Annotated in this window: 57 protein-coding genes and 1 tRNA gene (2 of these 58 cut by a window edge); 30 read left to right on the forward strand and 28 right to left on the reverse strand. The window is 70.9% G+C overall.

The window, feature by feature from the left end; translation table 11 throughout:
• The 10 genes in view from AC1ROY_RS28160 to AC1ROY_RS28205 are tightly spaced (at most 60 nt apart) and all read left to right on the forward strand, a layout consistent with a single transcriptional unit that may run on beyond the window.
• Positions 1-487 carry the 3' portion of an urease accessory protein UreH domain-containing protein gene (locus tag AC1ROY_RS28160; RefSeq protein WP_493152251.1) on the forward strand. It extends 242 nt beyond the left edge of the window, so the window shows 487 of its 729 coding nt (coding positions 243-729); the start codon falls outside the window, past its left edge; it ends in the stop codon at positions 485-487.
• Positions 488-547: 60 nt separating this feature from the next.
• The gene (ccoN, locus tag AC1ROY_RS28165) at positions 548-2038 is read left to right on the forward strand and encodes a cytochrome-c oxidase, cbb3-type subunit I (RefSeq protein WP_493152252.1); all 1491 of its coding nucleotides are present in this window, start codon (positions 548-550) and stop codon (positions 2036-2038) included.
• Between the two features lie 13 nt (positions 2039-2051).
• Positions 2052-2786: a cytochrome-c oxidase, cbb3-type subunit II gene (ccoO, locus tag AC1ROY_RS28170; protein WP_493152253.1), complete on the forward strand. Its 735-nt coding sequence runs from the start codon at positions 2052-2054 to the stop codon at positions 2784-2786.
• Positions 2787-2795: 9 nt separating this feature from the next.
• Entirely contained in the window at positions 2796-2948 is a 153-nt protein-coding gene (locus AC1ROY_RS28175; protein WP_493152254.1) for a cbb3-type cytochrome oxidase subunit 3, read from the forward strand.
• Positions 2949-2959: 11 nt separating this feature from the next.
• A complete protein-coding gene (gene ccoP, locus AC1ROY_RS28180; protein ID WP_493152255.1) occupies positions 2960-3838 on the forward strand; it encodes a cytochrome-c oxidase, cbb3-type subunit III in 879 nt (292 codons plus the stop codon).
• Between the two features lie 5 nt (positions 3839-3843).
• The gene (gene ccoG, locus AC1ROY_RS28185; RefSeq protein ID WP_493152321.1) at positions 3844-5337 is read left to right on the forward strand and encodes a cytochrome c oxidase accessory protein CcoG; all 1494 of its coding nucleotides are present in this window, start codon (positions 3844-3846) and stop codon (positions 5335-5337) included.
• A complete protein-coding gene (locus AC1ROY_RS28190) occupies positions 5334-5807 on the forward strand; it encodes a FixH family protein (protein WP_493152256.1) in 474 nt (157 codons plus the stop codon). The genes ccoG and AC1ROY_RS28190 overlap by 4 nt, the downstream gene beginning before the upstream one ends.
• Positions 5804-8164, forward strand: a complete 2361-nt coding sequence (locus AC1ROY_RS28195) for a heavy metal translocating P-type ATPase (RefSeq protein ID WP_493152257.1) — start codon at positions 5804-5806, stop codon at positions 8162-8164. The genes AC1ROY_RS28190 and AC1ROY_RS28195 overlap by 4 nt, the downstream gene beginning before the upstream one ends.
• Entirely contained in the window at positions 8161-8337 is a 177-nt protein-coding gene (ccoS, locus tag AC1ROY_RS28200; protein WP_493152258.1) for a cbb3-type cytochrome oxidase assembly protein CcoS, read from the forward strand. The genes AC1ROY_RS28195 and ccoS overlap by 4 nt, the downstream gene beginning before the upstream one ends.
• Positions 8313-8510, forward strand: coding sequence for a hypothetical protein (locus tag AC1ROY_RS28205; RefSeq protein ID WP_493152259.1), 198 nt, complete (start codon positions 8313-8315; stop codon positions 8508-8510). Before ccoS ends, AC1ROY_RS28205 begins: the two co-directional genes overlap by 25 nt.
• Positions 8511-8546: 36 nt before the next feature.
• On the opposite strand, the gene hemN is transcribed toward AC1ROY_RS28205, so the two are convergent.
• Genes hemN through AC1ROY_RS28250 form a run of 9 tightly spaced genes read right to left on the reverse strand, consistent with a single transcriptional unit; the run spans position 8547 to position 16064 of the window.
• Positions 8547-9926, reverse strand: coding sequence for an oxygen-independent coproporphyrinogen III oxidase (gene hemN, locus AC1ROY_RS28210; RefSeq protein ID WP_493152260.1), 1380 nt, complete (start codon positions 9924-9926; stop codon positions 8547-8549).
• A gap of 37 nt (positions 9927-9963) precedes the next feature.
• Complete coding sequence (gene soxA, locus AC1ROY_RS28215) at positions 9964-10725, reverse strand: sulfur oxidation c-type cytochrome SoxA (protein WP_493152261.1); 762 nt, start codon at positions 10723-10725, stop codon at positions 9964-9966.
• Positions 10722-11045: a thiosulfate oxidation carrier complex protein SoxZ gene (locus tag AC1ROY_RS28220; protein WP_493152262.1), complete on the reverse strand. Its 324-nt coding sequence runs from the start codon at positions 11043-11045 to the stop codon at positions 10722-10724. Before AC1ROY_RS28220 ends, soxA begins: the two co-directional genes overlap by 4 nt.
• A 3-nt stretch (positions 11046-11048) precedes the next feature.
• Positions 11049-11483: a SoxY-related AACIE arm protein gene (locus AC1ROY_RS28225; protein WP_493152263.1), complete on the reverse strand. Its 435-nt coding sequence runs from the start codon at positions 11481-11483 to the stop codon at positions 11049-11051.
• The gene (gene soxX, locus AC1ROY_RS28230) at positions 11480-11827 is read right to left on the reverse strand and encodes a sulfur oxidation c-type cytochrome SoxX (RefSeq protein WP_493152264.1); all 348 of its coding nucleotides are present in this window, start codon (positions 11825-11827) and stop codon (positions 11480-11482) included. The genes AC1ROY_RS28225 and soxX overlap by 4 nt, the downstream gene beginning before the upstream one ends.
• A gap of 58 nt (positions 11828-11885) precedes the next feature.
• On the reverse strand, positions 11886-13121 hold the full coding sequence (locus AC1ROY_RS28235; protein ID WP_493152265.1) for an FCSD flavin-binding domain-containing protein: 1236 nt from the start codon (positions 13119-13121) through the stop codon (positions 11886-11888).
• The gene (locus AC1ROY_RS28240) at positions 13118-13387 is read right to left on the reverse strand and encodes a c-type cytochrome (protein WP_493152266.1); all 270 of its coding nucleotides are present in this window, start codon (positions 13385-13387) and stop codon (positions 13118-13120) included. Before AC1ROY_RS28240 ends, AC1ROY_RS28235 begins: the two co-directional genes overlap by 4 nt.
• 5 nt (positions 13388-13392) lie before the next feature.
• The gene (locus AC1ROY_RS28245; RefSeq protein ID WP_493152267.1) at positions 13393-15588 is read right to left on the reverse strand and encodes a xanthine dehydrogenase family protein molybdopterin-binding subunit; all 2196 of its coding nucleotides are present in this window, start codon (positions 15586-15588) and stop codon (positions 13393-13395) included.
• Positions 15589-15599: 11 nt separating this feature from the next.
• Positions 15600-16064: a (2Fe-2S)-binding protein gene (locus AC1ROY_RS28250; protein ID WP_493152268.1), complete on the reverse strand. Its 465-nt coding sequence runs from the start codon at positions 16062-16064 to the stop codon at positions 15600-15602.
• Between the two features lie 263 nt (positions 16065-16327).
• Between AC1ROY_RS28250 and AC1ROY_RS28255 the strand changes: the two genes are divergently transcribed.
• On the forward strand, positions 16328-17305 hold the full coding sequence (locus AC1ROY_RS28255; protein WP_493152269.1) for a Bug family tripartite tricarboxylate transporter substrate binding protein: 978 nt from the start codon (positions 16328-16330) through the stop codon (positions 17303-17305).
• A gap of 38 nt (positions 17306-17343) precedes the next feature.
• Here AC1ROY_RS28255 and AC1ROY_RS28260 read toward each other — a convergent pair whose 3' ends face one another.
• The 9 genes from AC1ROY_RS28260 to AC1ROY_RS28300 form a co-directional block, all read right to left on the reverse strand.
• Positions 17344-18390, reverse strand: coding sequence for an LLM class flavin-dependent oxidoreductase (locus AC1ROY_RS28260; RefSeq protein ID WP_493152270.1), 1047 nt, complete (start codon positions 18388-18390; stop codon positions 17344-17346).
• Positions 18391-18690: 300 nt separating this feature from the next.
• A complete protein-coding gene (locus AC1ROY_RS28265; RefSeq protein WP_493152271.1) occupies positions 18691-19668 on the reverse strand; it encodes a Bug family tripartite tricarboxylate transporter substrate binding protein in 978 nt (325 codons plus the stop codon).
• A 14-nt stretch (positions 19669-19682) separates the two neighbouring features.
• Complete coding sequence (locus AC1ROY_RS28270; RefSeq protein ID WP_493152272.1) at positions 19683-20435, reverse strand: SDR family NAD(P)-dependent oxidoreductase; 753 nt, start codon at positions 20433-20435, stop codon at positions 19683-19685.
• Between the two features lie 11 nt (positions 20436-20446).
• Positions 20447-21202: an SDR family NAD(P)-dependent oxidoreductase gene (locus AC1ROY_RS28275; protein ID WP_493152273.1), complete on the reverse strand. Its 756-nt coding sequence runs from the start codon at positions 21200-21202 to the stop codon at positions 20447-20449.
• Positions 21203-21216: 14 nt separating this feature from the next.
• A complete protein-coding gene (locus AC1ROY_RS28280; protein ID WP_493152274.1) occupies positions 21217-22173 on the reverse strand; it encodes a Bug family tripartite tricarboxylate transporter substrate binding protein in 957 nt (318 codons plus the stop codon).
• On the reverse strand, positions 22170-23672 hold the full coding sequence (locus AC1ROY_RS28285) for a M81 family metallopeptidase (protein WP_493152275.1): 1503 nt from the start codon (positions 23670-23672) through the stop codon (positions 22170-22172). The genes AC1ROY_RS28280 and AC1ROY_RS28285 overlap by 4 nt, the downstream gene beginning before the upstream one ends.
• Positions 23673-23697: 25 nt before the next feature.
• Complete coding sequence (locus AC1ROY_RS28290) at positions 23698-25455, reverse strand: M28 family peptidase (protein WP_493152276.1); 1758 nt, start codon at positions 25453-25455, stop codon at positions 23698-23700.
• A gap of 14 nt (positions 25456-25469) precedes the next feature.
• Positions 25470-26426 (reverse strand): Bug family tripartite tricarboxylate transporter substrate binding protein, encoded by a 957-nt coding sequence (locus AC1ROY_RS28295; protein ID WP_493152277.1) that lies wholly within the window; start codon positions 26424-26426, stop codon positions 25470-25472.
• Between the two features lie 92 nt (positions 26427-26518).
• Positions 26519-27433, reverse strand: a complete 915-nt coding sequence (locus AC1ROY_RS28300; protein ID WP_493152278.1) for a LysR family transcriptional regulator — start codon at positions 27431-27433, stop codon at positions 26519-26521.
• A 129-nt stretch (positions 27434-27562) separates the two neighbouring features.
• Between AC1ROY_RS28300 and AC1ROY_RS28305 the strand changes: the two genes are divergently transcribed.
• Positions 27563-28411 (forward strand): TauD/TfdA dioxygenase family protein, encoded by an 849-nt coding sequence (locus AC1ROY_RS28305; protein ID WP_493152279.1) that lies wholly within the window; start codon positions 27563-27565, stop codon positions 28409-28411.
• A 117-nt stretch (positions 28412-28528) separates the two neighbouring features.
• Here the strand turns inward: AC1ROY_RS28305 and AC1ROY_RS28310 are convergent.
• Positions 28529-28603 (reverse strand) — tRNA-Thr (locus AC1ROY_RS28310).
• A gap of 120 nt (positions 28604-28723) precedes the next feature.
• Here AC1ROY_RS28310 and sppA point away from each other — a divergent pair.
• From sppA to AC1ROY_RS28350, 8 genes are all read left to right on the forward strand, one after another.
• Complete coding sequence (sppA, locus tag AC1ROY_RS28315; RefSeq protein WP_493152280.1) at positions 28724-29635, forward strand: signal peptide peptidase SppA; 912 nt, start codon at positions 28724-28726, stop codon at positions 29633-29635.
• A 70-nt stretch (positions 29636-29705) separates the two neighbouring features.
• On the forward strand, positions 29706-30008 hold the full coding sequence (gene ihfB, locus AC1ROY_RS28320; protein ID WP_493152281.1) for an integration host factor subunit beta: 303 nt from the start codon (positions 29706-29708) through the stop codon (positions 30006-30008).
• Positions 30008-30292 (forward strand): lipopolysaccharide assembly protein LapA domain-containing protein, encoded by a 285-nt coding sequence (locus AC1ROY_RS28325; RefSeq protein ID WP_493152282.1) that lies wholly within the window; start codon positions 30008-30010, stop codon positions 30290-30292. The genes ihfB and AC1ROY_RS28325 overlap by 1 nt, the downstream gene beginning before the upstream one ends.
• Positions 30293-30305: 13 nt before the next feature.
• Positions 30306-31019 carry an orotidine-5'-phosphate decarboxylase gene (gene pyrF, locus AC1ROY_RS28330; protein WP_493152283.1) on the forward strand — a complete coding sequence of 238 codons (714 nt, stop codon included), beginning with the start codon at positions 30306-30308 and terminating at the stop codon, positions 31017-31019.
• A complete protein-coding gene (locus AC1ROY_RS28335) occupies positions 31016-31669 on the forward strand; it encodes a phosphoribosylanthranilate isomerase (RefSeq protein ID WP_493152284.1) in 654 nt (217 codons plus the stop codon). Before pyrF ends, AC1ROY_RS28335 begins: the two co-directional genes overlap by 4 nt.
• A gap of 72 nt (positions 31670-31741) precedes the next feature.
• Positions 31742-33004: a tryptophan synthase subunit beta gene (gene trpB / locus AC1ROY_RS28340; protein WP_493152285.1), complete on the forward strand. Its 1263-nt coding sequence runs from the start codon at positions 31742-31744 to the stop codon at positions 33002-33004.
• Complete coding sequence (gene trpA, locus AC1ROY_RS28345) at positions 33001-33822, forward strand: tryptophan synthase subunit alpha (RefSeq protein ID WP_493152286.1); 822 nt, start codon at positions 33001-33003, stop codon at positions 33820-33822. The genes trpB and trpA overlap by 4 nt, the downstream gene beginning before the upstream one ends.
• Positions 33823-33874: 52 nt before the next feature.
• On the forward strand, positions 33875-34333 hold the full coding sequence (locus AC1ROY_RS28350) for a cupin domain-containing protein (RefSeq protein WP_493152287.1): 459 nt from the start codon (positions 33875-33877) through the stop codon (positions 34331-34333).
• Here AC1ROY_RS28350 and AC1ROY_RS28355 read toward each other — a convergent pair.
• Positions 34321-35352, reverse strand: a complete 1032-nt coding sequence (locus AC1ROY_RS28355; RefSeq protein WP_493152288.1) for an LLM class flavin-dependent oxidoreductase — start codon at positions 35350-35352, stop codon at positions 34321-34323. The two genes, AC1ROY_RS28350 and AC1ROY_RS28355, sit on opposite strands and share 13 nt — an antisense overlap.
• Before the next feature lie 170 nt (positions 35353-35522).
• Here AC1ROY_RS28355 and AC1ROY_RS28360 point away from each other — a divergent pair, with 170 nt between their 5' ends.
• The 3 genes from AC1ROY_RS28360 to AC1ROY_RS28370 all read left to right on the forward strand — a co-directional run bounded on the left by AC1ROY_RS28360 (position 35523) and on the right by AC1ROY_RS28370 (position 39351).
• Positions 35523-36248: a GntR family transcriptional regulator gene (locus AC1ROY_RS28360; protein WP_493152289.1), complete on the forward strand. Its 726-nt coding sequence runs from the start codon at positions 35523-35525 to the stop codon at positions 36246-36248.
• Positions 36249-36263: 15 nt separating this feature from the next.
• Complete coding sequence (locus AC1ROY_RS28365) at positions 36264-38291, forward strand: metallophosphoesterase family protein (protein ID WP_493152290.1); 2028 nt, start codon at positions 36264-36266, stop codon at positions 38289-38291.
• Between the two features lie 94 nt (positions 38292-38385).
• Positions 38386-39351: a Bug family tripartite tricarboxylate transporter substrate binding protein gene (locus tag AC1ROY_RS28370; RefSeq protein ID WP_493152291.1), complete on the forward strand. Its 966-nt coding sequence runs from the start codon at positions 38386-38388 to the stop codon at positions 39349-39351.
• A gap of 19 nt (positions 39352-39370) precedes the next feature.
• Here the strand turns inward: AC1ROY_RS28370 and AC1ROY_RS28375 are convergent, their stop codons facing one another.
• Entirely contained in the window at positions 39371-40477 is a 1107-nt protein-coding gene (locus AC1ROY_RS28375; RefSeq protein ID WP_493152292.1) for an alpha/beta hydrolase family protein, read from the reverse strand.
• Between the two features lie 97 nt (positions 40478-40574).
• On the reverse strand, positions 40575-41240 hold the full coding sequence (locus tag AC1ROY_RS28380; protein WP_493152293.1) for a DUF2848 domain-containing protein: 666 nt from the start codon (positions 41238-41240) through the stop codon (positions 40575-40577).
• 68 nt (positions 41241-41308) lie between these two features.
• Here AC1ROY_RS28380 and AC1ROY_RS28385 point away from each other — a divergent pair, with 68 nt between their 5' ends.
• Both AC1ROY_RS28385 and AC1ROY_RS28390 read left to right on the forward strand, forming a co-directional pair.
• Entirely contained in the window at positions 41309-42166 is an 858-nt protein-coding gene (locus AC1ROY_RS28385) for an NAD(P)-dependent oxidoreductase (RefSeq protein ID WP_493152294.1), read from the forward strand.
• A 58-nt stretch (positions 42167-42224) separates the two neighbouring features.
• On the forward strand, positions 42225-43187 hold the full coding sequence (locus AC1ROY_RS28390; protein WP_493152295.1) for a Bug family tripartite tricarboxylate transporter substrate binding protein: 963 nt from the start codon (positions 42225-42227) through the stop codon (positions 43185-43187).
• Between the two features lie 140 nt (positions 43188-43327).
• Here the strand turns inward: AC1ROY_RS28390 and AC1ROY_RS28395 are convergent, their stop codons facing one another.
• From AC1ROY_RS28395 to AC1ROY_RS28405, 3 genes are all read right to left on the reverse strand, one after another.
• Positions 43328-44203 (reverse strand): 2-hydroxy-3-oxopropionate reductase, encoded by an 876-nt coding sequence (locus AC1ROY_RS28395; protein ID WP_493152296.1) that lies wholly within the window; start codon positions 44201-44203, stop codon positions 43328-43330.
• 19 nt (positions 44204-44222) lie between these two features.
• Positions 44223-45002: a 2-oxo-tetronate isomerase gene (otnI, locus tag AC1ROY_RS28400; RefSeq protein ID WP_493152297.1), complete on the reverse strand. Its 780-nt coding sequence runs from the start codon at positions 45000-45002 to the stop codon at positions 44223-44225.
• Positions 45003-45264: 262 nt separating this feature from the next.
• Positions 45265-46449, reverse strand: a complete 1185-nt coding sequence (locus tag AC1ROY_RS28405; RefSeq protein WP_493152298.1) for a pyridoxal-phosphate-dependent aminotransferase family protein — start codon at positions 46447-46449, stop codon at positions 45265-45267.
• A 125-nt stretch (positions 46450-46574) separates the two neighbouring features.
• On the opposite strand from AC1ROY_RS28405, the gene AC1ROY_RS28410 reads away from it, so the two are divergent.
• The 4 genes from AC1ROY_RS28410 (at position 46575) to AC1ROY_RS28425 (ending at position 51818) form a co-directional block, all read left to right on the forward strand.
• Positions 46575-49445, forward strand: a complete 2871-nt coding sequence (locus AC1ROY_RS28410) for an FAD-binding and (Fe-S)-binding domain-containing protein (RefSeq protein WP_493152299.1) — start codon at positions 46575-46577, stop codon at positions 49443-49445.
• A complete protein-coding gene (locus AC1ROY_RS28415; RefSeq protein WP_493152300.1) occupies positions 49442-50008 on the forward strand; it encodes a DUF924 family protein in 567 nt (188 codons plus the stop codon). Before AC1ROY_RS28410 ends, AC1ROY_RS28415 begins: the two co-directional genes overlap by 4 nt.
• A 369-nt stretch (positions 50009-50377) precedes the next feature.
• Complete coding sequence (locus AC1ROY_RS28420) at positions 50378-51037, forward strand: DUF1194 domain-containing protein (protein WP_493152301.1); 660 nt, start codon at positions 50378-50380, stop codon at positions 51035-51037.
• Between the two features lie 142 nt (positions 51038-51179).
• Positions 51180-51818, forward strand: a complete 639-nt coding sequence (locus AC1ROY_RS28425; protein WP_493152302.1) for a VOC family protein — start codon at positions 51180-51182, stop codon at positions 51816-51818.
• A gap of 110 nt (positions 51819-51928) precedes the next feature.
• Here AC1ROY_RS28425 and AC1ROY_RS28430 read toward each other — a convergent pair whose 3' ends face one another.
• On the reverse strand, positions 51929-52513 hold the full coding sequence (locus tag AC1ROY_RS28430; RefSeq protein ID WP_493152322.1) for a class I SAM-dependent methyltransferase: 585 nt from the start codon (positions 52511-52513) through the stop codon (positions 51929-51931).
• Between the two features lie 59 nt (positions 52514-52572).
• Between AC1ROY_RS28430 and AC1ROY_RS28435 the strand changes: the two genes are divergently transcribed.
• Positions 52573-53940 carry a PleD family two-component system response regulator gene (locus AC1ROY_RS28435; protein ID WP_493152303.1) on the forward strand — a complete coding sequence of 456 codons (1368 nt, stop codon included), beginning with the start codon at positions 52573-52575 and terminating at the stop codon, positions 53938-53940.
• 71 nt (positions 53941-54011) lie between these two features.
• Here the strand turns inward: AC1ROY_RS28435 and rpmG are convergent, their stop codons facing one another.
• Both rpmG and rnr read right to left on the reverse strand, forming a co-directional pair.
• Positions 54012-54179, reverse strand: a complete 168-nt coding sequence (gene rpmG / locus AC1ROY_RS28440) for a 50S ribosomal protein L33 (RefSeq protein WP_131546842.1) — start codon at positions 54177-54179, stop codon at positions 54012-54014.
• 148 nt (positions 54180-54327) lie between these two features.
• Positions 54328-55142, reverse strand: partial view of a ribonuclease R gene (rnr, locus tag AC1ROY_RS28445; RefSeq protein ID WP_493152304.1) — the final stretch only. It continues 1630 nt past the right edge of the window; 815 of the gene's 2445 nt are visible here — the last part of the coding sequence; its start codon lies off the right edge, out of view; its stop codon occupies positions 54328-54330.

Genomic DNA, 55142 nt, shown 5'->3' on the forward strand with positions numbered 1-55142 from the left:
GGCCGCCGGCGGGGCCGTCGGACTGGCCTCCTTCGGCATCTCGCGGGGATTGCTCGCGGTGCCGCTCGCGCTGGCGGCCGTGCTGATGTTCGTCCAGGCCGTGGCGAGCCTGCCGCTTCCCGCGTGCTGGCGATTCCATCTCCCGTCTCTTCCGCTGCCCGCCTTGGCGTTGGCGGGCCGCCTTTTGCATGCGCCGCCCGGGCCTGCGCGCGGCTTCCTGCTGGGCCTGGCGCTGTCGGCGCTGCCCTGCGGCCTGCTCTACGCGGCGCTGGCCGCCGCGGCAGCGAGCGGCAGCGCACTGGCCGGCGCGCTCGCCATGCTGGCCTTCGTGGCCGGCACCATCCCCGCGCTCGCCGGCGTCGCGTTGCTGGGCCGGTTCTTCGGCCGCCGCTTCGGGCGCGGGATGCGCCTCGCCGGCGGCGTCGCGCTGCTCTTCAACGGCGCCGTCCTCACCGCCCTCGCCCTGCGCGTCGCAGGCTCGGCCTGATGCAAATCAGGGCCGCCGCGCCGCCGATATCCGATCAGGAAGCCATGCCAGGAGTTCCCCATGCCCAATGACGTGACCACGGCGGAGGATGCGCCTCCCGTTGCCAGGGCCCTCGCGCGCCCGCAGCCCATCTATGTCGATGCGCCCCTCAGGGCCTTCGCGATCGCCACCATCTTCTGGGGCATCGCGGGCTTCCTCGTCGGCGTGTACATCGCCTTCCAGCTCGCCTTCCCCGTGCTGAACCTCGGAATCGAATACACGACCTTCGGCCGGCTGCGCCCGCTGCACACCTCGGCGGTGATCTTCGCCTTCGGCGGCAACGCGCTGCTGCTGACCAGCCTCTACGTCGTGCAGCGCACCTGCCGCGCGCGGCTCTTCGGCGGCGACGACGCGGGCTGGTTCCTCTTCTGGGGCTACAACTTCTTCATCGTGATCGCCGCCACCGGCTACCTGCTGGGCGTGACGCAGGGCAAGGAATACGCCGAGCCCGAATGGTATGCCGACCTCTGGCTGACCTTCGTCTGGGTCGCCTACCTGGTCATCTACGGCGGCACGATCCTGCGGCGCGAGGAGCCGCACATCTACGTGGCCAACTGGTTCTTCCTCGCCTTCATCATCACCGTCGCCGTGCTGCACCTGGGCAACAACATCGCGCTGCCGGTCTCGGTGTTCGGCGCCAAGTCCTACGGCGCCGCGGCCGGCGTGCAGGATGCGATGATCCAGTGGTGGTACGGCCACAACGCGGTGGGCTTCTTCCTGACCGCGGGCTTCCTGGGGATGATGTACTACTTCGTCCCGAAGCAGGCGGAGCGGCCGATCTACTCCTACCGCCTGTCGATCGTGCACTTCTGGGCGCTGACGTTCCTCTACATCTGGGCCGGCCCGCACCACCTGCACCACACCGCGCTGCCCGACTGGGCGCAGACGCTGGGCATGGTGTTCTCGATCATGCTGTGGATGCCCTCCTGGGGCGGCATGATCAACGGCCTCATGACGCTCTCCGGCGCCTGGGACAAGCTGCGCACCGACGTCGGCCTGCGCTTCTCCGTCGCCGCGCTGGGCTTCTACGGCATCGCGACCTTCGAGGGGCCGGTGATGTCGATCCGCGCCGTCAACTCGCTGTCGCACTACACCGACTGGACGATCGGCCACGTGCATTCCGGCGCGCTCGGCTGGAACGGCTTCATCACCTTCGGCGTGTTGTACTGGCTCGTGCCGCGCCTCTGGGGCCGCACCGCGCTGTGGTCGACCCGCCTCGCGAGCTGGCACTTCTGGATCGCGACGCTGGGAATCCTTCTCTACATCACCTCGATGTGGGTGTCGGGCATCATGCAGGGCCTGATGTGGCGCGCCTACGACCATCTCGGCTTCCTCCAGTACTCCTTCGTGGAGACGGTGGCCGCGATGCATCCCTACTACGTGATCCGCGCGACGGGCGGCGTGCTCTACCTGACCGGCGCCCTGCTCATGGCCTACAACCTGTACCGCAGCGTGCGCGCCCCCCAGGAGGAGCCGCACGGCATCCTCCCGGCCGCGTCCGTGGCCGCCTGAGGAGCTGCACCCCATGTTCGGAATCCGATTCAGCCACAGCCGGATCGAGCGGAACCTCATCCTGCTCGGCGTGCTGACGCTGATCACCATCTCGATCGGCGGCCTGGTCCAGGTCATCCCGCTCTTCACCATCGAGAGCACGATCGAGCGCGTGGGCGGCATCCGCCCCTACACGCCGCTTGAGCTCGCCGGCCGCGACATCTATCTGCGCGAGGGCTGCTACACCTGCCACAGCCAGATGGTGCGCCCCTTCCGCGACGAGCGGGAGCGCTACGGTCACTACAGCCTCGCGGCCGAGAGCATGTACGACCGCCCCTTCCAGTGGGGCAGCAAGCGCACGGGGCCGGACCTCGCGCGTGTCGGCGGCCGCTACTCGGACGAGTGGCACGTGCTGCACCTCCGCGGCCCGCGCGACCTGGTTCCCGAGAGCGTCATGCCCGGCTACGCCTTCCTCGACCGTCCGCTGAGCTACGCCAACATCGGCGATCGCCTGGCGACGCTGCGCAGCCTCGGCGTGCCCTACACGGAGGCGATGGTCGCCAATGCCGCCGCCGACCTGGAGGCGCAGGCCCGGCCGGCCGAGGACGGCACGGCCTTCGCCTCGCGCTACGCCCGCGCCCGGCAGATGGACCCCGACGGCAACGCCCGGGCCGTCACCGAGATGGATGCGGTCGTCGCCTATCTGCAGATGCTCGGCACCCTCGTGGACTTCTCCGAGGTCACGCCCGAGCGGCTGCGCCAGCAATAGGAGGCCACGATGGACATCCACCAGCTGCACAGCCTGCTGACCACCGCCTGGGTGGTCTGGTTCTTCATTCTCTTCGCCGGGATCGTGGGCTGGGCCTTCCGGCCGTCCCGTCGGGAGCAGTTCGAGCGCGCGCGGCAGATTCCCCTGCGCGACACCGAATAGGACACGGCGAGATGGACGACCACACCGAACGCGACGCCGTCACCGGCACTGCCACCACCGGCCATGAGTGGGACGGCATCCGCGAGCTCAACACCCCGCTGCCCAAATGGTGGCTCTGGACCTTCTACGCGACGATCGCCTTCGCCGCGGTCTGGGTCGTGCTCTACCCGGCCCTGCCGATCACGGGCGCCACGGGGCTGCTCGGCCACACCACGCGCGGGGCCAGCGAGCGCGACCGCGCCGAGCAGGCCGCGACGGCCGAGCCCATGCTGGCGCGGCTGCGGGAATCGACCCCCGCGCAGATCCTCGCCGATCCGGACCTCCGGGCCTTCGCCATGGCCGGCGGCCGCGTCGCCTTCGCCAACACCTGCGCCGCCTGCCACGGCGCGGGCGGGCAGGGGGCGCCGGGCTTCCCGACCCTGGCCGACGACGAATGGCTCTGGGGCGGGCATCTCGACGAGATCGAGCAGACCATCCGCCACGGGATCCGCGCGCCGGACGACGACAACACGCGCAACTCGCTCATGCCGCGCTTCGTGGCCGATGGCATGGTGACGGCGGCGCAGGCGAACGATCTGGCGGAATACGTGCTCTCGCTGACCGGGCGCGACACCGACGGGGCCGCGGCCGCGCGCGGCGCGCCGCTCTTCGCCGAGAACTGCGTGAGCTGCCATGGCGAGCGTGGGCAGGGCAACCGCGAGCTGGGCGCGCCGCGCCTCGACGACCGTGTCTGGCTCTACGGCGGCGACAAGGCGAGCATCCTGCGCACCATTGCCTTCGGGCGCGGCGGCGTGATGCCGGCCTGGGAGCGGCGGCTCGACCCCGCCACCATCCGGATGCTCACCACCTACATCTACAGTCTGGGCGGCACTGAAGCCGGCGCGCCGTGAGCAAGATGGACAAGCCCGGGGCCTTCGTGCCCGACGACCGCGACCAGCCGCTCTACACCGACCGCGTGCGGGTCTATCCGCAGGCGGTCCGCGGACCGGTGCGGCGAGCGAAATGGGCGATCCTGATCGCCTGCCTGGGGCTCTACTACCTGCTGCCCTGGCTGCGCTGGGACCGTGGGCCGGGCCAGCCGGACCAGGCCGTGCTCGTGGACATGGATCGCGGGCGGCTGTTCTTCTTCCAGCTCGAGATCTGGCCGCAGGAGGTCTACTACCTCACGGGCCTGCTGCTGCTGGGCGCCATCGCGATCTTCGCGGCGACCGCGCTCTTCGGCCGCGTCTGGTGCGGCTTCACCTGCCCGCAGACGGTCTGGACCGACCTGTTCATGTGGGTCGAGCGCGGGATCGAGGGCGACCGCAACGCTCGCATGCGGCGCGACCACAAGCCGCATTGGTCCGCCTCCGACTGGGGCCGGAAGATCGGCAAGCATGCTGCCTGGATCGCCATCGCCGCGGCCACCGGCGGCGCCTGGGTGATGTACTTCACCGACGCGCCGGCGCTGGCGCGCGACCTTCTCGCCTTCGATGCCTCGACGACCATCCTCGGCTTCGCGGGCCTCTTCACGCTCACCACCTACGTGCTGGCCGGCTGGGCGCGCGAGCAGGTCTGCACCTACATGTGCCCCTGGCCGCGCTTCCAGGCGGCGATGCTGGATTCCGAGAGCTTCGCCGTCACCTACCGCGCCTGGCGCGGCGAGCCGCGCGGCAAGGCGCATGACAATGCCGCCGGCGCCTGCGTGGACTGCCAGGCCTGCGTGAACGTCTGCCCGACCGGCGTCGACATCCGCGAGGGCATGCAGCTCGCCTGCATCAATTGCGGGCTGTGCATCGACGCTTGCGACAACATCATGGAGAAGCTCGGCCGCGCGAAGGGGCTGATCGGCTTCGAGACCATCGGCAACCTCGCTGCTGCCGAGGCCGCGACCGCCGCCATGGCCCCCGGCCCCGCGCGCGCTGCCGCCGGCATGGAAGCGCGCCACAAGGTGCGGCTGCTGCGCGTTCGGACCTGGGTCTATGCGGCGGCGATGGCGGGAATCGTGCTGGCCATGCTGACCGGCCTCGCGCTCCGGCAGCCGGTCTCGCTGGAGGTGCTGCGCGACCGCGCGCCGCTCTATGTCCGCCTCGCCGACGGCGGCGTCCGCAACAGCTACACGCTGAAGCTCTCCGACCGGCGGCATGCCGCGGAGGCGCTCGCCGTGGCCGTGGAGGGCCTGCCGCCCGGCACCGCCTGGCAGGTCCTGGACGGCACGCGCGAGGACGCGGCCGGCCATCCGCTGGTCGAGACCCGGCCGGACAGCGTGGCCGAGTTTCGCCTCTTCGTCACCACGCCCGCCTATGCGCTGCCGGCCGAGGAGGGCACGCCGGTGACGGTCCGCCTGCTCGCGCCCGGCGAGGTCACGCGCGCCACGGCGACCACCAGCTTCCTGAGGCCCCGATCATGAGCGCGACATCTCCCGCCCCGCGCGGCCGCTGGATTCCCTGGGTCTTCGTCGCCGGCTTCGGCGTGGTGATCGCGGTGAATGCGGTGCTCATCACGGCGGCCGTCAGCACCTTCACCGGTACCACGACGGCCGGCGCCTATAATCGCGGGCTCGAATACGGCGAGGTCCTGGCGGAAGCGGCCCGGCAGCGCGCGCTCGGCTGGCGTGGCACGGTGCTTCGCGCCGACGCGGCGGTGCTGGTCTCGCTCCGCCTGCAGGACGGCACGCCGCTTCCGGCCGATGCGATCGTCACCGGCGTGCTGCAGCGCCCGCTGGAGCGTACGGTGCTGCCGTTGGACTTTCAGCCGATCGGCCCGGGCGGTTGGCGCGCAAGCGTTGAAGCGCCCATCCCGGGCGCCTGGGAGGCCGTGCTGACCGTGACGCGCGGTCCGGACCGCTTCGAGCTGCGCGAGAGGCTGACCTTCCCGTGACAGCCCTCCCGACCCGGATCGAAGCCGAAGCGCCGCGCGCCTCCACGGCCGCTTGCGCGCATTGCGGCGCGCCGGTCCCGGCCGGCGGTGGGCGCTTCTGCTGCGCGGGCTGCGAGGGCGCGGCCGCGCTGATCTCGGGCCTCGGCCTCGACGCCTTCTACCGGCGTCGCGAGAGTGTCGCGGCCGATCTGCGCCCCGTGCCGCTGCCCCCCGTCGACTTCGCCGCGCGTGCCATCCCCACGCGCGGCGGCGCGGAGCACAGCCTGGAGCTCATGGTCGCGGGTCTCACCTGCGGCGCCTGCGTCTGGCTCGTGGAGCAGGCGCTGGCCATGGAGCCGGACGTGCTCCGCGCCCGCGCCAGCCTCTCGGTGCGGCGGCTGACCGTGACCTGGCGCGGGCCGACCTCGCGGGCGGAGGAGCTGGCCGGCATCGTGGCGCGGCTCGGCTTCCGCGTGGCGCCTTGGTCCGCCGCCTGCCTGCGCGCGACGGAGGATGCCGAGGAGAAGACTCTGATCCGCGCGCTCGGCCTCGCCGCCTTTGGCGCGTCGAACGTGATGATGCTGTCCGTCGCTGTCTGGGTCGGCAGCGACATGGGCGAGGCCACGCGCGCATTGATGCATTGGCTTGCCGCGCTGATCGCGATGCCCGTGGTGTTGGTCGCGGGCATGCCCTTCTACCGCTCCGCCTTCGCCGCCCTGCGCGCGGGGCGGATCAACATGGACATGGCCGTCTCGCTCGGCGTGCTCGCGACCACGGCGATGAGCCTTTCGGAAGCGTTGCGCAACGGGCCCTTCACCTGGTTCGACGGGGCGACCGCTCTGCTGGCGCTGCTGCTCGCCGGCCGCGTGCTGGATCGTGCCGCGCGCCGCCGCGCGCGCCAGGCCTGTGCGGAGCTGATCGCGCTGCAATCAGCCGAGGTCACGCGGCTGGATGCCGACGGCACCGCGCATCGCATCGGCGCGGAGAACGTGCGCGTGGGCGAGCGCCTGCTGGTCGCGCCCGGCGAGCGCCTGTCGCTCGACGGCGTGCTGGAGGTGGGGGAGGCGCTGCTCGACACCGCCGCGATCACCGGCGAAAGCCTGCCCCGCCGCTTCGCTGCCGGCGGCGCGCTGCCCGCCGGCGCCGTCAACCTCGGCGCGGCGCTGGTTCAGCGCGTGACGGCCGTGGCCGCCGAAGGCTCGCTCGCCGCCGTGTCGCGGCTGCTGGAGCGGGCCGAGCAGGCACGCGGCCGCTACGTCTCCATCGCCGATCGGGCGGCGCGGATCTACGTGCCGGTCGCGCATGTCGTGGCGCTCTGCACCTTCCTCGGCTGGTGGCTGGGCGTGGGGCTGCCGTGGCAGGCGGCGCTGGTACCGGCGGTGGCCGCGCTCATCGTCACCTGCCCCTGCGGCCTCGCCATCGCGGTGCCGGCCGTGCAGGTGGTCGCCGTCGGCGCGCTGTTCCGGCGCGGCGTGCTGGTGGGCTCGCCGACCGCGCTGGAGCGGCTGGCGGCCTGCGACGTGGCGGTGCTGGACAAGACCGGCACGCTCACGGCCGGCCATCCCGAGCTGCTGCCCGATCCGGAGCGTCCAGTTGGCGCGCTGGAGGCCGCAGCGGCGCTGGCGGCGAGCAGCCGGCATCCGCTGGCCCGCGCCCTTGTCGCGGCCTGTCCGGCGCCGGTGCACGCGGCCGGCGATGTCGTGGAGATCCTGGGCGCCGGCCTGCTGCACGGCGTGGAACGGCTGGGCAGCGCCGGCTTCTGCGGTATCGAGGCGACGGCGGAGGCCGGTCCGGCGCTGTGGTACCGCGCCGATGCCAAGGCCGTGCCGGTGGCCTTCCGCTTCGCCGATCCGCTGCGCCCGGACGCGCGGCAGGCGGTTGAGGCGTTGCGGCGTCTCGGCCTGCAGGTGGAGCTGCTCTCCGGCGACGCGCCCTCGGCCGTGGCCTGGGCGGCCGAAGCCCTCGGCATCCCTGACTGGCGCGCGGCCGCCACGCCCGCCGACAAGGCCGCTCGAATCGAGGAGCTCCGCGGGCAGGGCCGCCGCCCGCTCATGCTCGGCGACGGAATCAACGACGCGGCGGCGCTGGCCCTCGCGCACGCCTCGGCCAGCCCGGCGGGCAGCACCGACCTCGCGCAGGCGGCCTCCGACCTTGTGCTGCGCGCCGAAGGGCTTTCCGCCCTGCCGGCCGCGATCCGCACCGCCCGCCGGGCGCAGGCCGCGGCGCGCCAGAACATTGCCTTCAGCCTGGCCTACAACCTCGTGGCCGTGCCGATGGCGGTGCTTGGCTTCGTCACGCCGCTGCTCGCGGCGGTGGTGATGGCGACGTCCTCGCTCGCGGTCATTCTCAACGCGCTCCGCGCGGGGAGGGATTCATGAACGCCCTTGCATTGCTCGTGCCGCTGGCCCTCGGGCTCGGGCTCCTCGCGCTGATCTTCTTCGGCTGGACGCTGCGGAACGGCCAGTACGAGGACCCCGACGGCGCCGCCGCCCGCATCCTCTTCGATGACAACCAGGAGACCCCCAAATGCCCGCCATCGGATTCCCCCTGAGCCGCCTCGTCTACCTCGCCGGCTCCTTCATCCTGGCCATTCTCGGCCTCTTCGTGATCGCGCATTCGGTGGATGTCGGCATGACCGTCTTCGGCACCGCGCTGACGCTCGTCAGCCTCGGTTTCGGCCTCTTCATCGTGAAGCGCGGCGCGGATTCGCTCTGGGGCCATTGACGGAGTTCCAGGGGCTCAAAGGCCCCCCGCTCTCCCTCAGACGGCGGCGGAATGTCTCGCCGCCGAGGGCGCCAGATAGGCGTCGAAGCAGGCCGCCGCCTGCCGCACGAAGCGGCGCCCCGCCGGCGTGACGGCGAGCTGCATGCCGTCGCGCCGGATCAGCCCTTCCTGTTCCAGCCCGTCCATCGGGGCGTCGGCGAGGATGGCCTGGATCTCCGGCGGGGCCGCGCGAAGGTCGAGCGCGAAGTCGCACATCAGGCGCTCGATGAGTCTCGCGCGCAGCCGGTCGTCCGGCGTCGCGGCCACGCCGCGGGCGATGGGCAGCCGGCCCTCGGCGATCGCCTCGGCCCAGCGCCGCTCGTCCACCAGGTTCTGCGCGAAGCCGCCGGGCAGGGCGCCGATCGCCGAGGCGCCGAGGCCCAGCAGCGCCGGCGCGGTGTCCGTCGTGTAGCCCTGGAAGTTGCGGCGCAGCCGGCCCTCGGCGGCGGCCAAGGCCAGGGGATCGCCGGGGCGGGCGAAGTGGTCCAGCCCGAGGGCGAGATAGCCTGCCTTGACCAACGCGGCCTCCGCCGCCTCGGCCTGTTCCAGCCGGGCGAGGGTGTCCGGCAGTGCGGCCGTGTCGATGGCCTTCTGCTGCGGCTTCATCCAGGGGACGTGCGCGTAGCCGAAGACCGCGATCCGGTCGGCGCCGAGCGAGGCGGCGAAGCGGGCACTCGCCGCCACATGGGCGGCGGTCTGGCCGGGCAGGCCGTACATCAGGTCGATGTTGATGGCGCCGATGCCGGCGCGGCGCAGGCGCTCCACTGCCGTCTCCACGAGCACTGCGGGCTGCGGCCGGCCGATGCGGGCCTGTACGGACGGGTCGATGTCCTGCACGCCGAGGCTCGCGCGGGTGAAGGCGAGCGCGCCCAGCGCCTCGACGGCGGGCTCGTCCAGGGTGCGCGGGTCCAGCTCGATGGCGAGTTCGGCGCCTGGGCGCAGGCCGAACCGGCGACGGAGCGCCTGCATCAGGCTCGCGAGGCCCTCGGCGCCGAGGATGGAGGGCGTGCCTCCGCCCAGGTGCAGATGGGCGATGCCGCCATGCACCGGCACGGCCTCGGCCAGGAGCGCGGCTTCCGCCAGCAGGGCCTTCGTGTAGGCGCGGATGCGTTCCGCCGAGCGCGTCGCCTTGGCGTGGCAGGCGCAATACCAGCAGAGGTCGCGGCAGAAGGGCACGTGGACGTAGAGCGACAGCGGATCGGCGGGGCCGATGCCCTCGCGCAGCCAGCCGCGCCAGTCCGCCTCCTCGATCGGGCCGAACTGCGCGGCCGTGGGGTAGCTCGTGTAGCGCGGGACGCGCGCCTCGGCGAGCGCGAGCAGGGCGCGGAAATGAGGGGCGGTAGGGTCGATCATCCCGTCAGGCTGGTGCGTCGCCATGGCGTGTGCCCTGATCGAGGTCAGCCCGGCAGCGCTGTCAGGGCCGCACGGCGGGCGTCTCGATCGGCATGCCCGCGGCGCGCTGCGCCAGGTAGAGCTCGATCTCGATATACTCCGCCGCGCCATAGGCATAAGGCTCCGCGCGCACGCCCGTCATGCAGCCGCGCAGCCGGCGCTGCAGCGAGCCCAGCGACTGCCATTCGAGGCGGTAGAGCGGATATCCCGTCGGATGTCCCTGCGGGATGGTGCTGCCGGCCAGCCGGCGGCCGGCATTGTCGTCGTGGCACTGCGCGCAGGAGAGGTCGAGCTGGCCGCGCCGCTCGGCATAGAGCGCGCGGCCGTGCTCGCGGGCGGCGAGCAGGCGCGGGTCGGCGGGTGGGCTGATCGGCTGTCCCCGCGACTGATGCGCGACATAGGCGGTGAGCGCGAGCAGCGTCTCGCTCTCGCGCGCCAGTGGTGGGGCGCCCTGGCGGATCGCGCGGCTGTGCATGATGCGGCCGGCGAGGTCGATCGGAGCGCCGCTGGCCTCGTCCCAGGCCGGGTAACGGGCGGCGACGCCGCGCATGGAGACCTCGGCATTACCGTGACAGCTGGCGCAGGACTGGCCGGCAGGGCCGGCAGGGCCGGCAGGGCGGTTCCATAGCGCCTCCCCCTCCAGCACCCAGAGCATGCCGGGATTGGCGGTGTCGTCCCGCTGCATCGCCTGGCTTTCGCGCGACATGTCCTCGAAGCCGGAGCGGCGCTCCTGGGCGGCTGCGGGCAGGCCAAGCGCAGCCAGAAGCGCGAGCAAGCGCCTCACGGCGCCACCGCGATCTCGCGCGTCTCGGTCTGGTCGAAGCCGTTGTCGCCCTGCCAGCGCAGCACGAGCGGGGCCGTCACAGTCGCGACCAGGGTGAAGGACAGGAAGGGATTGGCGGCGATGGCCGGCGAGAGCTCGGCGGCGAAGACCTCGGTGCCGTCATAACTCGCGGTGAAGCGGCGGATGATATCGCGCGGCAGCACCTCGCCGTCGGCGCCGGGGCGGTAGCCGGTCTCCATCGTGTGCTGGATGAGCGTGCGGATGGTGACGACCTCGCCCGGCTTCGCGCTGGGGGGGATGTTGAGCAGGACGCGCGCCACGGATCAGCCCTCCACGCAGGCGGCGAGGGTGACGACCACCTGCGCGCGGTCGGACCAGAAGCTGCCGTCGGACAGCTGTGCCACGGCCAGCAGATACTGCGAGGTGGCGAGGCGGATATGCGTGGCCAGGATCGCGCGCCCGGAGCGCGGGCCGATGCGCACGGTGATGACATGCGGCTGCGGGTTGCGCTCGTTGAAGACAGCGATGGCGCGGACGTGGTCCTCCTCGGTCATCGGGCTGTCCACGATGACCGAGAGCGGGACGGTGTTGCCGTTCTCGACGAGCGGCGAGATGTCCATCGCCACCCGGCCGGGCCGGACCTCGGCGCCGCCGGTGAAGCCCCTGACAGCCTCGGCCATGGCCTCCGGCGAGGCGCCGGCGCCGCGCGGGAGGAGCAGCAGCGCAGGGGTGGCGAGCAGCAGGCGGCGTGGGGTCATCGCGCCGGCTCGTCGCGCAGGGTCGTCAGATAGGCCACGACGTCCTCGATCTCCTCCGCGCTCAGCACCGTTCGTCCCTGGAAGGCGGGGCCGACGCGGTGAAGTCCCTCGGTGCGGTAGTAGGAGGGCATGATGCTGTCCGGGTTCAAGCGGCGGCTGTCCATGATGCGCAGGCGGAGCTGACCTTCGGTCCAGCGGCTCCCCGCGCCGGAGAGATCGGGGGCCAGGTTGCCCTGGAAGCGTTCCTCGGGGATGGGCGCCGTGTGGCAGAGCAGGCAAAGACCGCGCTGCCGGTCGGCGACGATGGCGCGACCGCGGGCGGCGTCGCCGGGCTGGCTGGTCAATGGGGCGACCTCCTGGGCGGAGGCTGGCGACGCCAGCATCAGCAGCACGCCGAAAAGTCTAGCCGAAGGCATCGGCGGTGATCGTCTCGAACCAGTCCTCGGCATAGCCGGCCTCGGCCTCGCGGAAGGAGGCGGGCGCGTCCAGCGGGCTGGTGCCGCCGGCGCCGGGGATGTCGGCTAGCACACCCTCCGCCGGCCGGTACACGCCGGCGACGGAGATGCCGTAGCCCGGTGCCACAAGGCTGTAGCAGGTGTTGAGCAGCCGCGGCTCGGGCACCGGCGTGCCGCGCAGCAGCCGCGCGATCGCATCGGCGCAGACGCGCGCCTGGGCATTGGCGGCGAAGGCGGATTTCGGCATGGCGCCGGCGATGCAGGCGTCGCCGATCACATGCACGTTCGGCAGCAGGCGGGATTCGAAGCTGGTGGGGTCGATGGGGCACCAGCCGGAGCGGTCCGCCGCGCGCGCGAGCTGCGCGATGGCGCCGGCGCGCTGCGGCGGGATGACGTTGACCACAGCGCCGGCGTGATTGCCGAATTCCGTAACGACCTCGCGCCTAGCCACGTCCACGCCGGTGACGCGCCCGCCGCCGGAGAGCGGCACGTATTCTAGCAATCCCGGATAGAGCGCGGCCCAGGCCGCCTCGAAGAGCCGCTGCTTGGAGAAGGCATCCTTCGCGTCGAGCACGATGAGTTTCGAGCGGGGCTTCCGCGTCTTGAGGTAATGCGCGATCAGGCTGGCGCGCTCGTAAGGGCCGGGCGGGCAGCGATAGGGGTTGGCCGGCACGGCCATGACGACGGTGCCGCCGTCCTCCATCGCCTCCAGCTGCGCGCGCAGCAACTCCGTCTGCGCGCCGGCCTGCCAGGCATGCGGCAGCGCCGCCGCGGCGGCCTCGTCGTAGCCGGCGAGCGCGTCGAAGCGCAGGGCGATGCCGGGCGAGAGGACCAGGCGATCGTAGGACAGCACGCTCCCGTCGGCGAGCGTGACGCGGCGTGCGGAGGCGTCGATGCCCGTGGCGGCCTGATGCACGACGCTGATGCCCTGCGTCCGCAGCACATCGTAGCCGAAGCGCTGCCGCTCCATCGGCCGCAGCCCGGCGATGACGGCGTTGCTGAAGGGGCAGGACGTGTAGGTGGCGTTGGGCTCGACCAGCGTGACGGCCAGTCCGTTCCGCCGCAGCGCCCGCGCGCAGCTCGCCCCGCCGAAGCCGCCGCCGATCACCACGACGGCCGGCGCCGCCTGCGCCAGCGCGGGCGCCGAGAGCAGCCCCACCAGGACGCGTCGCGGAATCCTCACCGCACCACCCATTCGGCGATGGCACGGCTTTCCGCCTCGCTGAAGCCACGCGCGAGACGGTCCATGACGGTGGCCGGGACCGTCCCCTCGCGGAAGGCGCGCAGCAGCGTCGCGACCTCCGCCGGGTCGCGTCCGCGCAGCGGAGGGATCGCCGCCCCCGCCCGCGTCGGCGAGTGGCAGCCGAGGCAGGATGAGGCACCCGGAGGCGCCTCCTCGGCGAATGCCGGCATCGCCAGGACCAGCAACAGCGCCAGGCGTGGCGCCATCGCCGTCACGTCCGGCGCAGGCTCGTATTCTTCAGCGGAATCTCGCGCACCCGCTTGCCGGTCGCCGCGAAGATCGCGTTGAGCACGGCCGGCGCGGCCACCGCGATGGTCGGCTCGCCCACCCCGCCCCAGAAGCCGCCGGTGGGCGCCACGATCGTCTCCACCTTCGGCATCTCATCCATCCGCAGCACCTGGTAGCTGTCGAAGTTGGTCTGCTCGATGCGGCCGTCCTTCACCGTGCACTCGCCGTAGAGCGCGGCCGAGAGCCCGTAGACGAAGGAGCCCTCCACCTGGGCCGCGATCTGCTGCGGGTTCACGGCATAGCCCGGGTCGGTCGCGGCCACGATGCGGTGGATCTTCAGCACGCCGCCATCCGTCACCGAGACCTCGGCGCAGGCCGCGACATAGCTCCCGAAGCCGTGCGTCTGCGCCAGGCCGCGGAACACCTTCTGCCCGTCCACATCAGCCGCCGGCGTGCCCCAGCCGGCGCGCTCGGCGACGGCGTTGAGCACGGCGAGGTGCTTGGGATGGTTCGCCATCAGCGCGCGGCGAAACTCCAGCGGATCCTTGCCCGCCGCATGCGCCAGCTCGTCCATGAAGCATTCGAGGTAGATGGTGTTCTGGTTCAGGTTCACCCCGCGCCAGAAGCCCGGCGGCACATGCGGGTTGCGCATGGCGTGGTCGATCAGCAGGTTCGGGATGCCGTAGCCGATATCGGCCTCGTTGCTGCTGGCGTTCAGCCCTTGGAAGACGACGGGATCGCGTCCGTCGCGGATGTTCTGGGGAAAGATGCCGGCGACGATGGACTGCCCGGCGATGCGCATGTGCATCCCCGTCAGATTCCCCTGCGCGTCCAGGCCGGCGGTCAGCTTGCACATGGTGACCGGGTGGAACCGGCCCTGCAGCATGTCCTCCTCGCGCGACCAGATGAGCTTCACCGGCGTGCCCGGCATCTGCTTGGCGATATCCACCACCTGGCGCACCCAGTCGTGCACCGCGCCGCGCCGGCCGAAGCCGCCGCCGAGATGGATCTTGTGCACCTCGCAGCGCGCCGGCGGCAGGCCGGCGGCCTCGGCGGCGGCGGCGTGCGCGGCCTCGCCGTTCTGGGTGGGCGTCCAGACCTCGCAGCGCTCCGGCGTCCAGACGGCGGTGGCGTTCATCACCTCCATGCAGGCGTGGTTCTGATGCGGGTAGGAGTAGACGGCCTCGACCTTGCGCGGCGCCGCGGCAATGGCCGCGGCGGCATCGCCGGCGCGGTTGCCGACGGCGGCCTGCGGCGCGTCGAGCGCGGCCTTCATCACCTCCGCGAAGCCGGCGGAGGAGGCGGCCGCGTGCTCGCCCTCGTCCCAGGTGATGGTGACGGCGTCGAGCGCGGTCTTGGCGCGCCACCAGGTGTCGGCCACGACGGCGACCGCGTAGTCGCCCACGCGCAGCACGCGCTTCACGCCGGGCATGCGCTCGGCCGCGGCGGAATCGACGCTCCGCACCTTGCCGCCGAAGACCGGGCAGGCGTGGATCGCGGCGTTCAGCATGCCCGGCAGCTGCAGGTCCATGCCGTAGACCTGGCTGCCGTTGAGCTTGGCCGCCGTGTCGAGCCGCGGCACGGGGCGGCCCGCCAGCTTCCAGTCCGCCGGATTCTTCAGCGGCACCTCGGTGGGCACGGGCAGCCGCCCGGCCGCCTCGGCCACCTGGCCGTAGGTGACGGTGCGGCCCGTCGGCGCATGGGTGATGACGCTGGCCGCCGCACGGCACTCGCCGGCCGGCACGGACCAGGCATTGGCCGCCGCCTGCACGAGCATCATGCGCGCGGCCGCGCCGCCCCTGCGGACGTAGTCGTTGCTCTCGCGGATGCCGCGGCTGCCGCCGGTGGACATGTTCCCCCAGACCCGGCCGCGCGCGAGGTTCTGGCCCGGCGTCGGGTATTCGGTGGTGACCTTGGCCCAGTCGCATTCCAGCTCCTCGGCGACGAGCTGGGCGAGGCCGGTCAGCGTCCCCTGGCCCATCTCGGAGCGGGCGATGCGGATCACGACCGTATCGTCGGGCTTCACCACGACCCAGGCATTGACCTCGGGCGTGGTCGGCAACGGCTGGGCCGCGGCCTCTGACGGCAGCGGGATGCGGAAGCCGAAGGTGAAGGCGCCGAGCGCCGCGGAGGCGCTGGCGAGAAGGCTGCGGCGGCTGGGCCGGCTGATGGCGTTCATGGCTCCCTCCCTCAACCGGCCGTGGCCGTGCCGGCCGCCGCGCGCTGGATGCCCGCGATGACCCGGTTGAAGGTGCCGCAGCGACAGATGTTCGTGACCTCCTCGCGGATCTGAGCCTCTGTCGGCCGCGGCGTCGCGGCGAGCAGGGCCGCTGCGGCCATGATCATCCCCGACTGGCAGAAGCCGCACTGCGGCACGTCGAGCGCGAGCCAGGCCTGCTGGATCGGGTGGCTGCTGTCGGGCGAGAGACCCTCAATGGTAACGATCTTCTGGGTCTCGTCGAAGGCGGAGACGGGCTGCGCGCAGGCGCGCATCGCCATGCCGTCCACATGCACGGTGCAGGCGCCGCATTGCGCGATGCCGCAGCCGTATTTCGTGCCGGTCAGGCCGAGCTGCTCGCGGAGCGCCCAGAGCAGGGGCGTGTCCTCTTCGGCCTCGACCTCGACGACGCGTCCGTTGACGTTGAGCTTCGCCATCTCGTCTCTCCTGTCCCTGGGGGGCGACATCGTGGTGTCGCGGCGCCCGATCGTTGCCGGGGCGCGTTGCCGGGAGCGTATCAGCCGGGATCATGCGAGGACAGGGGAATCCGACCGCCGTTGGCGCCTGCGGTTCCAGGCGGCCGGCGCGATTGTGCCCCGGCCATCGGTTCCAGGCCTCGAGGCGCAAAAGTCGGTCCGCGCATGCCGCCCGCATGGCATGAGAATTGCTGAGAATCCCGGGCATTTCCCGAGAGGCCCGCATGTCACCGACACGTCGCGCTCTGCTGAATTCGCTGCCCTTCGTCGCGGCGCCCTCGGTCCTCCGCGCACAGTCGGGAAGCTGGCCCAACCGGCCGCTTCGACTCATCGTGCCATGGCCGCCGGGCGGATCGACCGACGCGGTCGGGCGGACGATCGGGCAGGCCCTCGCCGCCGGAATCTCGCAGCCCGTCGTGGTGGACAATCGCGGGGGCGCGGGCGGGCAGGTCGGCGCCGAGGCGGTGGCGCGATCGGCGCCCGACGGATACACCCTGCTGGTCGCGAGCAGCAGCACCGCCGTCATGGGCCCGCATCTCTACCGGCTGACCTTCGATGCGCTGCGGGACTTCGAGCATGTCGTGCGTGTCTCCTACACGACGAACGCGGTCATCGTGCGTGCCGACCTGCCGGCCGCGAACCTGGCCGAGCTCATCGCCATGGCCAAGGCGCGGCCGGGGGCCGTCTCCTACGGTAGTCCTGGAAACGGCTCCTCGGGGCATCTCGCAGGGGAGTACTTCAACGCCAGCGCCGGCATCTCCATGCAGCACGTCCCCTATCGCGGCACCGGGCCGCTGCTGACGGATCTGCTGGGTGGCCGGCTGGATGTCGTGCACGACAACCTCGCGCCCTATGCGCAGGCCGTCGCTGCCGGACGGGCCAGGGTCCTGGCGGTCACCAGTCCGGAGCGCTGGTACACGGCGCCGGAGCTTCCGACCGTGGCCGAGGCGGCGGGCCTGCCGGGCTTTTCCGTCATGGTGTGGTGGGGCGTGCAGGCGGCGAAGGGCACGCCGGAGCCGATCCTGGTGCAGATCGCCGATGCGGTCACCCGCGGCTTCCGCGCGCCTGAAGTCCGGGAGCGCCTGCACAGCCTCGGCATGGAGGCGGCGCCGATGGGACGGGCGGATTTTCCACCCTTCGTGCGGGAGGATTTCGAGCGCTGGGGCAACGTGGTCCGGACCAGCGGCATCCGGATGGAATAGTCCGCGGGGGCTCCGAACCCTTGCCGATCGACGCGCCGTCAGGCCTCGACCGACGTCCCGATGCGCTGAAGCTCCGGAAGCACGTGCTCGCCGAAGATGGACAGGGACTTCATGGTCCGCGAGATCGGAAGGCCCGTGAAGCCCATGTACACGCTGAGATGCGTCGGGCGCATCACCTCGATATCGCGCCGCAGGAAGCTCAGCACCTTCTCCGCCGGACCGATCGGAAGATTCTCCAGGATCCAGTCCACCGTGGGCTCGCCCGGGAAAGGCACGGGCTCGATCATGACGCCGTTGCGCCGGGGAGCGGCGCCTCGCAGCGCTGCCGTGACGCGGTTGAAGCGAAGCAGCATCTCCGCGGCCAAGCGCGCCTCCGCGGGATCCTCGGTAATGAAGAGATGGCGCTGAACGCAGATCGGCCTGCGCGATCCCCCTGGCAGCTCCTCCTCGATGAGCCGCAACAGCGCGTCCCGCGTGGGGACGAGCTGCTCGGGCGTCCTGAGCGCCGCGCTCACCAGCAGCGTGCCGCCTGAACGCACCGTCCGCCGCATCAGCTGGTCGTCGCTGCCGGCCAGGAACAGCGGCGGCATCCGGCCGGTCCGGATCGTGATATGGGTTTCCGGGATCTGGTAGTGCCGGCCCTGATAGGCCACCACGCCGTTCACGAGTCCCTGCTCGAGGATGTCCCAGCCCTCGTTCATCAGGCCGGACCGGTCGGCGAGCGGGATGCCGTAGGAGCGGTACTCGTGCGGCTGATGGCCGGTCGCGAGGCCGAGCAGCACGCGGCCGCCGCTCATCGCATCCAGCATGCCGATCTCCTGGACGACGCGCAGCGGATGGTACAGGGGCAGCGCCACGACGGCCGAGCCCAGCTTGATCCGCTTCGTCCGCGCGGCGCAATGCGCCGCCACCATCAGCGGCGACGCGCAGACGGAGGCGCTGCTGAAATGATGCTCGGCGAACCAGGAGCCATCGAAGCCGAGATCCTCCGCAGCCTGCACCATGTCCGACACCATCGAGAAGACGCCCGCGGGAATCTCGCGATCGTTGTTCAGCGACATCAGGTGAAACAGGGCGACGTCCATCTGCTGGTCTCCTGGGGCGGCTCAAGCGGGGCGCGAGGGCTTCGTCATCGTGAGTGGCTGCGGCGATGAACCGGATCGGCTGGGCGCCGCGGACAGGATGACGGCATCGGCCACGCCCGCCTATCGGATCGCGCGCGCCTCGTGCCGCTGGCCGCCGCCGGTCTGCTCCGGCGCAGGGCAGCCGCGACGCATCCTTGCTCGTTCCAGGTTCACCGTGGGAACGGACTCCAGCCGGGGGCGAGCGGATCGGCGCCGGGCAATGCGGAAAATCGCATCGCGAAGCGCCGTTCCGTCTTGGGCCTAGTTTCTCGCGGCTCCGGCCCGGCGCATGACCGCGCCCCACTTCTCGTATTCCTCGCGCAGGATCGTCGCCTGTTCCGCGGCCGTCGTGCCCAGGATGACATAGGCGCGCCGCTCCAGCTCGGCGCGGATCGCCGTGTCGCGGACCGCCGCGACGAAGGCCGCGTTGAGCCGCTCGACGATCGGCGCCGGCGTGCCGCCCGTCGCGTAGAAGCCCCAATGGGCGGAGACGACCACGCCCGGCAGGCCGGATTCCCGGAAGGTCGGCAGGTTGGGCGCCACCGGCAGCCGCTCCGCGCCGCTCGTCGCGATGGCGCGGACCGATCCCGCGTCGACCAGGCCCTGGACGGCGCTGAGCGCGGAGAAGGTGATGTCCAGGTGGCCGCCGACCAGGTCGGTCATCGCCTGTCCCGCGCCGGCATAGGGCACGTGGGTCATGGAGATGCCGGCCTCCTCCTGGAACAGCAGGGCGGCGAGGTGCGCGGTGCCGCCGATGCTGCCGGTGGCATAGGTCAGCCGTCCGGGCGAAGCCTTGGCGAGCGCGATCACGTCCTGCAGCGTGCGGGCCGGCATCGAGGCGCGAACCACCAGGGTTGTCGGCCCACCGGCGACGAAGCTGATGGGCGTGAGATCCCGGAAGATGTCGAAGGGCAGGTCGCGGTGCAGCGCGGGCAGGACGGGCATGGTCGTGTCCACGACCAGCAGCGTGTAGCCGTCCGGGCGCGCCTTCGCCACGGCGTCGATCCCGACCACGCTCGCGGCGCTCGGGCGGTTCTCGACGACGACGGGCTGGCCCAGCCGCTCCGCGACGCCCGGCGCGATGACGCGCGCCACGACATCCGTGTTGCCGCCCGTCGAGAAGGGCACGATCACCCGGATCGGGCGGTTGGGGTAATCCTGCGCCCGGGCCCGGCTTGCGGCGAAGGCGGCCGACGAAAGCCCGGTCAGCGTGGCACGACGACCGATCCTGTGGCGCATGAAGATCTCTCCTGTCAGTTGTGGCCGCCGTCCACCGGGATGATGACGCCGTTCACGAAGCTCGCGAGGTCGGAAGCGAGGAAGGCGGTGGCCTTGGCGATGTCGTCGGCCGTGCCGAGCCGGCGCAGTCCGATGCGGCTCAGCATGGCCTTCTGCCCGGCCTCGCCGTAGCTGGCCCATTGCCGGTCGCGCGCCGGCGTGGTGCGGACGAGGCCCGGCGCCACGCCGTTGACCGTGATGCCATGCGGCCCGAGGTCGGCGGCGAGCTGCCGGACCAGCCCGTTCACCGCGTGCTTGGCCGCCGTATAGGCCTGGATCCCGTGGAGCGAGGCGTTGGAGCCGGCGCGCGAGCTCACCAGGATGATCCGCCCGCGCCCGGCCTTCTTCATGCCCGGCACCACGGCCCGGCACAGCGCGAAGACGGCGTCCAGGTTGATGGCCATGATGCGGTTCCAGTCCGCGTCGGGCACCTCCTCGACCGGCTGCGGCACCTGGCCGAGCGAACCGCCGGCGCTGTTCACGAGGATGTCGATGGCCTGCCCGGCCTCGCGCTCCACGGAGGCGATCCAGGCGGCGACGGCGCGGCGGTCGGTCAGCTCCGCCGCATGCGTGCTGATGCCAGAGCCGAGCGCGGCCAGCCCCTCGGCCGAGAGGTCGGTCCCGTAGACGCGCGCGCCCAGCCCGGCGAAGAGCCGCGCGATGGCGCCGCCGATGCCGCCCGCCGCCCCGGTGACCGCCACCACCTGCCCCTGCAGATCGAGATCCATCCGCCTCGCCCCTAGTTCATGTTCGCGCCGCCATCCACGTCGATCACCTCGCCCGTCATGAACATGGGCTCGGCCGTCGCGAGGAAGGCGACCACCACGGCGATGTCCTCCGGCGTGCCGAGGCGGCCGAGCGGGATCGAGCCCGGCAGCCGCTCCATATGCGGCGCGAAGCTCGCCTCCGTGCGCTCGGTGAGGATGGGGCCGGGGCAGATGGCGTTCACGCTGATCGTCGGCGCGAGCTCGCGCGCAAGGCCCTTGGTCAGGCCGAGCACGCCGGCCTTGGTGGCGCTGTAGGCGAAGCGGCTCGCGGCATGCGGCGAGGGCCCGGAATGGGCCGAGACGGAGGAGATGTTGACGATGCGCCCGCCGCCCGCCGCCAGCATCCCCGGCGCCACCGCCTGCGACCAGTTGAAGTAGCCCTTGAGATTCACCGCGACGCCCAGGTCCCATTCGGCCTCGGTGATCTCCAGGATGCGCTTGGGCTGCGCCACCGCGGCGTTGTTCACGAGCACGTCGATCTGGCCCCAGCGCTTCTGCAGCGTGGCCACGTGGTCGCGCGCCGTCTGGTACTCGGAGGTGTCGGCGACGATGGCCACCGCATCCACGCCGAGCGCCCGTGCCTCGCCGGCCGTGGCCTCGACCTGCTCGGCCCGGAGATCGACGAGCGCGACGTCGAGGCCGTGCCGCGCCAACGCGAGCGCGATGCCCCGGCCGATGCCGCGCGCCGCCCCGGTGACGATGGCGGTCCGGCGTTTCTGTTCACTCATCGCTTCACTCCGACTCAGTCCGTTTGCAGGTTCAGGGGCGCGACCACCCGCCGCCAGCCGGCGACGTCGCGCGCGGTCAGGGCGGCGAGGGCTTCGGACGTGCTGCTTTCGGGCCGCTGCACCTGGCCGGCGGCCAGCGCCTGGAAGCCCGGGCTGGCGACGGCGGCCACCACCGCGGCGTTGAGCCGTGCGACGAGGGGCGCCGGCGTCCCGGCGGGCGCCCAGACGGCGAGCCAGGATTCCACGACGAGGTCCGGATAGCCCGCCTCGGCGAAGGTCGGGATGTCCGGCAGCTGCGGCATGCGCTGCTCGCTGGAGACGCCGATCAGCCGGACCTGCCCGTCGCGCGTGAAGGGCAGGAAGTTGGCGACGGATTCGAAGGTCATGGCGAGCCTTCCGCTCATCACGTCGAGCACGGTCTGCTGGAAGCCGCGATAGGGCACGGAGATCATGCGCGTGCCGGTCGCGGCCATCAGCCGCTCGCCGATCAGGTGACCGATGCCGCCGGTGCCGGTGTGACCGAAGCCGTAGGTGTCCGGCTTCTCGCGCATCAGCGCGACCAGCCCGGCGAGGTCGGTGGCCAGCGAGGGCGTGATGCCGAGGCCGTAGGGCTGCTTCAGCACCAGCGAGACCGGCGCGAAATCCTCCGGCTTCGCGGGGAAGCGCCGCGAGACCAGCGGCGGCACCACGAGGCTGGAGGCGCCGGCGAAGTAGAGCGTGTAGCCGTCGGGCCGCGCCTTCGCGACGTATTCGGCGCCGACGCCGGTGTTCGCGCCGCTGCGGTTCTCGACGATGACGGGCTGTCCCAGGAATTCCGCCATGTGCCGCGCGATCTCGCGGCCCACGACGTCGGTGCCGCCGCCGGCGGTGTAGGGCACAACCAGCCGGAGCGGGCGGTCGGGAAAGCTCTGGGCGCGGGCGAGGCCCGGGAGAGCGAGGCCGGCGCCCAGCAGGATTCTCCGGTCGATCATGCGGCTCTCCCGGAGGTGACGTTGCCGAGCGGCTTCAGCCTGACGCCGGGGCGCAGCCGCTCGAAGGGATAGGCGCTGGGGTCGGCCAGGTAATAGCCAGCCGCCAGCACCACGATGACCTGCTGGGCCAGTGGCTCGAACTCGGCGCGGAAGTGGCAGGTGCTCTTCAGGGCCAGGATGCGCTCCTGCGCAGGCTCGATGCCGAGATGCTGGAAGGGCGCCTGGTCGAAGGCCTGCATGCGCTTGCTGGTGACGACGATGCGCACCCCGTCCAGCCGCAGCAGCGCCATGGGCCCGAGATCCGTGTCCCGCCCGCCGACCACCTTGCCCGTGGTGCGGAATTTTCCGGTGCCCAGCCGCTCGACGCGATACTCGGCCTCCAGCGGCGTCACGCCCTCCGGCCCGGAATGGCCGCCCAGGGCGATGCGGATCGTGGCGCCTTCGCCCGCCGCATGCGCCGCGGCGGCCGCGGCGGGGTCGCAGAGGAAGCCGAGCACCGCATCCTCGACCTTGGCGGCGATGAGCGCCTTCAGCAGGCCGGTGCTGTCGGCCGTGCCGCCGCAGCCGGGATTGTCCTGAGTATCGGCGATGACGACGGGCCTGCGGCCGGGGCGGGCCAGGCCCTGGGCCTGGGCCACGCCCTCCTCCGGCGAGACCATCGGCACGGCGAAGTTCGGCTCCTGCGTCTCGACCGCGCGCAGCAGGGTGTCGGCGGCCTCGTCCACCACGGTCTGGTCCCAGCCATGGGCGATGACGGCAGGGCCGCACCAGTAGAGGTCCGAGGGCGGGAAGCCCGCGAGATAGGCGAGGCTGGCCAGCTCCGGCTCCGCCTCGCGCGTCCCGGTGACGATGCCAAGCGAGGGCTCCACCAGCGTGCATTGGTCGTTCAGCGGCAGCAGGAAGGGCAGCTTGCGCAGCGCGCGCGCCGTGGTGCGGCCGCGCTTGAGGATCTGGCGCATCACCTTCGCCGCCCGCCGGCCGGTCGCGTTGCGGTCCACATGCGGGTAGGTGAGGTAGGCGAGCATGGCGTCGCAGTGCTCGACCATCTCGGGCGTGACGTTGGCGTGGTAGTCGAGGCTGATCACCACCGGCACCGTGGGGCCGACCACGGCGCGCACGCGGCGCAGCAGCTCGCCCTCGCCGTCCTCGAAGGGCTCGCTGACCATGGCGCCGTGCAGGTCGAGATAGACCGCGTCCACCGTGCCGAGCTCGGAGAGCCGGCCGACCAGCTCGGCGGCGATGCGCTCATAGGCGTCGGCGGTGACGAGGCCGCCGGCGCCGCCGCTGGTCCAGAGCAGCGGCAGCAGCTCGTGCTCCTTCTGCATCTCCGCGAGAAAGCCCGCCAGCGCGAAGGTGGAGCCGGCGAGGCGCTCGAAGACGGCGGGCCCCCGGGTCAGCGGCGGGCGGTCGCGCTGGATGTTGAAGTAGGCGTAGTCGGTGTCCGGCTTCACGAAGCAGTTGGTCTCGTGATGGAAGCCGCCGACGGCGATCCGGCTCATGGGTGGGGACCTCCTGGGGTCATGGTCAGGCCAGCGCGCCGAGCGTGGAATCGATCAGCGCCGTGGCGTCGCCGAGCGCGTCGGCCACGCGGTTGCGCTCGCGGACGAGCTGCGTCTCCAGCGTCCAGCGCGCCTCGCCCTGCAGCCCGGCGAGCAGCGGCAGCTCGAAGAGCGAGGGCAGCATGCTGCCCTGCGCGGTGAGGCCGTAGGGGTCGTGGGCATAGGCGCCCTTGCTCGTGCTGGCGACCGGCAGGAGCAGCCGTGACAGCCCCTTCAGGCAGGCGTTCAGCCGGTCGGCCGCGGCAGCATCGGCGTGGCCGCCGGCATAGCGCGCGCGCCAGGCGATGGCGGCCTCGTCGAGCCGCGCGGCGGCGGCGCGAAAGGCCTCGGCCTGCGCCACGGCGCCGTCCAGGCCGATCTCCGCGCCGGCCGGCGCAAGCTGCGCAAGGCGCTGCGCGAACTCGCCGGCGACGGCGGTGAAGTCGAAGGGCAGGATATCAGCGGTGCACAGCTCCCAGAGCCAGGCGGCATAGATGCGCAGATGCACCGCCATGCGCGACCAGTCGAGCTTGTCGATCGTGTTCTCGACGGAGTGGTGCCACCAGCCGAGCGTCGCCATGGCCGAGGCCTTCAGCTCCGCGTCGGTGAAGGTGCCCTGGCCCTGCATCATCGGCACGCCGAGGCCGAAGAAGGAGGAATCGCCGGTCCGCACCGCGCGGCGCCAGGCCGGCGCGTAACCCTCGCCCAGCCGCTTCTCGGTCGCCTGGTGGAAGCGCCGCAGCTCGGAATTGGAGCGGCTGTCCCAGGCCGTGGTCCCGACGATGCCGGGCTGGTCGACCTGGAGATAGGCGACGGCATGGCGGCGCAGCCGGTCCCAGCGGCGGTCCACGTAGTAGGTGGAGCCGACCATCGTGCCGGTCTCGTGCCCGGTCCAGAAGCCGAAGACGAGGCCGCGCCGCAGCTCGCCGCGATGCTGCTGGAAGACGCGCGCCATCTCCAGCAGCACGGCCGAGCCCGCGGCGTTGTCGGTGGCCTGCGGGCCGGGCCAGGAATCCTGGTGGCCGCCGACGACCACGAAATCCTCGCTCGCCGGCGCCTTCACCTCGCCCACCGTGATCTGCACGGGGCGCCAGCCATTCTCTACATTGGCGCGCATCCGCACGCGCACGGGTCCCTGCTGGATCATCTCCCGCAGCGCGAGCCCGGCCGAGCGCGCGATGCCGATGCAGGGCAGGGTGGCCATCTCGCTCTTCAGCGTGTCCGGCGTCGGGTTGCCCCAGGCCGGCTTCACCGAGCCGAAGGGCAATGCCTCGTTCTCCGGATGGCCCCAGTTCATCATGATGCAGCCGGCGGCGCCGTGCAGGGCCGCGAGGCGCTGCTTCTCGTGCCGCGCGGGGTGGTAGGAGAGCTCGGAGAGCAGGATCTTCCCGGTCGGGTCCTGCGCGAGCAGCTCCTTTTCGGAGCCGGTGTAGGTGTCGATCAGCTCGCCGGTCAGCCCCTCGGGCAGGGTCGCGACGCTGTGGCCGAGCGTGTTCGCCTCGATGGCGATCTCGCGCGGCGCGAGGACCAGGAGGTCGGCGCGCTCCGGGAAGCTCACCAGGCCCGGGAACTCCAGCATCTCGGCCGAGGCGCCGGCGGCCAGCAGCCCGTCGCGGCTGTACTCGGCCATGCGTCGCCCGTTCACCGAGCCCGCAAGGCGCGAGGGGATCTCGGTGGTGATGCGCTCGATATCCGCGCGGACGCGGTCCACCGACAGGGACGCAAGGATACTTTGCTCGGACATGAAGGGTTCCAGGGTTATTGCGGGTTCAGGCCCATGCCTGGCGCCAGCGAGCGGAACAGCGCGTCGCGCTCGCGCAGCTGCCGGAGCAGGGCGGCGCCGTCCATCTCGACGGGCACCAGCTCGAGCGCCTGGAGGCGGCGCTCGACCTCCTCGCGATACTTGGCATAGGCGAGCCGGTGGGCCTCGGTCAGGCGCTGCACGACCTCGGGCGGCAGGCCCGCGGGGCCCACGATCGCGATGGTGTAGGTGAGGTCGGCGTCGTAGCCGAGCTCGCGCAGCGTCGGCACGTCCGGCGCGAAGGGGAGGCGCGTGGGCGCCGTGGTCGCCGCGAGCCGCAGGCCCGATCCCGGGCCGAGGCCGAAGGTCGAGGCCGGCACCGACATGTTCACGTGCCGGCCCATGAGCGCGGTGTTCGCCTCGGGGCTGGAGCGGAACGGCACGTAGGTGAGCTGCGATCCGCTGCGCGACCAGAGCAGCTCCGCGGCGAACTGCCCGAAGGTGCCGAGCCCGTAGGAGGCATAGGTGAGCGTTCCCGGCTGCTGCCGCGCCGCCGCGATGAACTCCTGCACCGTGCGGTAGGGCGCGTCCTCGCGCAGCACGAAGTAGGCGGCACCGTAGCCGTAGCCGAAGAGGTAGGTGAAGCTATCGAGATTGTAGCCGGCGTCGGGCTGCGTGAGCCGCACCGTGAGGAAGGAGGACTCGCTGCCGACGAGCAGCGTGTAGCCGTCCGGCCGCGCGTTCGCCACGAAGCGCGCGCCGACGGAGGAGCCGCCGCCGGGCCGGTTCACCACGACGATCGGCTGCCCCAGGAACTCCGACCAGCGATCCGCGAAGAGGCGCACCGAGCCGTCGGAATTGCCGCCGGGCGGATAGGGCACGACCACCTCGATGGGCCGGTTCGGATAGGGCTGGGCCGCGGCGGTTCCGCAAAGGGCGATGGCCGCGAGGACGAGGAAGCGAAGGCCAGCCATTCGGTTCCGCAACGTCATCGGTGGCCCCTTCCAGTATCGGGAAAGCCTAGGACGCGGCCGGAAAAACTGTCCAATGCGTTACGCTGCACCTTTCATGCGGGAAGGTGATGCTCCGCGGCGCGCGCGGCCAGAAGGCGGGCCAGCCCCTGCGCCGATCGCGTGAGCTTCCGGCGCCGGGGCTGCAGCAGCGCGAGCGTCCATTCGAAGTTGCCGGGCAGGGGGCGGGTGTGGGCCCGCTCCGTGTCGTACTCGTAGGCCAGCACATCCTCCACGAGGCCGACGCCGCCACCCGCCATCGCCGCGCGGCAGATCGCGCGCTGCGTCCGCAGCTCGGCCACGATGCGCGGCCGCACGCCGAGATGCGCGGCCTGGGCGTCGAAGGCCACGCGGAAGGGCGCGTCGCGCGACAGCACGATGAGCGGCAGCCGCTCCAGGTCCGGCCAGGTCACCGGCTCCGGCGGCAGGAGGGAGTGGGGAAAGAGCATCACGCCCCGGCGCTTCACCAGCGGCCTGGCGACGAGGGCCGCGGAATCCACGGGCAGGCTGGCAATGCCGAGGTCGTAGCGCTCCATCGCGAGCAGCCGGATCAGCTCCGGCTTGGGCACCGACTGCAGCTCGACGCGCAGGCCGGGATACTCCCGGAGAAAATCCCCCACGGCGTCGGCCACGAAGCCGTCCGCATAGGCCTGCAGGGCCGCGACGCGCAGCAGCCCCGCGGCGTTGCGGCCGATGGCAGAAGCGGCCTCGGCGATGGCCTCGAGCCCGATGAAGCTGCGCTCCACCTCCTTGCGGAGCAGCTCGCCGTCGGCGGTCAGCGCGAGGCCGCGCCCGCGCCGGTCGAAGAGCGACAGCCCGACGGACCGCTCGAATTCCGCCAGCAGCCGCGAGACCGCCGGCTGCCCGAGGCCCAGCGCATGGGCCGCGGCCGTGGCGGTCTGGAGCTGCGCGGCCGCGCGGAACGCCTCGACCTGGCGGAAGGTCGGCGTTCGGCGGCCAGCGGCGCTCATGCGGGGTGCAGCCATTTCATCACGGAACCGTAGCAGGCATCACGTCCCGGCATACAACCCGCATGGATCGGCATTGGACGCTCCCGGGCGGCGCCTGCCAGCCTCGCGCCGACAACAGGGAGAGGCGAGATGGCCGGAACTGGTTCTGAAGTCGCGGCGCCGAACGCAGGTCACTTCACCCTCAGGCCCCTGGCGCCGAGCTTCGGCGCGGAGGTGCTGGGCCTCGATCTCCGCCGGCCCATCGACGGACCGACGGCGAGCCTGCTGCGGGACGCTTTCCGCCGCTATCGCCTGCTGATCTTGCGGGACCAGGACATATCGCCCGAGGACCAGTCGCGCTTCGGACGGATCTTCGGCGAGATCTTTCTCCGCGAGCACGGGCGGGTGAAGCCGAAGAGCGAGAACGAGCTCTTCGTCTCCAATGTCCGGCCGGACGGGCTGTTCGGCGACGTCGAGCTGGCCTTCCACCTCGATCACATCTTCTATCCGGAGCCCCTGACCGCGCTGATGCTCTACGGCGTCGAGGTGCCGGCGGAGGGCGGCGAGACCTGCTTCTGCGACACGGCGGTGGTTCTCGACGAGCTGCCCCTCGAGCTGAAGCGGCGCATCGACGGGCGGAGCTGCCGCCATGTCCGCGCCTATGACGAGGTCGTGGCCGCCCGCTACAACGTGGCGAGCGAGAAGGAGGAGAGCTCGACCGCCGTCCATCCGATCGTCTGGAGCGACCCGGAGACGGGGCAGAAGGCGATCTGGGTCAACCGCCGGTGGAGCGTGGAGGTTCTCGGCCTGTCGCCCGACGAGAGCGCGGCGCTGCTCGCGGAGGTGCGGCAGCAGATCGAGAGCAGCAGCGCCACCTATTGCCACGCCTGGCGGCCGGGGGACCTGGTGCTCTGGAACAACCGGCTGCTGCAGCATGCGCGGCGGGCCTTCGACCCGGCGACGCGCCGCACGCTGCGGCGGACGCCGATCATGGCCTGATCCGTCGGTTGGGGGGAGGAACACAGGATCGGCGCTGGCGAAGCCGGCCTGATCCGGTGGAGTTGGAGCGCTGGCCGGCGGATCGGCTGGGCAGCGCTGAAAAGGTTGGAAAGATAGTGGTGCCGACTCGGGGAATCGAACCCCGGACCTACTGATTACGAATCAGTTGCTCTACCCCTGAGCTAAGTCGGCCCGCCCACGCGGCGCGGTGAATAGCGCTCCCCTCGGCCCCTGGCAACCGCATGCCTTCGCAGAAGGCCTGGAACGCCCTATCTCCAGGGGGACATCGCATCCACGGGACGCATCCGACCCATGACGCTGGAGTCCGACCTCCTTCTCGATCGCAGGCGCCTCAAGCGGCAGCTCGGCTTCTGGCGCGGGGCTCTCGTCCTTGGCCTGGTGCTGCTCGCGGCCCTCTACTGGGGCGACGAGCTGCCGGATGCCCTGGCCGGCGACCATGTCGCCCGCCTGCCCATCGAGGGCACCATCACCGACGAGCCCAAGCTGCTCCGCGAGATCGCGCGGGCCGGCCGCGATTCGCATGTCCGCGCCGTCCTGGTCGTGATCGACAGCCATGGCGGCACCGTCACCGGCGGGGAGGGGCTGTACCGCGCCATCCGCGCCCTGCGCGAGGCGGGCAAGCCGGTAGTCGCCGTCCTGACCGGCACCGCGGCCTCGGCGGGCTACATGGTGGCGCTGCCGGCCGAGCGGATCTTCTCTCGCGAGTCCACGCTGACGGGCTCGATCGGCGTTCTGCTGCAGTCCTTCGAGGTCTCGGAGCTGATCTCCCGCCTCGGCCTGCGGACGGAGACCCTGACCTCCGGCCCGCTCAAGGACCAGCCCAGCCCCTTCCGCCCCCTCACTGAGGAGGGCCGGGCCTCGCTGGCCGCCGTGGTGGAGGACATGTACCGGCAGTTCGTCGCCATGGTCGTGGCCAACCGCAACATGCCGGAGGAGCGGGTGCTGCCGCTCGCCGACGGCCGGATCATGACGGGCCGCCAGGCCCTGGCCGCCGGGCTGGTGGACGCGATCGGCGGCGAGGCGGAGGCCCGCGCCTGGCTCGCGGCCAACCGCGGCGTCTCCGCCGACCTGCCGGTGCGCGAGATCGACCCCCGGGGCGCGGCGGAGCGGGCGCTGTCCCTTGCCTCCGCGAGCATCTGGCGGGCCGGAATTGCCGCTTTCCGCGCCGAGGGCTGGTGGCCGGGCGCGATTCTTCCCCGGTGAGTCGCATATCCGGGCTTGCAAATCCTTTGACTTCCGCTTGCTATGAACCACGGACGGCGCGGGGACCTGCATGACGAAGAGCGAGCTCATCGCGCATCTGGCGGCGCAGCACCCGCATCTGCGGCAACCCGATATCGAGCTTGTGGTCGGCACCATCTTCGAGGAGGTGAGCGCCGCCCTGGCCCGGGGCGACCGGGTGGAGCTGCGCGGCTTCGGCGCCTTCACGACCCGCCGGCGCGACCCGCGGCAGGGCCGCAACCCCCGCACCGGCGAGGCCGTGGCCGTCGCCGGCAAGGGCATGCCGCATTTCCGGCCGGGCAAGGAGCTGCGGGCCCGGGTCAATGGCGGCCAGGATCCCGGCGAGGGTCCCTGATGAGCCTGATCCTGCCAGTCCTGATCGCCCTCGCGCTGGGCGTCTTCGCGCTCGCCAACGGGCACGCCGTGACGGTGGCGCTCTGGCCCGGCGGCTGGACGGTGGAGCTGGCGCTCTGGCAGGCCATTCTGGGTCCCTGCCTGGTCGCCTTCCTGGCCGGCGCGCTGCTCGTCTGGTTCTCGCACCTGCCCCAGAAATGGAGCAACCGGCGCCTGCGCCGGACGGCGAAACGGCTTGACGCCGAGCTGGCCGCGCGCGATGCGGCCCTCGCCAAGCCGAACTGAAGGTCTTTCGCATATGTTGCCGCGTCCGGACGGTCCTCAGGGCCGGCTGATCGTCGCCCTCGACACGCCGGCGCTGCCCCGCGCCGAGGCGCTGGCCGCACAGGTCGCGCCGGAGGCCGGGCTGCTGAAGCTGGGGCTGGAGCTGTTCTGCGCGGAAGGGCCGCCGGCGGTGGCGGCGCTGCGGCGGCGGGCGCCGGTCTTCCTGGACGTGAAGCTGCACGACATCCCCAACACAGTGGCGGGCGCGATCGGCTCTCTCGCGCCGCTCGGCCCGGCGATGATCACCATCCACGCCGCCGGCGGCCCGGCGATGATCGCCGCCGCCCGCAAATCCGCTGAGGCGGCCGGTGCCGCGCGGCCCATGCTGCTTGCCGTGACGGTGCTGACCAGCATCGACGCGGAGACGCTTCGCGCCATCGGCGTCGAGGCCGATCCGGTGAACCAGGTGATCCGCCTTGCCCGCATGGCCCTGGCGGCCGGCGCCGACGGACTGGTCTGCTCGCCGCGCGAGGTCGCGCCGATCCGCGCCGCGCTGGGAGAGGGGCCGCGCCTGGTGGTGCCGGGCATCCGCCCCGCCGGCAGCGAGGTCGGCGATCAGGCGCGCGTGGCGACCCCGGCCGATGCGGTGGCCGATGGCGCCGACTGGATCGTGGTCGGCCGGCCCATCACGGGCGCCGCCGATCCCGCCGCTGCCGCGCGCGCCATCGTCGCGAGCCTGCCCCGGTGACCGAACAAAGAACGACCGAGGTCAAGATCTGCGGCATCTCCACGCCCGGGGCCCTGCGCGTGGCGGCTGAGGCGGGTGCCGATTTCGTGGGCTTCGTCTTCTTCCCGGTCTCGCCGCGCGCGCTGACCCCGGCACAGGCCGGTGCGCTCTCCGCCTCGCTCGAGGGCGGGCCACCGCGCGTGGGGCTGTTCGTGGACCCGCAGGACGAGCTGATCGAAGCCGTGCTGGCCGCCACGCCGCTCGACCTCATCCAGCTCCACGGCGGCGAGACCCCGGAGCGCGTCGCGAAAGTCCGGGAGAAATTCGGCTGCCCGGTGATGAAGGCCATCGGCATCGCGACCGAGGCCGACCTCGCCCAGATCGACGATTTCTCCGGCGTGGCCGACCGGCTGCTGCTGGACGCCAAGCCGCCGCCGGAAGCCACGCGGCCGGGCGGGAACGCGGAAGCCTTCGAATGGCGCCTCGCGCGGCTGAAGGACATCCCGGTGCCCTGGCTGCTCGCCGGCGGCCTCACGCCCGCCAATGTGGCCGAGGCCATCCGGGTCAGCGGCGCGCCCGGCGTGGATGTCTCCTCCGGCGTCGAGCGGGCCAAGGGCGTGAAGGACGAGGGCCTGATCCGCGATTTCATCCGGGCCGTGCGCCAAATGTGACCGCCTGGGGTTGGGGAAAGGCCGGCCGCCCGCTATCAAGGCCGCCCCTCAACGCCAGACCCGGGAACACCAGTGAACAAGCCCGTCACGCCGCCCCTGCGGCCCAACACCTTCAAGAGCGGCCCGGATTCCGCGGGACGTTTCGGCGGCTTCGGCGGCCGGTACGTCGCCGAGACCCTGATGCCGCTCATCCTCGAGGTGGAGGCCGCCCTTTCCGAAGCCAAGAAGGATCCGGGCTTCGACAAGGAATGGCGACGGCTGCTGAAGGACTATGTGGGCCGCCCCAGCCCGCTCTGGTTCGCCGAGCGCATCACGCAGCACTGCGCTTCCCTGGCGCCGCGCCGCGGCGACGGCGCGAAGGTCTACTTCAAGCGCGAGGACCTGAACCACACCGGCGCGCACAAGATCAACGCCGTGCTCGGCCAGATCCTGCTGGCCCGCCGCATGGGCAAGAAGCGCATCATCGCCGAGACCGGCGCGGGCCAGCACGGCGTCGCGACCGCCACGGCCTGCGCGCTCTTCGGCCTGCCCTGCACGGTGTTCATGGGTGCGGTGGATGTGGAGCGCCAGAAGCCCAACGTCTTCCGCATGAAGCTGCTGGGCGCCGAGGTGGTGCCGGTGACCTCCGGCGCGGCCACGCTCAAGGACGCGATGAACGAGGCGCTGCGCCACTGGGTCGCGAATGTCGACGACACCTACTACTGCATCGGCACCGTCGCCGGCCCGCACCCCTATCCGGTGATGGTGCGCGACTTCCAGTCGATCATCGGCGAGGAGGTGCGCTGGCAGCTCGCGGAGCTCGAGGGCGAGGGACGCCTGCCCGACATTCTCACCGCGGCCATCGGCGGCGGCTCCAACGCCATGGGGTTGTTCTTTCCCTTCCTCGACGACCCCTCTGTGGAGATTCATGGCGTCGAGGCCGGCGGCCATGGCGTGGACACGCAGGAGCACGCAGCGAGCCTCACCGGCGGCCGGCCGGGCGTGCTGCACGGCAACCGCACCTACCTGCTGCAGGACGAGCACGGCCAGATCCTGGAGGGCCACTCCATCAGCGCCGGGCTCGACTATCCCGGCATCGGGCCCGAGCATTCCTGGCTGCATGAGCTCGGCCGCGTGAAATACGTGAATGCGACCGACAACGAGGCGCTGGACGCCTTCCAGCTCTGCACCAAGCTGGAGGGCATCATTCCCGCTTTGGAGCCCGCGCATGCGCTGGCTCATGTGCTGCGCATCGCGCCGACGCTGCCGGCCGACAAGATCATCGTGCTGTGCATGTCCGGCCGCGGCGACAAGGACATCTTCACCGTCGCCGACCATCTGGGGGTGACGATATGAGCCGCATCCCCGCGCGCTTTGCGCAGCTGAAGGCGGAAGGGCGCGGCGCGCTCATCACCTTTCTGGAAGCCTACGACCCCGATCCCGCGACCAGCATGGCCATCCTGCGCGGCCTGCCCGGCGCGGGCGCCGACCTCATCGAGATCGGCGTGCCTTTCACCGACCCCATGGCCGACGGCCCGATCATCCAGCTCGCCAGCCAGCGCGCGTTGAAGGCGGGCGCGACCATGGCCGGCACGCTGGCCATGGTGCGGGACTTCCGCACCGAGGACACGACGACGCCCATCATCCTGATGGGCTACCTGAACCCGATCCTCTCCTATGGCGCCGATCGCTTCGTCACCGATGCGCAGGCCAGCGGCGTGGACGGGATCATCGCCGTGGACATGCCGCCGGAGGAGGCGGAGGTGCTGGCGCCGGCCGCCCAGGCCGCGGGGATCGACATCATCCGCCTCGTCGCCCCGACCACGGATGACGAGCGGCTGCCGCTGGTGCTGAAGGCCTCCTCGGGCTTCGTGTACTATGTGGCGCTCGCGGGCATCACCGGCACGCGCAGCGCGGACCCCGATACGCTGCGCAAGGCCATCCCGCGTGTCCGGGAGCATACCGACCTGCCGATCGCCATCGGCTTCGGCATCCGGACGCCGCAGCAGGCGGGCGAGGCCTCGCGCATCGCCGACGGCGCGGTGGTAGGGAGCGCGCTGGTCGACACGCTGCACAAGTCCCTGGACGAGCAGGGCCGGGCGAAGCCGGACAGCGTGCGCAAGGTGCTGGACCAGGTGCGCGGCCTGGCGGAAGCGGTGCGCGCCGGCGCCTGATTCACGGCGATCCTGCGCGCCCGGCCGCGGAGGCCGGGCAGGGGAGGGAGCGATGCCGAAGGTCGATATCGCCTCCGTGCGGAAGATTCTCGGCGCGGGGTATCCGCCGCCGTTCGACGCGCCCTGCGCCGAACGGGTCCGGCAGCGCCTGGGCGATGCCGGCGGCCTTTCGGATTTCGGCGTCAACCTCATGCGCTTGCCGCCGGGCCGCTGGTCGAGCCAGCGGCACTGGCATTCGCACGAGGACGAGTTCGTCTATGTCCTCGAAGGCGAACTGGTGCTGATCGAGGATGGCGGCGAGACGGTGCTGCGCGCCGGCGATGGCGCCGCCTTTCCGAAAGGCAACGGCAACGGCCACCACATGATCAATCGATCGGACGCGGTGGCCATCTATCTAGAGGTCGGCTCACGCCACCCCGCCGATCTGACGACCTGCTCCGACATCGACATGATGAGCGCCAATGCCGATGGCCGCTTCACCCGCAAGGACGGCACGCCCTACGAGGGCTGAAGCAACTCGCGCACCATCGGCATCACCTTCGTTCCGAAGAGCTCGATGCTCCGCATGAGCTTCTCGTGCGGCAGCGCGCCGGCGCTGTATTTCATCTGGAAGCGCTGAATGCCCAGCGCCTTCACGGTCGCGGCGATCTTGCGCGCGACCGTCTCCGGCGACCCGACATAGAGCGAGCCCTGGCTGGCCTCGCGCTCGAACTCCGCGTGATTCATCGGCCCCCAGCCGCGCTCCGCGCCGATCCGGTCGCGCATGCGCTTGTAGTCGGGCCAGAGGTCCTCGCGCGCCTGCGCGTCCGTCTCGGCAACATAGCCCGGCGAGTGCACGCCGATCGGCTGCAGCGGCTTCTGCAGCTTGTCGCAGGCCTGCCGGAAAAGATCCGCATAGGGTGCAAAGCGCTGCGGATCCCCGCCGATGATGGCGAGCATGAGCGGCAGCCCGTACCGCGCCGCGCGGATCACGGAATCCGGGCTGCCGCCCACGCCGATCCAGGTCTTCAACGGGCCGTGCTCGACCAGCGGATAGACGCGCTGGTCCCTGAGCGCCGCGCGCGTCATGCCGTGCCAGCTCACCGGCTCCTGCGGCAGCAGCTTCACAAAGAGGTCCAGCTTCTCCTCGAAGAGCTGCTCGTACTGGTCCAGCTCGAAGCCGAAGAGCGGGAAGGATTCGGTGAAGGAGCCGCGCCCCAGGATCACCTCGGCGCGCCCGTTGGAAGCCGCGTCCAGCGTGGCGAAGCGCTGATACACGCGCACGGGATCGTCCGAGCTCAGCACCGTCACCGCCGAGCCCAGCTTGATGCGCTGCGTCTGCCCGGCGATCGCCGCCAGCACCATCTCCGGCGAGGAGACGGCGAAGTCCTCGCGATGGTGCTCGCCGATGCCGAAGAAGTCGACGCTCAGCCGATCCGCCAGCACGCCCTCTGCGATCACGTCGCGGATGACCTGGGCGTGCAGGAGAAGCTGGCCGTCCGGGCCGAAGGTGACGTCGCCGAAGGTGTCGAGGCCGAGTTCAAGGGTCATGGCCGGGCGTTTCGCCCGGTGGGGTGAAGCTGTCGCATGTGGGAATCCAAGGGTGGGGAGGGGAGCTTTGGAGGCACAGGTGGGTGCCGCGGCGAGGTCCTGCAAGTCGAATGGAAAGTCATATACTTTGCTGCTTGACCCACAAACTTTGGGCGCGTTAGCCTTCCCGCATGCAGGTCAGCGCCGGCGCCCTTCCGATCTACCACCGCATCGCGGCCGTGCTGCGCGACGAGATCGTCACGGGCCGCCTCCCGCCGGGCGAGCGCCTCTCCACCATCAAGGACATGGCCGAGCGCTACCAGGTCGCGCCCGACACGGTGCGCCAGGCGCTGCAGCTGCTGCGCGACGACGGGCTGGTGCGCTCGCGGCAGGGCAGCGGGACCTTCGTCGCCGATGAGCCGCCGCTGCCGAAGTCCAAGGTCATCGCGCTCGACTGGCCGGAATTCATGCGCGAGATCCGCGGCAACACCGCCCGCGTGCTGGAGACCGACGAGCGCGACCCCGTCCTCTCGCCGCAGGAGGGTCGCCCGGCGCCCGGCTACCGCCGCATGCTGCGCGTCCACAGCGATCCGGACGGCACACCCTACGGCCTCGCCGAGATTTTCCTGGACCGGCGATACTATGCCCGCGCGAAGCATCGCTTCGAGACCAAGATGGTGCTGAACGTGCTGGAGGAGGTCGGTGATTCCGATCTCGTCGAGCTGCGCCAGCGCTTCTCCGTTGGCTCGGCCGACCATGTCGTCGCGGCGCATCTCGGCATCGCCGTCGGCGCGCCGGTGGGCCGCGTCCGCCGCGCGCTGGCGAGCGCGGAGGGGGAGGTGGCCTATCTCTCCATCGGCACCTTCCTCGGCGACGCCGTCGCCTTCGAGACCGTCCTGCGGCGGCCACCCTCGTGAACCGGAGCATCGCCCATGCAGGTTGACCGCATCTCGACCGACGAGGCGCCGCTCTTCCGCTTCGTCGTCATCACCGACACGCATGTGAACGCCGAATGGGGCTTCTCCACATCACCCTATCCCACCGGCGCGCTCTTCAACGCCCGCGCCGCGGCGGCCTTCGCCAAGGTTCGCGCGCTGAAGCCCGATTTCGTGCTGCATCTCGGCGACAAGGTGCATCCCGTGCCGGGCCAGCCGGGCTTTCCCGCGGCGGCCGGCCATTTCCACGAGATGATCCGGGATCTCGGGGCGCCGATCCACTGGATTCCCGGCAACCATGATGTCGGCGACAAGCCCTCCGGCTGGCTTCCCGCGCCGCCGATCACCGACGAGGCCCGGGCGATCTACACCGAGGCCTTCGGCCCCGACCGCCAGGCCTTCGACCATGACGGCGTGCGCTTCGTGATGGCCGACGCCTCGCTCATCAACAGCGGGCTGGCGGCGGAGGCGGAGCAGTGGGACTGGCTCGACGCCAATATCCCGCGCGACCGGCGCTCCTTCCTCTGCCTGCACTACCCGCCCTACCTGCTCGATCCTGACGAGCCGGACCACTACGACAACCTCGCCGATCCCGGCCGCGCGCGGCTGCTGGCGATGCTGAAGGACCGCCCCGTCGAGGCGCTCTTCTCGGGGCATGTGCACAACGTCTTCATGAACCGGCTGGGCGGCACCGATATGCACGTGCTGCCAGGCATCGCCTTTGTCCGGCACGACTACACGCAGCTCTTCTCCGCGCCGCCGGTCGACGACGAGTACGGCCGGAACCATATGGGCCGGCTCGGCTTCATGGTCGTGGAGGTCTTCGCCAAGGGCCACACCGTGCACTGGGTCCACACCAACGGCGGCATCGAGCCGGAGATCGCCGACCGGCAGATGACCGTCTCGATGCTGCATCCGCGCCGCCGCGCCGCGCCCATCGGCGTGGACCTGCGGCAGGAATGGGCGCGGCCGCTGCCCATCGTGCCCGCCGGCGGCGTCGACGAGCTCAGCCGGAAGTACGTGCGCAACGACTACCTCGCGATGCGGCTGCAATCGCTCGGCCTGCGCCACCTGCGCGTGCCGATGCAGGACGTGACGGAGCCGCGGGCGGCCGCGCGCATGCACGACTTCGCCGCCTTCGGCCATCGCTTCACCGCCTATGGCTTCGGCGTGCCGACACAAGAGGTGGGGAACAGGCTGGCGGCCGCCGGGCCGACGCTCTCCGGCCTCGAGATCATCCTGCCGCCCGAGGCGCTGGAGGCCGAGGCGCCGCGGCTCGCCGCCCTGGGCCGTACGCTCGGCGTGCCGGTGCTGCTCTCCCGGCTGCACGTCTCCGCGCATAGCGAGGGCGGGGGCGACGGCCGCGCCGTCTATGCCCATTTCATCCGCCATGGATTCGCCCCGGAGGAGGCCGATGCCGCCTTCGCGGGCCTCGATGCCGGCATCGCCGGCCTGTGCTTCACCATCGACCGCGATGCGCCGCTCTGGTCCTCGGCGGAGGCCATCGCGGCCGCCGCGCGGAAGCACGGCAAGCGCGCGCTGGTGCATCTGCGCCTGGCCGGCGACAGCGTTGCGAAGCACGCCGGCGGCCTCGACGACACCGCCCGGCGCGTGGCCGAGGCCACGCTGGCCGGCTGGGCGAACCGGGACGTGCTGGAGATCGTCGTCGATACCTTCGTCGACCTCGACCGCGGCTATTTCCCCCGGACCGGCCTGCTCGACCCGCTCTGCGAGCTGCGCCCGGCCGGCGCCGCGTTGCAACGCCTGGCCGAGCTGCTGGCCGACACGGCCCAGGGCGGCGAGGTGACGGTCCAGGGCGGCGCGCGGCTCTTCCGCGTCGGTGGACGCCCCTGTGCGCTCGTGCTCGACGGGATGCCCGCCGGCTTCGAGGCGGCGGCGGTAATCCGCCTGGACACGGGCGCGCCCGTCGCTCCGGGCGCGGATGCGGAGGGCATGCCCATCCTTCTCATCGGCTCCGGCGAGGCGGAAGATGCCGCCCTCGCCAGGGCCGAAGTCGTGACCTGATCCTGCCGGCCGCCCCACCAGATCGGGGCGGCCCATCACTGGACTGAGCCTTGCCGGAGGAATCGCCCGTCGCCTCAAGGACGGGAGACTGGAGATGGTTGATTTCGGACGCCGCGCGCTGCTCGCAACGCCGGCACTGGCGCTTGGCACGTCGGCCTGGGCGCAGGGCTTCCCTACGCGCCCCCTCAACTTCATCGTGCAGTTCGGCGCGGGCTCCTCGACGGACCTCGTCATGCGCCGGCTGGGCGAGGTGGTGGGCGGGAAGCTCGGCCAGCCCGTGGTGATCACCAACAAGACCGGCGCTGGTGGCATGCTGGGCGTGGCCGACATCGCGCGCGCAGCGCCCGACGGCTACACCATCGGCTCCGTCAACATGCCGACGCTGGCGATCATCCCGCACCTGCAGCGCGCGCCCTACGACCCGCTGACCGCCTTCCACCACATCGCCGTTGTGCAGCCCTACGAGTACGGGCTCTATTGCTCCGCCTCGGCGCCCTGGCAGAACTGGGAGGAGTTCGTCGCCTATGCGCGCGCGAATCCCGGCAAGCTCAGCTACGGCTCGCCCGGCGTCGGCACGACCAACCACCTGGTCACGGAGCGCATCGGGCGCGACCTCGGCATCAGCTGGACGCATGTGCCCTTCCGCGGCAGCGACGCCGAGATTTTTTCCAGCGTCCTGGGGGGCCACATCCAGTTCGCCAACGGCAGCCGGCCCGCCGCGGAGCCGCAGGTGAAGAGCGGCGCCATGCGCCTGCTCCTGGTCACGAGCCACGAGCGCTGGGACGGCCTGCCGGAGGTGCCGACCATGGAGGAGAAGGGCTTTTCCTACTTCCAGGCGTCCTTCTTCTCCATCGCTGCGCCGGCAGGACTCCCAGGCGAGGTGAGGGCGAGGCTGGACGGGGTCTTCCGCGAGGTCCTCACCGACCCCGCCTTCATCCGCGAGGCGGCAGACCGGCTCTCGACCAAGGTCGCGTACCAGGACGGCGAGAGCTACGCGCGACAGATCCGCGAGATGCACACCTTCTACGCGACCTTCCTGCCGCAGCTCGGGCTCACTTAGCCCGGGCTGTCCGCCGGGCTCAGCTCTTCATCATCCCCTGGGCCGTGAGCCAGCCCTGGATGAGACCGGCGACCTCGTCCGAGTTGTCGTCGTGCATGAGCATGTGCGTGTTGCCGGTGACGCCGCGGGCGGTCATCTCCAGCAGCTCCACCGTGCCGCCCGCAGCCGTCATCCCCGTCGCGAAGCGGTCGATGGCGACGCGATAGGCGGGCCAGGGCGCCTGGTCGAGGAAGTCGCCCCAGACCATGAGCAGGGGGATGTTGCGCATGCGCGCCATGTCCACCGTCGCCGGGTCGGGCGCGCCGGTGCCCTCCACCGCGACGATCGCCGCCACCTTGTCCGGCGCGTCGAGCGCGGCGCGCAGCGCGAAGGCGACGCCCTGGCTGTGCACCACGATCACCGAGGGCTCGGTCATCTTCGCGAGGTAGGCGGCATAGGCGCGCTGGACGAAGGCATCCGAGCTGGCCCAGCGCGGGATCGCCTGGCGGCCGAGATTCTCCAGCATGCCGGGCGAAAAGCGCGCGCCAGGATAGGGGCGGCGCTTGGCGGGATCGACATCGAAGCCGTCGGGCGGGCCGAAGCGGAAGGTGCGCCAGGCCTCGTAGAGGCTGCGGAAGACCGGCTCGTCCGGCAGGATCTCGGGGAAGCGCGGCCAGGAGGCGCGGCCGCGCTCGAAGGCGTCGCTGACATAGACGTCGTGGCCGGCGCGCAGGAAGAAGGACTGCCAGCCCGGGCGGCCGTCCGGCGTGTCCTCCCAGCAGGCGCCGGAGAGGCCGCCGCCGTGCCAGAGCATCAGCGGATGGCGGGCCTTGGGCGCGGCCAGCTTCACGTACTGCACGTACATCTGGCCGACCATGTAGTCGCCGTTGACCTCGATGCGGCGGACCGGGCCGGTCGCGGTCATGCGGACCTCGCGCGCGGGCAGGCCGGTCAGCGTGCGGACCTCGCCGCCGATATGGAAGCCGCCGATGGCGGCGACCTGGAGCGGCCCAGGGGCAGGCATCTGACTGGCGGACGACTGGGCGGCGGCGGCCAAGGGGGCGGGCAAGGCGGCCGCGAGCATGCCGGTCCCGAGCATGGCCCTGCGGCGCGAGGCCACGCCCGGCCTGGTGTTCCTGCGATCCACGTCTTCTCTCCCGACGGGCGGCGCCGTCGGATCGGCGCGGCCTCTGCGCGATTCTTAAACGTGCCGCCGGGCGAGCGGTAGCGTCACACCGATCGTGTCAGACCGATCGGGCCGCGTAGCCATGCCCCAGCGAGCGGCCGAGGACCGGGTCGTGCAGCGTCACGCGGAACTGGGCGGCCGGCCGGATCGCGCCGTGGACGGGCAGGGTGCCGCCGAACATCAGCACGCCCGGGCCGGTGGGCACGTTCAGGTCGCGCGCGCGCTCGATCAGGTCGTCCGGGTGGCGCATCGCGGCGACAGGGCCGTGCTGGTAGGTGACCCAGGTGTGGTCCTCGAGGATCTCGCTCTGGATCTCGAGCTTGTCCCAATGGTCCTTGATCTCCTCCCAGGCCCAGAGGTGCCCGCCGATGGGCTTGGGGCACATCTGCTTCGAGACGGGGATGGAATAGGCCTCGACCTTGCGGTCCGTGTGGTCGGAGCCGCAGCCGACGAAGCGGCCCTCGGGGGTCTCCAGCAGGAACCATTCGCCCTCGCCGCTGCTGTCCTGCCCCAGCACGTCCACGAAGGGCGACTGCGTCAGCGTCTCGATGCCGGCGCGGTAGAAGCAGGGCACGGTCTCCGGCGCCGCGATGCCGAGGGCGGCGAGCTCGTCGATGTGCTCCTGCACCTTGTGCGGGTCACGCCCCGTCCAGCCGGCGATGACGAGCTCGGTGATGGCGGCCGTCAGCGTTCCGTCGGGCGTGGAGAAGTCGAACTCGCGCATGGGGGTGTCCTGGACAAGAGGGCGGGGAGCATCGGAACATGCAACGCAGAGAAAAGGGAGGGGTAGCCGTGGAACAGGTGGGGTTTATCGGGCTCGGCATGATGGGCAAGCCCATGGCCATGAATCTGGTGTCGAAGGGGGTGTCCGTGACCAGCCTCGACGCGGCGGGCGTGACCATCCCCGGCGCGGCGGCGGTGGCCGATGCGGCGGCGCTGGCGAAGGCCGGCAAGCTGGTCATCCTGATGCTGCCGGACAGCAAGGTCGTGGCCTCGGTGATGGAGGCGCTGCTGCCGGCGCTGCAGCCGGGCTCGCTGGTCATCGACATGGGCAGCTGCGAGCCGGGCGAGACCCGGCGCTGGGCCGCGGCGCTGAAGGCCAAGGGCTGCGCCATGCTGGACGCGCCGGTCTCGGGCGGCGTGACCAAGGCGAGGGCGGGGACGCTGGCCATCATGGTGGGCGGCGATGACGCGGATTACGCCCGCGCCGAACCCGTGCTGAAGGCCGTGGGCGAGGCGCTGATCCGCACGGGCGCGATCGGCAGCGCGCATGCGATGAAGGCGCTGAACAACTACGTCTATGCCGCCGGCCTGCTGGCAGTGTCCGAGGCCGCGCAAATAGCGGAGGCAGAGGGGCTGGACCTCAGCATCTTCGCCGCCGTGCTGAACGCCAGCTCGGGCCGCAACATCGCCTCGGAGACGAAGCTCGCGCAGGAGATCACCTCCGGCCGCTACGCCGGTGGCTTCCAACTGGGGCTCATGCGCAAGGATCTGGAGACGGCGGGCCGCATCTCGGAGCAGACCGGTGTCACGGCGGACATGCTGCAGCTCTGCCGCGGGCTCTGGACGGAGGCGATGGCCGATTACGGGCCGAAGGTGGACAACACCGAGATCCATCGCTTCATCAAGAGCCGTCCCGTCACGGTCTGACTTGTCGGCCTCACCCGCATCCGGCAAGGGTGGGGGCAACAACGATCGAGGGACTTCCATGACGCTTCACCGTCGCCACCTGCTGGCCGCGCCGGCGCTGTTCGCGCCGCTCGCCGCGCAGGCGCAGTCCGCCTGGCCCGAGCGCACCATCCGCATCACCATCGGCTTCCCCGCGGGCAGCGTGACGGACAGCCTGATGCGCAACCTGCTGGAGCCGCTCTCGCGCGAGCTCGGCCAGACGGTGATCATCGACAACCGGCCCGGCGGCAACGGCGTGGTCGGCACCATGGCGGTGAAGAACGCGGCGCCGGACGGCTACAACCAGGCCATCCTCAGCGTGACCAACGGCGCGCTGAACACCTACCTCGTGCGCAACCTGCCCTATGACCCGATCAAGGACTTCGTGCATACGGGCTTCCTGGCCGAGGCGCCCTACCTGCTGGTGGTGCCGGCCAACTCGCCGGCGCGCAGCGTGGCGGAGCTGGTCGATCTGGCGAAGCAGCGGCCTGGGGAGCTGACCTTCAGCCACGGCAATTTTTCGGCCCTCATCGGCAGCGAGCTGCTGTGCCGGCTGACGGACACGCGCATGTTGGCGGTCCCCTCGCGCGGCGGGCCGGAGGCGCTGACGGAGGTGCTGGCGGGCCGCATTGACAGCACGCTGACGGACTTCGCGGCGGGGCTGGCGCAGGTGCGCGAGGGGCGGGTGCGGGCGCTGGGCGTGACCTCGCCGAACGTCTTCCCGCTGGCGCCGGAGATCCCGCCGATCTCGGCCGCGGTGCCGGGCTACGAGCTGATCGTGTGGTTCGGGCTGGCGGCGCCGCTGGGCACGCCCGCGCCGGTGGTGACGCGGTTCAACGAGGCGCTGGGCAAGGTGCTGGCGCAGCCGGAGACGCGCGAGAAGCTGGGGCGGCTGGGCTATGCGCCGCGGGCGATGGCGCCGGAGCAGTGGCGCGATTTCCTGCAGGGCCAGATCACGAGCCTGACGCGGCTGGCGCGGGAGATTGGGCTGGAGCCCTCTTGAGGGGGGCGTTGCCCCCTCAACCGCCCTACCAAGAAACTCAGTTTCTTGGATCTTCGACCAGTTTCAGGGTCCAGGGCAAAAAGCCCTGGTGGGGGTTGGCCCCGAAGGGGAGACAACGAGGGGCAAAGCCCCTCTCGAAGTCAGCCGATCTTGTGATCCGCCAGTTTCTCCAGCGCCTGCACCATCCCCGAGTGGTCCCATCCCTTGCCGCCCATCGCCGCGCAGGCCGAGAAGAGCTGCTGCGCCGAGGCCGTGTTCGGCAGCGCCACGCCCAGCTCCTTGGCCGATTGCAGCGCCAGGTTCAGGTCCTTCTGGTGCAGCTCGATGCGGAAGCCCGGGTTGAAGGTCCTGTTGATCATCCGCTCGGCATGGACCTCGAGAATGCGCGAATTGGCGAAGCCGCCCATCAGCGCGGCCCGCACCTTGGCCGGATCCGCGCCGGCCTTGCTGGCGAAGACCAGCGCCTCCGAGACGGCCTCGATGTTCAGCGCCACGATGATCTGGTTGGCGACCTTGGTGACCTGGCCCGCGCCGTTCTCGCCGACCAGCGTGATGTTCTTGCCCATCAGCTGGAAGAGCGGCAGCGCGCGGTCGAAGGCGGCCTGGGAGGCGCCGATCATGATGGTCAGCGCGGCGTTCTTCGCGCCGACCTCGCCGCCGGAGACCGGCGCGTCGATGTAGTCGCAGCCCAGCGCGTTGATCTTGGCGGCGAAGTCCTTGGTCGCCGTCGGGCTGATGGAGCTCATGTCGATGACGAGCTTGCCCTTGGTGAGGCCGGCCGCAACGCCGCCGGCGCCGAAGAGCACGCGCTCCACGTCGGGGGTGTCGGGCACCATGAGGATGATGATCTCGGCGGCCTGCGCGACGGCCGTGGCGTCGGCCACGACCTGGAAGGCCGCGCGGCTTTCCGCCGAGAGCGAGGCGCGCTCGGGGACGATGATCTCGTGGCCGCCCTTGGCGAGGTTCTGGGCCATGGGGAGGCCCATGATGCCGAGGCCGATGAATCCGATCTTCATATGTCGTTCTTCCTTTTATTCAGGCGCGGTATTTCGCGAACCAACCCAGACCCGCAAGCGTCTCGCCCCTGGGGCGGTACTCGCAGCCGATCCAGCCGCGATAGCCGCTCGCATCGATGGCGTCGAAGACGAAGGGCCAGTTCACCTCGCCGGTGCCGGGCTCGTTCCGGCCGGGCGTATCGGCGACCTGCATGTGCGCGATGTAGGGCAGCAGCTCCTGCGCCTTGCGCGTCACGTCGCCCTCGGTGATCTGGCAGTGATAGAGGTCGAACTGCAGGCCCAGCCGCTCGGGCCCGATGGCGTCGATGATGCGCTTCGCCTCGGTCGTGGTGTTGAGGAAGAAGCCGGGGATGTCGCGGTGGTTGATCGGCTCGATGATCGGCTTCACGCCTGCCTTGGCGCATTCCTCGGCGGCGAAGTCGAGGTTGGCGGCATAGGTGGAGAGCAGCGTGTCGCGCGGCACGCCGGCAGGGGCGAGGCCCGCCATCACGTGCAGCCGCGGGCATTTCAGGGCCGCGCTGTATTCCAGGGCGCGCTTGATGCTCTCGCGGAACTCGGCGCGACGGTCGGGCAGGGAGGCCATGCCGCGCTCGCCGTTGTTCCAGTCGCCGGGCGGGGCGTTGAAGAGCACGTTCTGGAGGCCGTTGCCCTCCAGCCGCTTGGCGATCTCCTCGGCCGGGTGCTCGTAGGGGAAGAGGAACTCCACGCCTTCGAAGCCGGCCGCGCGGGCGGCCGCGAAGCGGTCGAGGAAGGGGACCTCGTTGAACATCATCGAGAGGTTCGCTGCGAACTTCGGCATATTTTCCGCCCTCAGACGCCGGGCGCGCCGGCCGTTGTGTTTCGCTGGGCGTGCCGGGCGCCTGGCGTCCGGATACCCCCGATGGCGCGCAGACTGCCGGAGCTTGCGCCGGTTGCAAAGGCGCCATCCGGCGCCTTCGCGCCGCTAACCTGCCGGGATCATCCGGCCGCAAAGCGGCCGGCGCCGCCGGACCGACCTGACAACTCGCGCATCCGTGGCGCGGCGAGACCAGGCCGTCCGGCGTTTGAGGGCAACAAAAGCTTCAGGCGTTGCCGGCGATGTAGTCCATCGCCGCCTTCACGCCGTCCGGCTTGTGCGGGATGCCGGCCGCGCGCAGCCCCATCTCCACGCCCGACAGCGTGCCGACCATGTGCAGCTCGCCCACGTCGCCGAGATGGCCGATCCGGAACACCTTGTCGTTGAGCTGGCCGAGGCCGTTGCCCAGCGACATGTTGTACTTCTCCAGGATCGTGGCCCGCAGGCCATTGGCGCTGTGGCCCTCCGGCACGCGCACCGCCGTCAGCACGGAGGAGTAGTGCCGGGGCTCGTCGCACTGGATCTCCAGGCCCCAGGCGCGGACAGCGCGGCGGGTCGCCTCGGCCATACGGTCGTGGCGGGCGAAGACGTTCTCCAGCCCCTCCTCGAAGAGCATGTCGAGCGCCGTATCCAGCGCGTAGAGCATGTTGGTGGCCGGCGTGTAGGGGAAGTAGCCGGTCGCGTTGGCGGCGATCATCGGCTTCCAGTCCCAGAAGCTGCGCGTCAGCTTAGCCGTCTCGCTGGCCTTCAGCGCCTTGGGGCCGACCGCGTTGAAGGAGAGCCCGGGCGGCAGCATCAGCCCCTTCTGGGAGCCGGCGACGGTAACGTCCACGCCCCATTCGTCGTGCTTGTACTCCATGGAGGCGAGGCTGCTGATCGTGTCCACCAGCAGCAGCGCGGGGTGTCCGGCGTCGTCGATGGCCTTGCGGACCTCGGCGATGCGGCTGGTGCAGCCGGTGCTGGTCTCGTTGTGGACGACGCAGACGGCCTTGATCTCATGACCCTTGTCGGCGCGGAGATAGGCCTCGATGTCGGCCGGCTCGGCGCCGCGGCGCCAGTCGCCCTTGAGGAATTCGGGGCGGATGTTCAGCCGCTCGGCCATCTCGCGCCAGAGGCTGGCGAACCAGCCGGTCTCGCACATCAGCACGCGGTCGCCGGGCGAGAGCGTGTTGACCAGGGCCGCCTCCCAGGCGCCGGTGCCGGAGGCGGGGTAGATCACGACATGGCCCTTGGTCTGGAAGATGCCCTTGACCTTCTCCAGGACCTGCAGGCCCATCTTGCCGAAATCCGGGCCGCGATGGTCCATGGTCGGGTTGTCGAGGGCGCGCAGCACGCGGTCGGGCACGTTGGACGGGCCCGGAATCTGCAGGAAATGGCGGCCGGGCGTGGTCTTGGTCGTGAAATAGGCCATGGGCGGGTTCCTCTTGCTGCCGGACCTATGCCCCGATCCGGGCAGCAGTGCCAATGAGTTCGGCTCGTTGACGTCATGAGGATTATCCATCTGACGGCGCGGCCTTCTCCGGATTAGATAGCGGAATGAACGTCCTGACGATTCCCAAGAACAACATCGGCGATTCCCGGCTGGCCGGGCGCCTGTCGCGCGAGACGGAGGGGGAGGTGCTCTTCTCCGCGCCCGATCGCGGCCGCTACGCGACGGATGCCAGCATCTACCAGATCGAGCCGGTCGGCGTGCTGATCCCGAGGACGGCGGCCGACGTGGAGGCCGCCATGGCCATCTGCCGCGAGGAGGGGATCCCCATCCTCCCGCGCGGCGGCGGCACCAGCCAGTGCGGCCAGACCGTGAACCGGGCGCTGGTGCTGGACTGCTCGAAGTATCTGCGCCGCGTGATCAGCGTGGAGGGCGACACGGCCCGGGTCGAGCCGGGCATCACCCTCGGCGCGCTGAACGAGGCGATCAAGGGCACGAAGCAGTTCTTTCCGGTCGATCCCAGCACCTGGCAGCGCTGCACCATCGGCGGCATGGCCGGGAACAATTCCTGTGGCGGCAAGTCGATCCGCTACGGGCTGATGGCGGACAATGTCCGCGCCATCGACGCGATCCTGGCCGACGGCTCGCGCCACATCTTCGGCGAGAACGCGCCCAACACCGACCTCGTGGCCCGGCTGCATGCGCTGGGCGAGCGGGAGGCCGCCGAGATCGCCGAAAAATTCCCGCATCAGCTTCGGCGCGTGGGCGGCTACAACCTCGATGCGCTGACGCCGGATGCGCGGGCCAATGGGCGAGGGAACCTGTCGCGCCTGCTGGTGGGCTCCGAGGGGACGCTGGCCTTCTCCGCTGCGCTGGACCTGAAGCTCTGGCCGATCAAGCCGCGCAAGGTCGTGGGCATCTGCCAGTTTCCGACCTTTCGGCGCGCCATGGAGGCCTCGCGCCACCTCGTCACGCTCGACCCTGAGGCGGTGGAGCTGGTCGACCGCACCATGATCGACCTCGGGCGCTCCATCCCGATCTACCGCGCGACCATCGACCAGATGGTGATCGGCGAGCCGGACTCTCTCCTCATCGTCGAGTTCCACGGTCAGGAGGACGGGCCGCTGCTCCAGCAGCTCGCCCGGCTCGAGGAGATGATGGGCGATCTCGGCCTGCCGGGGCAGGTGGTGCGCGCGGTGGATGGCGGCTTCCAGGCTGCGATCGCCGAGGTGCGCGAGGCCGGCCTCAACATCATGATGTCCATGAAGGGCGACGGAAAGCCGGTCTCCTTCATCGAGGACTGCGCCGTCGGCCTCGACGACCTCGCCGACTACACCGAGCGGCTGAACGACGTGTTCGCGAAGCATGGCACCAAGGGCACCTGGTACGCGCATGCATCGGTGGGCTGCCTGCACGTCCGCCCCGTCCTGAACATGAAGGACGGCGAGGACGTGCGGAAGATGCGCGAGATCGCGGAAGAATGCTTCGCGCTGGTGCGCGAGTACAAGGGCTCGCATTCCGGCGAGCATGGCGACGGCATCGTCCGCTCCGAATTCAACGAGCCCATGTTCGGCGCGAGGATCGCCCGCGCCTTCGAGGCGGTGAAGGACGAGTTCGATCCCAAGGCGCTGCTCAATCCCGGCCGCGTCGTGCGTCCGCCGAAGATGGATGACCGCACGCTGTTCCGCTACGCGCCGGAGTATCACGCGGACGAAAGCATCAAGCCGGTGCTCGACTGGTCCGCCTGGCCCGGCCCGCAGGGCGGCCTGCTGAGCGCCGTCGAGATGTGCAACAACAACGGCACCTGCCGGAAATTCGACGCGAACGTGATGTGCCCGAGCTATCGCGTCACGCGCGACGAGCAGCATCTCACCCGCGGCCGCGCCAACACGCTGCGCCTGGCTCTGACCGGTCAGCTTGGGCCGGATGCGCTGGCATCTCCGCAGGTGGGCGAGGCGATGTCGCTCTGCGTCTCCTGCAAGGGCTGCAAGCGCGAATGCCCGACCGGCGTCGACATGGCGAAGATGAAGATCGAGCACCTGGCCGCCCGCAACGCGAAGCACGGCGTGCCGCTGAAGGACCGGCTGGTGGCGGCCCTGCCCACCATCGCGCGCTACGCCCGCTTCGCGCCCTGGCTGGCGAACATCCGCGACAGCGTGCCGCTGCTGCAGAAGCTGTCCGAGCGCTTCCTCGGCCTCTCCGCCGAGCGCAGCCTGCCGCGCTTCCGCCGCGACGTCTTTTCCGACGAGGAGGCCCGCAGCGACGGCTGGAAGGGCGAGGTCATCCTCTTCGGCGACACCTTCAACCGCTACTTCGAGCCGGAGAACCTGCGCGCCGCCGTGCGCGTGCTGGCCGCCTCCGGCTATCGCGTGACATCCCCAAAGACCGAGGGCCGCCCGCTCTGCTGCGGCCGCACCTACCTCGCCGCTGGGATGGTCGAGCAGGCGCGAGCCGAGGCGCGACGCACGCTGGAGGCGCTGTCGCGATCCGACGCGCCGGTGCTGGGGCTGGAGCCCTCCTGCCTCATGACGCTCCGTGACGAGTTTTCCGCGCTGCTGCCCGGCGCGGCCAGCGACGCCCTGTCGAAGCGGGCCTTCCTCGTCACCGAATTCCTGGAGGCGAAGGATGCGCTGCCCTCGCTCAAACGTGTCGCGGCGACGGCGCATATCCACGGCCATTGCCACCAGAAGGCCTTCGGCGCCTTCCCGGCCGCGGTGAAGGCGCTGAAGCGCGTGCCCGGCATGGAAGTGAAGCCCATCCAGTCCAGCTGCTGCGGCATGGCCGGCGCCTTCGGCTACGAGGCAAAGAACTTTTCCGCCTCGGTGGCGATGGCGGAGCTCTCGCTGCTGCCGGCGGTGCGCGCGGCCGGCGCCGACGACGTGATCGTGGCTGACGGAACCTCCTGCCGCCACCAGATCCAGGACCTCGCCGGGCGCGAGGCCGTGCACTCCATCCGCGTGCTGGACCGCGCCCTGTGATCCGGGACGTCCTGGACTTCTGGTTCTGCGACGGCCGGGAGGGCTACCGGGAGATCTGGTTCCAGCGCGACGACGCCTTCGATGCCGAGATCCGCGCCCGCTTCGGCGAGCTCGTCGTCCCCGCCCGCGAGGGTCGGCTGGACGGCTGGGCCGCCGCGCCGGACGGCGCGCTGGCGCTGATCCTCGTGCTCGACCAGTTCCCGCGGAACCTGTTCCGCGGCTCGCCCGGCGCCTTCGCCAGCGATCCCCATGCGCTCGCTTTGGCACGCCGCGTGGTCCGCGAGCGCCTGGACCTCCGCATGACCCCGACCGAGCGCGGCTTTCTCTACCTGCCCTTCGAGCACGCCGAATCGATGGCGGCACAGGACGAGTCGGTGACGGTCTTCGAGGGCCTTCGCGACGATCCGGCGAGCGCCGCTCCCGGCGGCACGATCGACTACGCCTGGCGGCACTGGCACATCATCCGCCGCTACGGCCGCTTCCCGCACCGGAATGCGGTGCTGGGGCGGGACAGCACGCCCGCCGAGCTCGCCTATCTGGCCCAGCCCGGCGCCGGCTTCTGAGCCCGGCGATCTCGGCAGGGCGGGCATGCGGCCGGCGACAACCGCCGCATTCGACGGCACGCCGCGATTTCCGGCCAGAATCCTAAAAAGAAAAACAAAACGGGCCGATCTCCGGTGGGTGGGACGCGAAAATGGTCTAAACCTGCCCAATTTTTCATCGGCACATTCGGTCAAGCCATGCTGCGGCGCAACAATTAGGTATTGACCCCTGTCCGATGTGGATCAAGATCGATGCGGACTTGGGAGAAAATCGCTGCACGGCTCCTGGTTCGCTAGGGGGCTCGTATGCACCGTCGTCAAATTCTCGCCGCCGCGCTCGCCGCGCCGGCCGTTATCCTGGGATCCCGCGCTGCCAAGGCTCTCGAGCCCGTGGACGTGGAACTGATCCTCGCCGTGGACGTCTCGCGCTCGGTCGATTCCGAGGAGCAGGAGATGCAGTTCAACGGCTATGCCGCGGCCTTCCGCGACGCGCGCCTCATCGAGGCGATGATGCGCGGGCCGATCGGCTCCATCGCCTGCACCTTCTTCACCTGGTCCGACTGGAACATCCAGGAGCACCTGATCCCCTGGATGAAGCTGGACGGCCCCGAATCCGCCGAGCGCTTCGCGCGCGCCATCGACGCCGCGCCGCGCCGGACCCATCTCTACACCTCGATCTCCGGCGCCATGGACTTCGCGGCCGGCCTCTACGGCCAGGGCTACGAGGGCACGCGCCGCGTGATCGACATCTCCGGCGACGGCATCAACAATTCCGGCCGCGAGGTCGGCGCCGCCCGGCAGGACCTGCTGAACCAGGGCGTGGTGGTGAACGGCCTCGCCGTGCTCGACCGCACGCCGCCGCCCCCAGGCCTCGGCGCCATGCAGCCGCTCGACGAATACTATCAGGAGCGGGTGATCGGCGGCCCCGGCGCCTTCCTCATGGTGGCCGACGGCTTCGAGAGCTTCGAGCAGGCGGTGCGGCGGAAGATCATCCGCGAGGTGGCGTCGATCCCGGCGCCCGGGCCGCTGGTGGAACGCGCCTTCGCCTGATCCAGGTCAGGCCCGGCGCCGCGGTTCTCCTTGCGGGGCCGCCGCGCCGGCTCCATCGTTCCTCCACAAAACCGAGGAACATCAGATGCCGGCGCCCCATCGACTGTCCTGCCCCCCCTGCCTGCCCGCGGTGCGCTGAGCCGTGGCCGAGATCGACCACATCGTCATCGGCGCCCGCACCCTCGAGGAGGGCGCCGCCTTCGTGGAGCGCGAGCTCGGCGTGAAGCCGCAGCCCGGCGGCACGCACGAGGGCGCCGGCACGCACAACCTGCTGCTGGGCCTCGGCCCCGACTGCTACCTGGAAGTGATCGCGCCCGACCCCTCGCAGCCGGAGCCCGCGCATCCGCGCCTCTTCGACCTCGACGACCCCGCGACCCACACGATGCTGGAATCCGGGCCGCGGCTGCTCACCTGGGTCGCACGCACGACCACCATGGACGCGGTGATGTCGCGCCTCGGCCCGCGCGGCGGCGAGATCCGCGAGATGCATCGCGGCGAGCTCTCCTGGCGCTTCGCCCAGCCGCCGCAGCGGCAGGACATGGACAACCTCATCCCCTGCCTGATCGAGTGGAAGGGCGAGCGCGCGGGAAAGCGCCTGCACGACAGCCAGCTGCGCCTCGTTGCGCTGGAGGCCGAGCATCCCGAGGTGGACGCGCTGCGGCTCGCGTTGCGCGATCGCGGCCTCGGCGAGGCGCTTGCCGTCCAGCCCGGACCGCATCCGCGCCTGATCGCGCGACTCGCCGGAAAGGATGGCGTGGAATACATCCTCACCAGCGGCTGAGCTTGGGCATTTTGCCCAGGCCGATCGCGCCGATCGGGAAGAACCCCTCCTCGGCGCGGGCCCGTCATGCTATCTGCGATTGCATGTCAGTTGGCGCAAAACCGCAGAGCTCAGGGACGGCCGGCCGGGCGGTAGCGCCAGACGCTCGCCGGCGGGAAGTTCGCCATCGTGAAGGCCAGCCGCTTGCCCGTCATCTCCAGCTTCCGGTACGGCAGCGGCGAGGTCGCGCAATAGGTGTAGAGCAGGTAGCCCTTGCCCGGCGCCACGGATTCCACGGCGTCGCGGAACGCGGCCTGGCGCTCGAAGGGCAGCAGCACCAGCGGGATGCCGCAGATCGCGGTGCCGATCTGGTTGTGCATATGGGCGGGCAGCGTGTTCTTGAGGTCGAAGGCGTCGCCGCAGATCACGTTCACGCCCGGCAGGCTCCCGCGCAGGAACTCGGCCATCTCGGGCACGATCTCGACCACGATGAGCTTGTTCGCGGGCACGCCGGCCGCGAGCAGCGCGCGGGAGATCACGCCGGTGCCGGCGCCCAGCTCGAGGACGTATTCGTCCGGGCTGCGCTCGACATTGGCCGCGATCTTGCGGCACAGCGCGGGCGAGGAGGGGATGATCGAGCCCATCTGCAGGGGGTTGCGCAACCAGCGGCGGAAGAAGAGGCTTTTATTGGCCGCTCCTTCCTGTTCGAACGTCATTTCAGACACGTCATGCTCCTGTTGCCGTCCTTGCCTGGCCTGAGAGGAACCCTCGTCCGATGACCGCCCGCATTCTCGCGGTGGATGACATCGCGGCAAACCTACGACTGCTCGAGGCCAAGCTGCAGGCCGAGTATTACGAAGTGCTGCTCGCCTCCAGCGGCCCGGAAGCGCTCACGACAGCTTTCACGCAAATGCCAGACGTCATTCTCCTGGATGTCATGATGCCTGGGATGGATGGCTATGAAGTGTGCAGAGCGCTCAAGGCTGATGCACGAACCCAGCATATCCCGGTTGTCATGGTCACAGCCCTGACCGACAGCACGGAGCGCGTCCGGGGACTCGACGCCGGTGCTGACGACTTCCTTTCCAAGCCCGTGGACGACGCCACGCTCTTCGCCCGCCTGCGTGCCCTGCTGCGGGTGAAGCAGGTACAGGACGCCTGGCGCCTGCGCTCCGAGACGGCGCGCGACCTCGGCATCGAGTCCCAGCCCGACCCGCTGATCTCCGTGGCCGGCGCCCGCGCCCTGGTGATGGGCGACCGGCCGGAGGAGGTGCGGCAGGTGCGCGAGGCGCTGGAGGCCGACGCCATCGTCGTCACCGCCGCCGCCAACATCGACGAGGCCCAGCGCCAGCTTGCCAAGGGCGAATACGACCTTGCCCTCCTGGCCCTGCCGGAGGACGCGATGGAGGTGCTGCGGCTGGCTTCGCGTCTGCGCGCGCAGAACGCCACGCGCGACCTGCCGCTGCTGCTGCTGGCCGATCCTGCCCAGAAGATGCAGGTGCTGCGCGGCTTCGACCTCGGCGCCAACGATCACGCCTTCCGCCCGCTCGATCCCAACGAGCTGCGCGCCCGGGCCCGCAATCAGATCCGCCGCCGGCGCTACCAGGAGCGGCTGCGGCTGGAACTGGACCGGTCGCTCGAGATGGCCGTCACGGACCAGCTCACGGGCCTGCGCAATCGCCGCTACGTGCGCCGCCACCTCGACGGGCTGCTGCGCACCGAGGAGGCCGCGGTGCTGCTGGTGGACATCGACAAGTTCAAGGCGATCAACGACACCCACGGCCACAATGTCGGCGACGCCGCCCTGCGCGACGTGGCCGAGCGGCTGCGCATCCAGCTCCGCGCGGCCGACGTGGTGGCCCGCTACGGCGGCGAGGAGTTTTTGGCCGTGCTGACCGGCGCGCCGAGCGGCTATGCGCTCGCGGTCGCCGACCGCCTGCGCGAGGCGATCGCGGCGGAGCCCGTCATGGCAGGGAATCTGGTGGTGCCGATCACGGTGAGCATCGGCGTCGCTGTGGGCGGGCCGGGCATTTCGTCGGAACGGCTGATCGGCTCGGCGGACGAGGCGCTGTATCGCGCCAAGCGCGACGGCCGGAATCGCGCCTACCTGGCCGATCCGGCGTTGGACAAGTCGGCCGTTTAAAAAGAAATCGAGGGGCTTTGCCCCTCGAGCACCCCAGCAGGAAACTCAGTTTCCTGCACCTTCGGCAAAATTTACTTGATCTTGCCTTCGCGATAGACGACGTGCTTGCGCGCCTTGGGATCGTACTTCATCAGCTCGAGCTTGCCCGTGGCCGTGCGGGTGTTCTTCTTCGTCACGTAGAAGTGGCCCGTATCGGCGCTGCTGATCAGCTTGATGAGGACGGTGTTGGCCTTGGCCATGGTCGTGTGCTTCGCTCTGTGCGCGCGGTGAGGCGCAGGTGCCGGAAAGGAAGGCGTGTTCTAGCGGCCCAGGCCGCGGGGTCAAGTCTTTTGGCTGAGCGGGATGACCGAAGGCGCCGTAGGTCTGAATCCCGCGACAAGTCATGGTCTAGCGGCGCTTCCGCTCCCGCCCGCTCCTGACGCGCGCCGGCGCCCCGCCCATCATGAGCTCGAAGACCAGGCTGCCGGTCTGGGCATTGGCCTCGCGCAGCCGGGCCTCCACCTCGTCGCCCAGCTTCAGCACCTGGCGCGAATGCCGCCCCGTCACGCTGCGCTTGTCCTCGGCGACGATCCAATGGTCGTTCGGCAGCGCCTTCATGGGCACGAAGCCCGAGGCCCCCGTCTCCGTGAGCTGCACGAAGACGCCGAAGGGATGGATGCCCGAGACCCGCGCCGCGAAGGTGGCCCCCACCCGGTCGGCGAGGTAGGCGGCGAGGTACCGGTCCACCGCGTCGCGCTCGGCCATCGCGGCCCGGCGCTCGGTGGCGGTGATGTGCTCGGCCGTCTCGGGGAAGCGGGCCAGCTCCGTCTCCGTGATGCCGTCCGGGCCCAGCTTCAGGCCCCGGATCAGCGCCCGGTGCACCAGCAGATCGGCGTAGCGCCGGATCGGCGAGGTGAAATGGGCGTAGCGCGAGAGCGCGAGGCCAAAATGGCCGATATTGTCGGGCTCGTAGGCGGCCTGGGACTGGCTGCGCAGCACGGTCTCGTTGACCATCCGCGCCTCCGGCCGGTCCTTCACCTTCTCCAGCAGGCTCGCGAAGTCGCGCGGCTGGAGCTGGCCGACGGGGTTGATGGACAGGCCCAGCGTGCCCAGGAACTCCTTCAGGGAGGCCAGCTTCTCCTCCGAGGGCGGCGCGTGGATGCGGTACATGCAGGGCTGCCCCAGCCGCTCCAGCTCCTCGGCGGCGCAGACATTGGCGGCCA

This window comes from Roseococcus sp. GW821-FHT12F05 (genome assembly GCF_058806835.1).

Bases quoted from the DNA above. Each gene is read 5' to 3' on its own strand.
- ccoN (WP_493152252.1), top strand. From the start codon at position 548: ATGCCCAATGACGTGACCACGGCGGAGGATGCGCCTCCCGTTGCCAGG.
- ccoO (WP_493152253.1), top strand. From the start codon at position 2,052: ATGTTCGGAATCCGATTCAGCCACAGCCGGATCGAGCGGAACCTCATC.
- AC1ROY_RS28175 (WP_493152254.1), top strand. From the start codon at position 2,796: ATGGACATCCACCAGCTGCACAGCCTGCTGACCACCGCCTGGGTGGTC.
- ccoP (WP_493152255.1), top strand. From the start codon at position 2,960: ATGGACGACCACACCGAACGCGACGCCGTCACCGGCACTGCCACCACC.
- ccoG (WP_493152321.1), top strand. From the start codon at position 3,844: ATGGACAAGCCCGGGGCCTTCGTGCCCGACGACCGCGACCAGCCGCTC.
- AC1ROY_RS28190 (WP_493152256.1), top strand. From the start codon at position 5,334: ATGAGCGCGACATCTCCCGCCCCGCGCGGCCGCTGGATTCCCTGGGTC.
- ccoS (WP_493152258.1), top strand. From the start codon at position 8,161: ATGAACGCCCTTGCATTGCTCGTGCCGCTGGCCCTCGGGCTCGGGCTC.
- AC1ROY_RS28205 (WP_493152259.1), top strand. From the start codon at position 8,313: ATGCCCGCCATCGGATTCCCCCTGAGCCGCCTCGTCTACCTCGCCGGC.
- hemN (WP_493152260.1), bottom strand. From the start codon at position 9,926: ATGGCGACGCACCAGCCTGACGGGATGATCGACCCTACCGCCCCTCAT.
- AC1ROY_RS28225 (WP_493152263.1), bottom strand. From the start codon at position 11,483: ATGACCCCACGCCGCCTGCTGCTCGCCACCCCTGCGCTGCTGCTCCTC.
- AC1ROY_RS28240 (WP_493152266.1), bottom strand. From the start codon at position 13,387: ATGGCGCCACGCCTGGCGCTGTTGCTGGTCCTGGCGATGCCGGCATTC.
- AC1ROY_RS28245 (WP_493152267.1), bottom strand. From the start codon at position 15,588: ATGAACGCCATCAGCCGGCCCAGCCGCCGCAGCCTTCTCGCCAGCGCC.
- AC1ROY_RS28250 (WP_493152268.1), bottom strand. From the start codon at position 16,064: ATGGCGAAGCTCAACGTCAACGGACGCGTCGTCGAGGTCGAGGCCGAA.
- AC1ROY_RS28255 (WP_493152269.1), top strand. From the start codon at position 16,328: ATGTCACCGACACGTCGCGCTCTGCTGAATTCGCTGCCCTTCGTCGCG.
- AC1ROY_RS28260 (WP_493152270.1), bottom strand. From the start codon at position 18,390: ATGGACGTCGCCCTGTTTCACCTGATGTCGCTGAACAACGATCGCGAG.
- AC1ROY_RS28265 (WP_493152271.1), bottom strand. From the start codon at position 19,668: ATGCGCCACAGGATCGGTCGTCGTGCCACGCTGACCGGGCTTTCGTCG.
- AC1ROY_RS28270 (WP_493152272.1), bottom strand. From the start codon at position 20,435: ATGGATCTCGATCTGCAGGGGCAGGTGGTGGCGGTCACCGGGGCGGCG.
- AC1ROY_RS28275 (WP_493152273.1), bottom strand. From the start codon at position 21,202: ATGAGTGAACAGAAACGCCGGACCGCCATCGTCACCGGGGCGGCGCGC.
- AC1ROY_RS28280 (WP_493152274.1), bottom strand. From the start codon at position 22,173: ATGATCGACCGGAGAATCCTGCTGGGCGCCGGCCTCGCTCTCCCGGGC.
- AC1ROY_RS28285 (WP_493152275.1), bottom strand. From the start codon at position 23,672: ATGAGCCGGATCGCCGTCGGCGGCTTCCATCACGAGACCAACTGCTTC.
- AC1ROY_RS28290 (WP_493152276.1), bottom strand. From the start codon at position 25,455: ATGTCCGAGCAAAGTATCCTTGCGTCCCTGTCGGTGGACCGCGTCCGC.
- AC1ROY_RS28295 (WP_493152277.1), bottom strand. From the start codon at position 26,426: ATGGCTGGCCTTCGCTTCCTCGTCCTCGCGGCCATCGCCCTTTGCGGA.
- AC1ROY_RS28300 (WP_493152278.1), bottom strand. From the start codon at position 27,433: ATGAGCGCCGCTGGCCGCCGAACGCCGACCTTCCGCCAGGTCGAGGCG.
- AC1ROY_RS28305 (WP_493152279.1), top strand. From the start codon at position 27,563: ATGGCCGGAACTGGTTCTGAAGTCGCGGCGCCGAACGCAGGTCACTTC.
- sppA (WP_493152280.1), top strand. From the start codon at position 28,724: ATGACGCTGGAGTCCGACCTCCTTCTCGATCGCAGGCGCCTCAAGCGG.
- ihfB (WP_493152281.1), top strand. From the start codon at position 29,706: ATGACGAAGAGCGAGCTCATCGCGCATCTGGCGGCGCAGCACCCGCAT.
- AC1ROY_RS28325 (WP_493152282.1), top strand. From the start codon at position 30,008: ATGAGCCTGATCCTGCCAGTCCTGATCGCCCTCGCGCTGGGCGTCTTC.
- pyrF (WP_493152283.1), top strand. From the start codon at position 30,306: ATGTTGCCGCGTCCGGACGGTCCTCAGGGCCGGCTGATCGTCGCCCTC.
- trpA (WP_493152286.1), top strand. From the start codon at position 33,001: ATGAGCCGCATCCCCGCGCGCTTTGCGCAGCTGAAGGCGGAAGGGCGC.
- AC1ROY_RS28350 (WP_493152287.1), top strand. From the start codon at position 33,875: ATGCCGAAGGTCGATATCGCCTCCGTGCGGAAGATTCTCGGCGCGGGG.
- AC1ROY_RS28355 (WP_493152288.1), bottom strand. From the start codon at position 35,352: ATGACCCTTGAACTCGGCCTCGACACCTTCGGCGACGTCACCTTCGGC.
- AC1ROY_RS28360 (WP_493152289.1), top strand. From the start codon at position 35,523: ATGCAGGTCAGCGCCGGCGCCCTTCCGATCTACCACCGCATCGCGGCC.
- AC1ROY_RS28365 (WP_493152290.1), top strand. From the start codon at position 36,264: ATGCAGGTTGACCGCATCTCGACCGACGAGGCGCCGCTCTTCCGCTTC.
- AC1ROY_RS28370 (WP_493152291.1), top strand. From the start codon at position 38,386: ATGGTTGATTTCGGACGCCGCGCGCTGCTCGCAACGCCGGCACTGGCG.
- AC1ROY_RS28380 (WP_493152293.1), bottom strand. From the start codon at position 41,240: ATGCGCGAGTTCGACTTCTCCACGCCCGACGGAACGCTGACGGCCGCC.
- AC1ROY_RS28390 (WP_493152295.1), top strand. From the start codon at position 42,225: ATGACGCTTCACCGTCGCCACCTGCTGGCCGCGCCGGCGCTGTTCGCG.
- AC1ROY_RS28395 (WP_493152296.1), bottom strand. From the start codon at position 44,203: ATGAAGATCGGATTCATCGGCCTCGGCATCATGGGCCTCCCCATGGCC.
- otnI (WP_493152297.1), bottom strand. From the start codon at position 45,002: ATGCCGAAGTTCGCAGCGAACCTCTCGATGATGTTCAACGAGGTCCCC.
- AC1ROY_RS28405 (WP_493152298.1), bottom strand. From the start codon at position 46,449: ATGGCCTATTTCACGACCAAGACCACGCCCGGCCGCCATTTCCTGCAG.
- AC1ROY_RS28410 (WP_493152299.1), top strand. From the start codon at position 46,575: ATGAACGTCCTGACGATTCCCAAGAACAACATCGGCGATTCCCGGCTG.
- AC1ROY_RS28430 (WP_493152322.1), bottom strand. From the start codon at position 52,513: ATGACGTTCGAACAGGAAGGAGCGGCCAATAAAAGCCTCTTCTTCCGC.
- AC1ROY_RS28435 (WP_493152303.1), top strand. From the start codon at position 52,573: ATGACCGCCCGCATTCTCGCGGTGGATGACATCGCGGCAAACCTACGA.
- rpmG (WP_131546842.1), bottom strand. From the start codon at position 54,179: ATGGCCAAGGCCAACACCGTCCTCATCAAGCTGATCAGCAGCGCCGAT.